Source organism: Bradyrhizobium sp. Cp5.3 (assembly GCF_000426265.1).
GTDB lineage: Bacteria > Pseudomonadota > Alphaproteobacteria > Rhizobiales > Xanthobacteraceae > Bradyrhizobium > Bradyrhizobium neotropicale.
Map to the genome: position 1 here is coordinate 55,515 of NZ_AUFA01000005.1, position 55,436 is coordinate 110,950.

Genomic DNA, 55,436 nt, shown 5'->3' on the forward strand with positions numbered 1-55,436 from the left:
CGGCGCCAACGGCAACGGCAAGTCGACGCTGGTCAAGCTGCTAGCTGGCCGCCTCGCGCCGTTCTCGGGCAAGGTCACCCGCGCCGACAAGCTGTCGATCGCCTATTTCGCGCAACACCAGCTCGACGAGTTGAACGAGGACGCCTCCGCCTACGATCACGTCCGCAAGCTGATGGGCGGCGATGCGCCCGAGGCCAAGGTGCGGGCGCGCGCCGGCGCGCTCGGCTTTTCCGGCAAGGCGGCCGACACCAAGGCCGGAAAGCTGTCGGGCGGCGAGAAGGCAAGGCTCCTGCTCGGCCTTGCGACGTTCTTCGGCCCCAACATGATCATCCTGGACGAGCCGACCAACCATCTCGACATCGACAGCCGCGCCGCGCTCGCCGAAGCCATCAACGAGTTTCCCGGCGCGGTCATCATGGTCTCGCACGACCGCTATCTGATCGAGGCCTGCGCCGACCGGCTCTGGATCGTCGCCGATCGCACCGTGACCAATTACGACGGCGACCTCGACGAGTATCGCCGCCTGGTGCTGTCATCGCGCAACGCCGAGCCAGCGGCGCGCGAGCGCAGCGCCGCGAGCGAAAAGCCGCAGCGCCCGAGATCAGACAATCGCGGCTCGCTGAAGAAGCGCATCGCAGAGGCCGAGGCCGAGATCGCGCGCGTCAGCGAGATCATCGCCAAGATCGACACCGCGCTCGCCCTGCCCGACATCTTCACCCGCGACCCCAAGCAGGCCGCGCAACTCTCCAAGGCACGCGCCAATGCCGCGGACGCGCTGTCGCGCGCGGAAGAGCAATGGCTCGAGGCGAGCGCGCAATACGACGAGGCGGTGGGGTAGATCGCTGCTCTAGTGCCCCGGACGCAGCGCAGCACGACGGTGATGCGCTGCTGAGCCGGGGCCCATCGTCGTTACGAACTGAATCCCGGCTCAGTGTCGCGTCATTTCATGCCGCGCCGCGCCCGGGACACGAGCGGCCGCGACTACGCCGACTTCTTCTTTGCCTTCGGCTTGACCGGCTTCGGCGCGGGCGCCTGCTCGGGCCCGGCTTCGATCGAGGACAGGCGGCCTGAGGTGAAGGTGTAGATGCCGGCGCGCGGCCCTGTGAGCCAGGTGACGACGACGACGCGCCGGCCGCCGGCATCATTGGAGATGTTGACGTTCGAGGGCGCGCCGATGCCGCGCACCACGTCGCATTCGGTATGGCCGAGTGCGACCGTCCCGCCCGACGGAGCGGATGGCTCGGTCGAGGCATTGGCATCGCCCGGCGCGCCAACAGGGGCCATGCCCGGACAGGCGCCCTCGGCGCTGACGAGATCGTCGGCCCTCACCGGCTTGTCGGGAGTCAGCGGCGGCGATTCGATCGAGATGTTCTTGATGCTCAGGCGGCCGGCCCTGGCGAACCACTCGGCGTCCTTCGAAAACACATCGCTTCCGCTCGAGCAGCCCGCGATCAGCGGTGCGACGGCGGCCAACGCAACTATGAGCGCCTTTGGAAGCTTTTGATGTCGCACGATAAACTAAATTCCCCGGGTGAAGGACCAGCCCTAAGCGATTGTCCCAACATCACTTTGCGGCACGAAGGTGGCCAAAGCCAGCATCGCCCGCAAAGTGCAAATTATCATTAATTGCGATCGACCGCTAATTCCGCCGCTGCCACCGGCCGCGCTCGTCAGCCTGCCAGTAGGTCACCTCGAATCCGCGCGTCTTGCAATCCGTCCAGGCACTGCGCGCCTGGGCCAGCGCGTCAGGATCGTCGCCGTTGAACACGAGGACCATGCGCTCGTAGCCCTGGGCGTCCTGCGGCAACGCGGCGTTGTCGATCAGGAAGCGAACATTGGCGTTGTTCGGATTGTCCTCCTCGATCACCAGCACGATCGGCTGGTCGGCCGCATCGCTCACGCGCCATGTCGCATGAGGCAGAAAGGAATCGTCGCGATAGGTCCACAAGTGCGCATCCAGAGCATCGGCGCGCTCCGGCGAGGTCGACTGCACGACGACCCGCCAGCCGCGTTCCAGCGACTTCTCAAGAAGCGGCGGCAAGACGTTCTCAACCGACATGTCTTGCAGATGGTAGAACAGGACTTCGGTCATTTGCTCTCGTAGTGATCTGCCACCAGCCGGTCGAGCAGCCGCACACCGTAACCGGAGCCCCAGCTCTGGTTGATGTCGGTCTTCGGCGCGCCCATCGCGGTGCCGGCGATGTCGAGATGCGCCCAGGGCGTGCCGTCGACGAAGCGCTGGAGGAACTGCGCCGCCGTGATCGAGCCACCATGGCGGCCGCCGGTGTTCTTCATGTCGGCGAACTGCGAATCGATCAGCTTGTCGTATTCGGGGCCGAGCGGCATGCGCCAGACCTTCTCGCCGCTCTCGAGCCCGGCTGTCAGGAGGCGCTCGGCCAGTTCGTCATTGTTGGAGAACATGCCGGCATGCTCGGTGCCGAGCGCGACCATGATCGCGCCGGTGAGCGTCGCCAGATCCACCATGAATTTCGGCTTCACCCGCTTGGCGACGTACCAGAGCACATCGGCGAGCACGAGACGGCCCTCCGCGTCGGTGTTGATGATCTCGATGGTCTGGCCCGACATCGAGGTGACGATGTCGCCCGGACGCTGAGCGTTGCCATCGGGCATGTTCTCGACGAGGCCGATGGCGCCGACCGCATTGACCTTGGCCTTGCGCGCCGCGAGCGCATGCATCAGGCCGACAACGCAGGCAGCTCCCCCCATGTCGCCCTTCATGTCCTCCATGCTGCCGGCCGGCTTGATCGAAATGCCGCCGGTGTCGAAGCAGACGCCCTTGCCGACGAAGGCAACGGGCGCGGTGCCCTTCCTGCCGCCGTCCCAGCGCATGATCACGGTGCGGCTCGGCCGCGCCGAACCCTGGCCGACGCCGAGCAGCGCGCCCATGCCGAGCTTCTGCATCGCCTTGACGTCGAGCACCTCGATCTTGACGCCGAGCTTGCGGAGCTGGCTTGCCCGGCGCGCGAACTCCTCGGGAAAGAGCACGTTCGGTGGCTCGTTGACGAGGTCGCGCGCGAGAATCACGCCGTCGACGACGTGGCCCGCCGACGCAAAGGCCCTCTTCGCCGCCGCCGCATCGGAAACTCCAAGCGAGACCTCGGCGTGCAGGGCGCCGCCCTCCTCGCCGTCCTTCTTCTTGGTCTTGTAGCGATCGAACTTGTAGGCGCGCAGCCGCAGACCCGCGGCGATCGCGACCGCCTGCTCGCTCGTCATGGCGCCATCGGGCAGCTCCGCCATGATGCTCATGGCGCCGCCCCCGGGGTGGAGCTTACTCGCCGCCACGCCGCCGAATTTGAGGAAATCGCTCGCCTTCAGCGCTTCAGCCTTGCCGGCGCCGATCACGATCAGGCGGGTGGCCTTCAATCCCTCGGGCGCCAGGATGTCCAGAGCCGCACCACTTTTGCCCTTGAAGGCGGCAGCAGCCGCCGCCCGCTTCACGAGTTCGTTGGCGGCGCCGAGCGCCTTGGCGGTCGCCGGCCCCACCTTCAAGCTGTCGTCGCAGAACACGACCAGGATGCCACGGGGCGCGGCGGCAAGCGGGACGAAGCCGACCTTGATGGCATCGGACATGGGTAACTCCTCCAAAACATGGGGCTTTTGCCGCTCAGCGGCCCCGGCCGAAGGCCGGCGCTGAACCGCGATTCACTGGACTTTCCGCACTATGGGCGAAAGGCCCGGCCGATGCCAAGCACCCCGCGTGGCGCGAACGCCACAACGAGCGAAATATTAACCATATATTGACGGTGCCACGGGGCAGCCATTTTGTTGACGGATCAAAGGGATGGTAGTGAGAGATTAGGCGGCGGAAGAAGTGGCGGCGCGACCCTGGGGATCCCCTTGCGGGGATGGGTCGGGCGGCCAGGTTCCGGGACCTGCAGTGGGGCCTTGGTGGGAATCGTGCGGTAGCGCATGGGGTCGATCGATAGGTATATTTTCCGCACGACGCTGGCGTCGTTTGCGCTCGTCCTGGTCAGCCTCACCGGCGTGATCTGGATTACGCAGGCGTTGCGCGGCATCGACCTGATGACGAGCCAGGGCCAGACCATCCTCACCTTCCTCGGCATCACCAGCCTCGTCATTCCGGCGCTGATCCTGATCATCTCGCCGATCGCGCTGATGATCGCGATCTCGCACACGCTGAACAAGCTCGCGACCGATTCCGAGATCATCGTGATGAATGCCGCCGGCTTCTCGCCGTTCCGGCTGTTCTATCCGTTCTTCTACGCCACCTGCGTGGTGGCGCTGCTGGTCGCCTTCATCGCGGCCTATCTCGCCCCCGACGGCATGCGGCGGATCAAGCAGTGGGACGCCGAGATCACCGCCGACGTGCTGACCAACATCCTCCAGCCCGGCCGCTTCGCCCAGCTCGACAAGAATCTCACGATCCGGATCCGCGAACGCCAGCCCGGCGGCATCCTCGCCGGCATCTTCATCGACGACCGCCGCGATCCGAATGAGCGCGTCTCGATCGTCGCCGAACATGGCGAGGTCGTGAAGAACGACAACGGTTCGTTCCTGGTGCTCAAGGACGGCAATCTCCAGCGCTTCGAGGCCGGCAAGCGCGATCCGGCGCTGGTGGCATTCGGCCGCTACGGCTTCGACATGTCGAAGTTCTCCAACCAGGGCCACGACGTCACCCTCGGCATCCGCGAGCGTTATCTCTGGGAGCTGTTCTCGCCCGCCGAGGACGACCCGGTCTACAAGGCCGTCCCCGGCCAGTTCCGCTCCGAGTTGCATGACCGCATCATGGCGCCGCTCTACCCGTTCGCCTTTGCGGCGCTGACTTTCGCCTTCCTCGGCGCTCCGCGCACCACGCGTCAGAGCCGCAACTTCTCGATCGGCGGCTCGGTGCTCGCCGTGTTCGGCCTGCGCATGGCCGGATTCGCCTGCTCGGTCATGGCCGTGAAGTCGCCGTTTGCGGCGCTGATCCAGTACGCGATGCTGGCGGCGGCGATCGGCGGCGGCGTGTGGATGATCCTCGGCGGCGTCGTGGTCGAGCCGCCGCCCGCTCTGCTCGAAGCCATCAACAGATCGAACGCGCGGATCGCGCGTCTGTTTGGACGTCCGGCCGCCGCATGAGCATGCTCACCAACACGCTCGGGCGCTATTTCGCCGGCCGCTTCGTCATCGCGGCGCTCGGCGTGTTCGCGAGCATCTTCCTGCTGCTCGTGCTGGTCGACTACATCGAGATGGTGCGCAAGACCTCAGGGCTGGCCTCGGCCTCCGCGATCATGGTCGCCGAGACCTCGCTGTTCCGCGTGCCGCAGCTGCTGGAGAAGCTGACGCCGTTCTGCATGCTGATCGGCGCCATGACCTGCTATCTCGCCCTCTCCCGCCGGCTCGAGCTCGTGGTCGCCCGCGCCGCCGGCATCTCCGCCTGGCAGTTCATCTCGCCGGCGCTCGGCAGCGCGCTGCTGATCGGGGTGATCGCCACCACCGTCTACAATCCGATGTCGGCGAACTTGCGTGAACTCTCCAAGCGCATGGAGGCGGAGCTATTCGGCTCGGCACCGGGCGGCGGCATCCAGGACGCCTCAGGCTTCTGGCTCAACCAGGTCACCAATGACGGCCAGGTCATCATCAACGCGGCACGCAGCGAGCAGCAGGGCGTACGGCTGACCGGGCTGACGTTGTTCCGGTTTGATACAGACTGGCATTTCAAGGAGCGGATCGAGGCGCGCGAGGCGACGCTCGAGGACGGCCATTGGCTGTTCAAGACCGTGCGCCGATTCTCGCTGGACGCCCCGCCAGTCGACCAGGCGCGGCTGGAGATTCCGACGACGCTGACCGAGGCCCAGGTCCGCAACAGCTTTTCCACACCCGAGACTGTGTCCTTTTGGCAACTACCGAGCTACATCCGCTCATCCGAGAGCTCAGGCTTCGCGACAGCCGGATATCGACTCCAGTATCACAAGCTGCTGGCACAGCCGTTTTTGCTTGCAGCGATGGTGATGCTGGCAGCTTCCGTGTCGTTGCGCTTCTTCCGGATGGGTGGCGTACAGAAGATGGTTTTGAGTGGCGTGGGCGCGGGCTTTCTGCTCTACGTCCTGTCGAAAGTAACTGAAGACTTGAGCAAGGCTGAGTTGATGCATCCGATCGCTGCGGCGTGGTTGCCCGTTGTGGTGGGTGGCCTCACCGGCTTCTTGGCCTTGCTGTATCAGGAGGACGGTTAGTGACTGCCGTCCGTCGAGGACCTGTGTCTTGTTTGACGCGGCGCACCACGGTGCGGGCGAACGGGACCGGCTTGCCCGTGCGCAAGGTCCTGCTTGCCCTCATTACCGCCGCATCGTTTGCCGGCCTGATCGACGTCGCCGCCGTGACGCCGGCCGGCGCGCAGAGCTTCACCTACAATCCGCTGCCGCCCCGTCCGAAGCCGCCCAAGGTCGCCAACGACAATCAGATGCTCGTGCAGGCTACCGAGGTCGATTACGACTACAATAACTCGCGCGTCTCCGCGGTCGGTAACGTCCAGCTCTTCTACAACGGCACCAGCGTCGAAGCCGACAGGGTCATCTACGACCAGAAGACCAAGCGGCTGCATGCCGAAGGCAACATCCGCATGACGGATGCCGACGGCAAGATCACCTATGCCGAGATCATGGACCTGTCCGACGACTATCGTGACGGGTTCGTCGATTCGCTGCGCGTGGACACCGCCGACCAGACCCGCATGGCCGCGACCCGCGCCGACCGCTCCAGCGGCAACTACACCGTTTTCGAGAACGGCGTCTACACGGCCTGCGCGCCGTGTAAGGACGATCCGAAGAAGCCGCCGCTGTGGCAGGTCAAGGGTGCGCGCATCATCCACGACCAGCAGGAGAAGATGCTGTATTTCGAGAACGCGCAGCTCGAATTCTTCGGCGTGCCAATGGCCTACATGCCGTACTTCTCGACGCCCGATCCGACCGTGAAGCGCAAGTCCGGCTTCCTGATGCCCGGCTATTTTCCCGGCACGTCGAACACCGGCTTTGGCGTCGAAGCTCCCTATTATTGGGCGATCGCGCCCGATATGGACGCAACCTTCACCCCGCGCTTCATGACGCGCCAAGGCGTGCTGCTTCAGGGCGAATTCCGGCAGCGCCTGATCGATGGCGCCTACCAGATCCGCGCCTATGGCATCGACCAGCTCGATCCCGGAGCGTTTGCCGGCCAGCCAGGTGACCGCCAGTTCCGCGGCGCCATCGACACCAAGGGTCAGTTCGCGCTGAACGACAAGTGGGTCTGGGGCTGGGAAGGCGTCCTGATGTCCGACTACTATTTCTTCTCGGACTACCGACTCTATCAGTACCGCGATCCGCTCGGCTCGTTCCTGCTGCTGCCGACCGAAGCGCTGTCGCAGCTCTATCTGACCGGTGTCGGCAACCGCAGCTTCTTCGACGCACGCACGATGTACTGGCTGAGCTACTCGGGCAACCAGAGCCAGGTGCCGGTGGTCTATCCGGTGATCGACTACTCGAACGTGCTCAACTATCCGGTCTTCGGCGGCGAGTTCAGCTACAGGACCAACTTCCAGAACCTGTCGCGTGAGACCGCGGTGTTCGATCCGATCACGACGCTCGCCAACACCGCCAGCCTGTGCACGACGGCGTCGGCCGATCCGCTGGCGCGCACGCCGTCGCAGTGCCTCCTGCGCGGCTTCCCCGGCACCTACACCCGCCTGACGGCGGAAGCGCAGTGGCGCAAGTCCTTCACCGATCCGTTCGGTGAGATCTGGACGCCGTTCGCCAGCGTCCGCGCCGACGCGATCAACTCCTCGGTTTCCAACCAGCCGGGCGTGTCGAACTTCCTGCCCGTCGGCGACACCCAGGCGTTGCGCCTGATGCCGACGGTTGGCCTCGAGTACCGCTATCCCTTCATCAACGTTCAGCCTTGGGGTTCGACGACCATCGAGCCGATCGCGCAGATCATCATCCGGCCGAACGAGAGCTATGCCGGCAAGCTTCCCAACGAGGACGCGCAGAGCATGGTGTTCGACGCCTCGAACCTGTTCAGCGTCGACAAGTTCTCCGGCTACGACCGCGTCGAGGGCGGCGGCCGCGCCAATGTCGGGGTGCAGGCCACCACGCAGTTCGACCAGGGCGGCGCCGTCAAGGCGTTGTTCGGGCAGTCCTACCAGCTGTTCGGCCTGAACTCCTTCGCGGTCCAGGATTCCATCAATACCGGTCTCGATTCCGGTCTCGACAAGCCGCGCTCCGACTACGTCGCGAGCATCGGCTACTCCCCGAACCGGACCTATACGTTCAGCGTCCGCAGCCGCATGGATGAGCAGACCTGGAACATCCAGCGCTTCGAGGCCGAGGGTCGCGCCAATTTCGACCGCTGGTCGGTCAGCATGATCTACGGCAACTATGCGCCGCAGCCGGAGCTCGGCTATCTGACGCGCCGCGAAGGCATCCTGACCACCGGCTCTCTGAAGGTTGCGTCCAACTGGGTGGTGTCGGGTTCTGCGCGCTGGGACCTCGAAGCCAACAAGATCAACCAATATGTGGTCGGCGCCGGCTATGTCGACGATTGCTTCGTGCTGGCGGCGAACTATGTAACTTCCTATAGCTACTCCGCGGGCTCGGCGCCGCCCGTGCTGAGCCATGCGTTCATGTTCCAGATCGGCCTGCGCACGCTGGCGACGACGTCGACGACCAGCACCTCCGGTCTCTCTGGCTATTAATGAACCGTCTGAAGTGCCGGCCGCGTTTCCCAAGGGGATCGCAGGTTCAGCGCGGCTGACATGCGAGCAACAACCATGACCCCATTGTCCCTGTTCCGCCTCCTCGTTCCTGTCCTTGGGGCCGGGCTGATTCTCATTGGCACGCCGGCGGCGACGCGGGCGCAGAACATCGTCGTGATGGTCAATGGCGACCCCATCACCGACTTCGATATCGAGCAGCGCAGCAAGCTCGACCAGCTGACGACGCAGAAGACCCCGAGCCGGCAGGACGTCATCAACGAGCTGATCGAAGACAAGGTGAAGATCAAGGAAGGCAAGAAATACGGCGTCGATCCCGCCGCTGCCGACATCGACCAGTCCTACGCCGGCATGGCCCAGCGCATGCGCGTCTCTCCGGACCAGCTCACCAAATCGCTCGAGGTCAAGGGCGTCCGGCCGGAGACGCTGAAGAGCCGCATGAAGGCCGAGATGGTTTGGACCAGTCTTGTGCGCGGGCGCTACAAGGAGCGCCTGCAGGTTGGTGAAAGGGACGTCGCGGAGAAGGTGAAATCCGAGGGGGGCGAGAAGCTCCAGGTCGAGGGCACCGAATACAAGATGCAGCCGATCGTCCTGATCGTGCCGCGCGGATCGTCCCAGGCCTTCATCGAGCAGCGCCACAAGGAGGCCGAGACCTATCGCAGCCGCGTCGGAAGCTGCGAGGAGGCCAATTCGCTGTTCCGCTCGACGCCGAACGCCGCGATCCGGGAGAGCGTCACGAAGACGACCGCGGACCTGCCCGAAGCGCTGCGCAAAGTGCTCGACGACACCCCGATCGGCCACCTGACCCCGCCGGAGATGACCAAGCAGGGCATCGAGATGGTCGTGCTCTGCTCCCGCAAGCCGACCACGATCGACACGCCGAAGAAGCGCGAGATCCGCGAGAAGATGTACGCCGAGAAATACGAGAAGACCTCGAAGGCGTATCTCGACGAGATCCGCAAGGCGGCGATGATCGAATATCGCAATCGCTGATGGCCAAGCCTTTCGAAGAGCCTTCCGCAAAGCCTCTCGCCCTGACCCTGGGGGAACCCGCCGGCATCGGCCCCGACATCACGATCGCAGCCTGGCTGAAGCGCCGTGAACTGAACCTGCCGGCATTCTACCTGCTCGGCGACGAGGCGCTGGTTGCGCGGCGCGCCAAGGCGCTCGGCGCCGACGTCAGGATCGCTTCGGTGCGCGCCAGCGAGGCCAATGCGGCCTTCGCCGACGCCCTGCCCGTGGTTGCGACTGGCGAGACCGCGACGGCCGCACCCGGCAATCCCGATGACTCCAGTGCACCGGCGGCGCTGGCCTCGATCCGCCAGGCCGTCACCGACGTGCGCGAAGGCCGCGCCGGCGCCGTCGTTACCAATCCGATCGCCAAGAGCGTGCTCTATCGCGCGGGCTTCCGCCATCCCGGCCACACTGAATTCCTCGCCGAGCTTGCCGCGCAGAACGGCCGCGTGCCGCAGCCGGTGATGATGCTGTGGTCGCCGCGCCTCGCCGTGGTGCCGGTGACGATCCATGTCTCGCTGCGCGACGCGCTCGCAGAGCTCACGAGCGAGCTGATCGTCTCGACGGTGCGCATCGTCGCCGCTGAACTGAAATCCCGCTTCGGCATCGCGCGCCCGCGCATCGCCGTCTCTGGCCTCAATCCGCATGCCGGCGAGGACGGCTCCATCGGCCATGAGGAGCAGACCGTCATCACGCCGGCCATCAAGGTGCTGCGCAATGACGGCATCGAGGCCAAGGGCCCGCTGCCCGCCGACACCATGTTCCACGACGCCGCGCGCAGCACCTATGACTGCGCGGTCTGCATGTACCACGACCAGGCGCTGATCCCGATCAAGACGATCGCCTTCGACGACGCGGTCAACGTCACGCTCGGCCTGCCCTTCATTCGCACCTCGCCGGATCACGGCACCGCGTTCGACATCGCCGGCACCGGCAAGGCCAATCCGGCGAGCCTGATCGCCGCGCTTCAACTGGCGAGCCGCATGGCGGCGGCGACAACCTGATGAGTGCGATCGACGACCTCCCGCCGCTTCGCGAGGTCATTCGCCAGCACGCCCTGTCGGCCCGCAAATCGCTCGGCCAGAACTTCCTCCTCGACCTCAATCTGACCGCGCGCATCGCGCGCGCGGCCGCGCCGCTCGAAGCGGCCACCATCGTCGAGATCGGCCCCGGCCCCGGCGGGCTGACGCGCGCCCTGCTCGCGCTCGGCGCCGCCCGCGTCATCGCCATCGAGCATGACGAGCGCGCTATCCCGGCCTTGCAGGATATTTCCGCGCGCTATCCCGGTCGCCTCGAGATCGTGCATGGCGACGCCATGACCTTCGACCCGCGGCCGTTGCTCGCAGGCGCCAGGGCCAAGATCGTCGCCAACCTGCCCTACAACATCGCGACCCAGCTCCTGATCAACTGGCTCACGATCGAGCCGTGGCCGCCCTGGTACGAGATGATGGTGCTGATGTTCCAGCGCGAAGTCGGCGAGCGCATCGTGGCGCGCGAGAACGAGGACGCCTATGGCCGCCTCGGCGTGCTCGCCAACTGGCGTGCGGAAACGAAGATCCTGTTCGACATCTCGCCCGCGGCGTTCGTGCCACCGCCGAAGGTGACGTCCTCCGTGGTGCGCCTCGTGCCGCGTCCGGATCCTTTGCCTTGCGACCGCCGGCTGCTTGAACAGGTCGCGGCCGCGGCCTTCGGCCAGCGCCGCAAGATGCTGCGCCAGAGCCTGAAATCGCTTCAAGCCGATCCAGCGCGGCTCGCTACGGCTGCCGGCGTCGATGCGACGCGGCGCGCGGAGACCATTCCGATTTCCGGTTTTGTTGCCATGGCCCGTGAATTGGCCGATATACGCAGCAACGGCTGACAATCAAAATTTCGGAGGAAGGAATATGGCGCTGATGCGTCGGCAGTCCCTGGTCAAGTTCGATGCGCCGCTGTGCGAGACCATCATCGACACGCCCAAGCCGCAGGGCCGCGAGGTGCTGGTGCGCATCGAGCGCTGCGGCCTCTGTCATTCCGATCTGCACATCCAGGACGGCTATGCCGATCTCGGCGGCGGCAAGAGGCTCGACACAACGCGCGGCATGACGCTGCCCTTTACGCTGGGCCATGAGATCGCAGGCGTCGTCGAGGAAGTCGGAGGCGACGTGCCGGCCGGCCTCGTCGGCGCCAAAAAGGCGGTGTTTCCGTGGATCGGCTGCGGCCAGTGCCGCGACTGCGCCAACGGCGACGAGAACCTCTGTGTCAAGCAGCGCTTCCTCGGCGTCTCCATCGACGGCGGCTTTGCTACTCACGTGCTGGTACCCGACGCAAAATACCTGCTCGACTACGATCCCCTGCCCGTCAACCAGGCCGCGACGCTGATGTGCTCGGGCGTGACCGCCTACGGCGCGCTCAAGCGCCTGGTCGATCGTCCGCGCCAGCGCAACCTCCTGCTGATCGGTCTCGGCGGCGTCGGCATGATGGGCCTGTCGTTCGCGCAGGCCATGTTCAAGCAACCTATCACGGTTGCCGATCTCAGCCCCGCGGCGCGCGAGACCGCGCTGAACAACGGCGCGGCGGTCGCCTATGATCCGGCCGAGCCTGATGTCATCAAGCGCATCCTGAAGGAGACCGAGGGCGGCTTCGACGAGATCGTCGACTTCGCCGGCAACGAGAAGTCGATGGCGTTCGCGGTCGCGGTCGCCGCGCGCGGCGGCAAGATCGTGGTGTCCGGGCTGATGGGCGGCCAGTTCACGCTGCCGATGGTGCAGTGGGTCTACAAGCGCATGACCATCGAAGGCTTCATGGTCGGCACGCTCGCGGAAGCCCATGAGCTGATGGCGCTCGCCCGCGCCGGCAAGATCAAGCCGACGCCGATGCGCGAGGAGCCGATGGCCGACGTCCAGAAATGGATCGACGAACTGCGCGCCGGCAAGGTGGTCGGCCGGATCGTGCTGAAGAACTGAAGCGCGCGGCGGCGTGACGGAACACGTCGCCGCATACGTCTTGTTCGGCCCGGTCGGCACGTCGCTCAGGTCAACGCGCGAAGACGCAGAATCGTTCAGGCCAGCGGCGCGCGCGGAACGGCGACAGCCCGAACGGCGTTGGCACAGCATGTCCATTCGCTGCGTCGTCGAAAGCGCATTCTTTATCGCCTGGAGCTTTCTGGAGAGAAGCGGAGAGCTCGGCGAACCCGACGCGTCCGCCAACATTATCCTCGACGCCATTGAGGCGCAGCTCAGGAACGGCGAGCGCCGGCAGTTGATGCTGGGCAACAAGGCCATCGCCGCCTACCGCGAGCATGTCGCGCGAACTCGGGTCGCAGTCGAACGCGAAGCGCGTTCCAGATAACGGCACGTGCCCCGGATCTGACATCGCCCCAAAGCCCCGTCTCGAAATTCCGTAGTTCTCCGGATGCGAACAGAGTTCGAGGCGTGATCAAGGCGCAACAACGTGGACGCCGCAGGCGATAATCGGCAACTTTTCGATTCCCCATAAGCCGTTATGTGCACTTTCGGACCGTCAGTTGCGCTGCGGAAACGTAGGATTCGAACTGCAGCCGATTCCCGGCCCGCCAGAGACAGACAAGAAACGTGACCGGTCGGCCACAGAACGATCTCCTCAGCGAGATCAGCCAACAGGACTTCGAGCTGCTCGCCCCTCACCTCCAGCCCGTGGAGTATGAGGCGAACCACATCCTCCATCATTCCGGCGACAGCGTCGCGGTGGTCCATTTCCCCTGCGGTCCCACGCTCGTGTCGTTCGCGGTGCCGGTCGAGGACGATCGCGAGGTCGAGAGCCTGCTGGTCGGCCGCGAAGGTGCGATCGCCGTGCCCACCACCGGGCGCGGCCCTGCGCTGGCCTATTCCCGCGTGGTCGTGAAGGTCGGCGGCACGCTCGTCCGCCTGCCGGTCCGCGCGCTCGAGCAGGCTCAGCAGAAATCGGCGAGCCTGCAGGAACTGTTCGCGCGGTATGCGGCGTGCCAGTTCGCGCAGCTGCTGCAGACAGCGGCCTGCAACGCCGCGCACTCCATCGAAGAGCGTGCGGCAAAATGGATCATCGCCGCGCAGGAGAGCATCGGGGGCGACGAGGTTCCCCTCACGCATGAGCAACTGGCTGGCATGCTCGGCGTCTCCCGCAGCTATGCCAGCCGCGTCATCCAGATGTTCAAGGCCAAGCGCATCCTCGCCACCCGCCGCGGCGCCATCCTGGTCCTCGACGCGCTCGCGCTTCAAGCCAGCGCCTGCTCCTGCAATCGCTGGGTCAAGCGACACTTCGGCGAAGTGCTGGGCCGCACGGCGGCGGCCGACGGCTAGCGTCGGGGCTCCTCCATCTCGATTGTTGCCGACACGCGCAGCACCGGGCCCGCCGCGTCCCTCACCTCGATTGCAAGCTGCCCTAGGACATTGCGGGATGCGCCGTCCAGGATGGCCTGGCCAAGCGATTCCAGCGCCAGCCGCCGCACAGCGAGGCGATCGGAGAGATCGTAACCCACGTCGTCGATGATGACCTCGTTGCAGTCATGGTAGTCGAAATAAAACCGTGGCATGCCTTGGAATTCGGCAGTTGCCGTCACGGTTCCTATTCTCCCGGCTTTCGACGCGTCGAGGGGCCAAAAGGCGAAGCGCCCGCGTACACCGGTGTGGACTTCATCATCGCGCGCGACGGCAAGATCGCGGCTCTTTACGTCTATCTCGACTCGCCGCCCACCGAGTCGCCCTTCCCTCGCCGAGCTTTGCGGTGCAATTGTCGGCATGCTGTTGATGAATCGGCTGCTCGGGCGCAACCCGACGCGCAGGCCTGTCGCAATCGCGGAGACATCACGATGACCGTCACGATCTACCACAATCCGGATTGCGGCACCTCGCGCAACACGCTCGCCATGATCCGGCAAAGCGGCGTCGAGCCCGCCGTCATCGAATATCTCAAGACGCCGCCGTCGCGCGAGAGGCTCAAGGAGCTTGTCGCGGCGATGGGGATTCCCGTCCGGGCCCTGCTGCGCGAGAAGGGTACGCCATACAAGGAACTGGGCCTCGGCGATCCCAGATGGAGCGACGACGAACTGCTCGATTTCATGCTGGCGCATCCCATTCTCATCAATCGCCCCATCGTGGCGACGTCGAAAGGTGTCCGCCTATGCCGCCCCTCCGAAGCCGTGATTGACCTCCTGGACAACTCGGTCGGCCGCTTCGTCAAGGAAGACGGCGAAGTGATCGAACCGCGCTGATAGCGCCAGACTGCGCCTTTTGATCTCTCATGGCCTGAACGAAGCGGCAAAGCTCGGGCCGTTCCGGTCGCGAGAGCGTTGAACCGTGCGGTAATTGCGGCCGAAAATCGTGCGATTTCGCGGCGAAACGAGCGCGGCGCAGGCCCGATTTAAGCCTCATCCTCTCCGGATTTGCGGCTCATTGCCACCCAACTCTTTGACGAGAAAGCGCAGGTAACAAGTTGCGTGCGTAACCGGGAGACCAGGATGGGCAACCGATCCGCGAGATTCGTATCCACACTCGTCGCCAGCATCATTGCCGGCGCACCATTGGCCGCCGTGTCGCAGAGTGCGCCGAACACACCGGCCGCTGCTGCGACCACGTCCGACGACTGTCTCGCCTCGCCCAAGGCCACCGCGCCGCAGGGACAGCACTGGTACTATCGTCTCGATCGCGCCAGCAAGCGGAAGTGCTGGTACACGCGTGCCGAAGGCGACAAGGCGGCGCAGACGTCGACCGCACCGAACGCGCAGACCGCGACCAGCACGGCGGATGCGGAACCAGCCGCGCCGCACTCGGTCCAAGACGCGCGCGCTGAATATGTGGCGCAGCAGAGGGGAACCGCATCGGCCGCGCCGAATGTGGCTGCGCCCGCGCCGGCTGCAGCGATCGCGCCGCCAGCACCGCGGCAGCCCCCCGCCGCCTCCGCCGATGGGAATAATGCCCAGCAGCAGGCGGCGGTCACTACACGCTGGCCCGACACCTCAATGATGGCCGCAGCGCCCGCGCCGCAGCCGGCGGCCGAACCGGTCACGGCCGATGCGCAGCCGAGCGCAGATCCCGGACAATCCCCTGCCCCGCAATCGCCTGCGCCGGTGACGCCGGCCACGGCGGAAGCCCCCGCCAAGCCGACCGGCTCGTTCCAGACGCTCCTGCTCGTCATCGGCGGCGCGCTTGCGCTCGCGGGCGTTATCGGCAGCGTGATCTATCGCTTCGCCGGCTCCCGCTCCCGTGTCCGCGTCCAGGCAGCTGACGGCTCCCGCCGCGTGAATTGGGACAATTGGGAGCAACAGGACCAGGACCGTGCGCCCTGGCTCGACGCAGTGGCGACCGCCCCATCACGCCTGCAACGGCCCCACCCGGTCGATTTCGACCTCGTGCGTCCCCTGGTCCCAAAACCCTTGGCCACAAAACCCACGGCGACAAAATCCTTGGCCACAAGACCCATTACGATCGTCGACAATCGCAACGCGTCCCAGGCGAACGAGAGCGCCGTGGAGGACACCCATGAGGGTAGCGAGTTCGCGGCCTTGGAGGCCGAGGTGCACGCATTGCAGCTCGCCGCAATCGACGCCCATATCGAAAAAGTCCAAATCGACGAGCATCAAGTCGACGAGCATCAATTCGATGAGGATCGCTTCGAGGGGACCCAGGTCGAGGAAGCCCACCTCGAACAGGTCGAAGAGTCAGCCGACGCCGACACGGTCGACATCGACGTCATCACCCAGATGCTCGAACGCCTGGCGAAGGAAGGCCCGCGGCTGACGCCGGCTAGCCCTGAAGCTGGCCTTGCAGACTTCGCACAAAGCCGACGAGGCCAACGCGCCGCTCGCGCTTGAGGCGCTCGGCCTTCAGGATCGACTGCACCTCGGCGAAGGCCGCATCGACGTCGTGGTTGATGACGATGTAGTCGTACTCGGCCCAGTGGCTCATTTCGTGACTGGCGCGGCTCATCCGCTTGCGGATGACCTCGTCGGAGTCCTGCGCGCGCGAGTGCAGCCGTTTCTCGAGATCGGCGGCTGACGGCGGCAGGATGAAGACGCTGACGACGTCGGCGCGCGCCTTTTCGCGCAGCTGCTGTGTGCCCTGCCAGTCAATGTCGAACAGCACGTCCTGGCCCGCCGACAGCGCCGCCTCGACCGGGCCGCGCGGCGTGCCGTAGCGGTTGTCGAACACGGTCGCCCATTCCAGGAGCTCGTCGCCCTTCACCATCGCCTCGAAGCGCGGCTTGTCGACGAACAGATAGTCGCGGCCGTCGACCTCGCCGGGCCGCATCGCCCGCGTGGTCGCGGAGACCGACATTCTCAGCCCGGGCATCCGCTCGATCAGCAGACGCGACAGCGTCGTCTTGCCCGCGCCCGATGGCGAGGACAGCACGAACATCAACCCGCGCCGCTCGACACCGTCAGTTCCGTGACCGCCCGTCGTCATCGATCACTCCAGATTCTGGACCTGCTCGCGGAACTGCTCGACCACGTTCTTCATGGCGAGTCCCGTATTGGTCAGCTCGATGTCGTTCGACTTCGAGCAGCAGGTGTTGACCTCACGGTGAAACTCCTGCGCCAGGAAATCCAGCTTGCGTCCGATCGGACCGCCCTTGCCGATCAGCTCGCGCGCCTGGGCGACGTGGGAGGCGATGCGGTCGAGCTCCTCGCGGATGTCGGCCTTGGTCGCGATCAGGATCGCTTCCTGCATCAGGCGGTCGGAATCGAAACGATCGGAGGTGTCGAGCAGAGCGGCGATCTGCTCGGCGAGCTTGGCCTTGATCGCCTCCGGCTTACGGCCGGGTGCGGCCTCCGCCTGCTTCGCCAGCGCCTCGATCTCGTCGACACGCTGGGTCAGGATCTGCCCGAGCGAAGTACCCTCGCGCTTGCGCATCTCGACGAGGTCGGCGAGCGCCTTGTCGAAGGCCTCGGCAACAGCGATGCGCGCCGCCTTGTCCTCCTCCTCGTCTCCCTCGGGCTCGGCAACCTCGATCACGCCCTTGATGGCGAGCAGGCCGTCGATGCTCGGCGCCACCGCGTCGACCTTGCCGGCGATCTGGGAGGCGGCCTTCAGCACGGCGGAGAGCACGTCCTCATTGATGCGAACGGAAGCTTCGGCATTGGTGCGCTTGACGTTCAGATTGGCGTAGACGGTGCCGCGCGACAGCACCTCGCTCGCGCGCTTCTTGGCATGGGCCTCGAGCTCGTCGAACCCCTGCGGCAGCCGCACGCGCAGGTCGAACCCCTTGGCGTTGACCGACTTCAATTCCCATTCGAACGTATACGGCCCGCTCGCGCCGTGGCTTCGGGCAAAGCCGGTCATGGACGACAGCGCCATTAGGTGGGTTTCTCCGGACAGGTAGGATTCGCGAGGCCATCAAGGCACGCGAATCTTAAGACTATTTTGCAGGAAAGTGGAATCCGCAAAGTCCGTAAGGCAGGCCAGCGATCCTAGCGCTGGACCACCGGCGGCGAGGCCGGCCACACCGAGCCCTGCCGGGCCGGCGCCGGATTTGCGGGCCGCGCCGGCGGCTTTTTCTGCTGGGTCGGCTTGGGCGGCGTGGTCGCGGTCGGTGTGTCGGCGGCGGCGGGCGCTCCGGCCGCAGGCGCCGGCGCATCGTCGGCCGGCTCGACCGTGTCGTTCTGGATCTGCTTCTCCATCGCGCGCAGCTTGGCGACGTTTTTCTGATGCGCGTCGTAGGTCTCGGTGAAGGCGTGCCCGCCGGTGCCGTCAGCGACGAAATAGAGGTCGCGGGTGCGGGCCGGATTGGCGGCGGCCTCGAGCGAGGCGCGGCCGGGATTGGAGATCGGCCCCGGCGGCAGGCCTTCGATCACATAGGTGTTGTAGGGCGAGGGCTGGGTGATCTCGCTGCGCTTGATCGGGCGGCCGAGCGTGCCCTTGCCGCCGACGAGGCCGTAGATGATCGTCGGATCGGACTGCAGCTTGATCTTCTGCTTCAGCCGGTTGACGAACACGGCGGCGACGCGGCTGCGCTCGTCCGGCTTGCCGGTCTCCTTCTCCACGATCGAGGCGAGCGTCACGAGCTGTTCCGGCGACTTGACCGGGAGGTCCTGGCTGCGGCGTTCCCAGATCTCGGCGAGCACGCGCTTGTGCGCCTGCTGCATGCGCTGGATCACCTGCTCGCGCGTGGTCCCGCGCGGGAACTTGTAGGTCTCCGGCAACAGCGTGCCTTCGCGCGGCAGCTCGCGCACGCTGCCGGTGAAGATGTCATTGTCGGAGAGCCGGGCCACGATCTGCTCGGAGGTCAGGCCTTCCGGTATCGTGACGGCATGCTGCACCACCTTGCCCTCGACGATGGTGGCGATGACGTCGCGCAGGCTCGCATTCTTCTGGAACGAATATTCGCCCGGCTTCAGATCCGAGCTCGCCTTCAACGCAGCGACGCTGGCGATGAACACCCACGGATTGACGTCGGTCACGCCTTCCTTGTTCAGGGTCTCGGCGATGTCACGCTTGCCCGCGCGCTGTGGGATGTTGACGATCTTGTCTTCCTTGAGCGGCCCGGCCGCCTCAAGCACCTGGCGGCCGTAATAATAGACGGCGCCGGCGCCGAGCATGCTGATCAGCAGGAGCGTGATGATGGCGTTGCCGACCACGACCAAGGGATTGCGCGCACGGTCCGATCGCTTCGGCGGCGGCGGCACCTGCTCGGGCTCCAGCGCGGCCCGCGGACTCCTGGGCGAAATGGGCGGCCTTTCACTCATCGAAGCAACCTGAATCCTGCCGGTTCAATCGCGGCCTGACAATCGCTTGCCCTGCCAAATGCACACGCCCACGAGTATGACTATCGCCGAATAAGGCAAAACGGTGGATTCGTCTCAAACGCAAGCTTTATTGGGCCAAGCGCCGGAGGATCACCGACGCGTTGGTACCGCCGAAACCGAAAGAATTCGACAACGCGACGTTGATCTCGCGCTTCTTAGCAGTATGCGGCACGAGATCGATCGCGGTCTGGACCGACGGATTGTCCAGATTGATGGTCGGCGGCACGACATTATCGCGAATCGCAAGAATGGCGAAGATCGCCTCGATCGCGCCGGCCGCGCCGAGAAGATGGCCAGTCGACGATTTGGTCGAGGACATCGCGACCTCTGAGGCGGCATTGCCGAGCAGCCGCTCCACAGCGCCGAGCTCGATCTCGTCGCCGAGCGGCGTCGAGGTGCCGTGCGCGTTGATGTAATCAAGATCGGACGGCGACAGGCCGGCGCGCTTGAGCGCCGCCGACATGCTGCGGAAACCGCCATCGCCATCGGGTGACGGCGACGTGATGTGATAGGCATCGCCAGACAGGCCGTAGCCGATCACCTCGGCATAGATCCTGACGCCGCGGCGTCTGGCGTGCTCGAGCTCTTCCAGGACCACCACGCCGGCGCCTTCGCCCATGACGAAGCCGTCGCGGTCCTTGTCATAGGGACGCGAGGCCTTCTCGGGCGTGTCGTTGAAGCCGGTCGAGAGCGCGCGTGCGGCGTTGAAGCCGGCAATGCCGATGCGGCTGATGGGCGATTCGGCACCGCCCGCAACCATCACGTCGGCATCGCCTAGCGCGATCAGACGGGCGGCATCGCCAATCGCGTGCGCGCCGGTCGAGCAGGCTGTGACCACGGAGTGGTTCGGCCCCTTCAGCCCATGCTCGATCGAGACATAGCCGGAGGCGAGATTGATCAGGCGGCCCGGAATGAAGAAAGGCGACACCCGGCGTGGCCCGCGCTCCTTCAGGAGAATGGCAGTGTCGGCGATGCCGTTGAGGCCGCCGATGCCGGACCCGATCATGGTGCCGGTCGCGCACTTGTCCTCTTCGGACTCCGGATGCCAATTGGCGTCGTCGAGCGCCTGCTTGGCGGCCCCCATGCCGAAGATGATGAAATCGTCGACCTTGCGCTGGTCCTTCGGCTCCATCCACTGGTCGGCATTGAAGCTGCCATTGGAGCCGTCGCCGCGCGGCACGACGCAGGCGATCTTGGTCTGGAGATCCGAGACGTCGAAGCTCTCGATCCGGCGCGCACCGCTCTCGCCGTTGAGGATCCGCTTCCAGGTCGGCTCGACGCCACAGCCGAGTGGCGTAACCATGCCGAGGCCCGTGACGACAACCCGCCTCATATCGCAAATCTCCGCTTCGAAAGATTCACGGCCGATAACAAGAAACCGGCTGACCGCCGGTGAGCGGCCCGTCCGGTTTCAATGTTGTCCCGCGAAAATGAAGAGCCTTAGCTCTTCGCGTTCTTCTCGAGAAACTTGGTGGCGTCGCCGACGGTGAGAATCGTCTCCGCGGCGTCGTCCGGAATCTCGCAACCGAATTCTTCTTCGAACGCCATCACCAGCTCGACGGTGTCCAGACTGTCGGCGCCGAGGTCGTCGATGAAGCTCGCGTTGTCGACAACCTTCTCGGGTTCAACACCAAGGTGTTCGACCACGATCTTCTTAACCCGCTCGCCAATGTCACTCATTGCTTAACCTCTTGTTCCCTGTAGACCCGACCCCCCGGGACGATACGAGCCGTCGTGGTCGTTGACTGCCTTCGCTTACGAACTTTGATTTGGCCCCATCCTAACCGATGCAAGGCCCGGCGAACGACGGCCAAGGCTCCGCATCGCCAATATACAGGGTTTCAAAAACCTGCAATGGCGTTCTTTGCCCATCCGTTGATGGTCCGGTTATCATACTTCAACTGCCTTGACTACAAGCCTCAATTCGCTCCGGAAACGGCCGTTTGCCGCATCCCGCACCGCCCCCGTGCGGGCGGTGCGAAACGAGGCCTCAGATCATGGCCATGCCGCCGTTGACGTGGATGGTCTGGCCGGTGACGTAGGCCGCTTCGTTCGAACTCAGGTAAACGGCGGCCGCCGCGATGTCCTCGGGCGTGCCCAGGCGCGCGGCCGGAACCTTGGTCAGAATCGTTTCACGCTGCTTGTCGTTCAGCGCATCCGTCATCGGCGTCTTGATGAAGCCGGGCGCGATGCAGTTCGCGGTGACGCCTCGCTTGGCGTATTCGGCGCCGAGAGTCTTGATCATGCCGATGAGACCGGCCTTGGACGCGGTGTAATTGCCCTGCCCGGGATTGCCGGTGACGCCGACCACGGAGGTGATGGCGATGATGCGGCCGAAGCGTTTGCGCATCATCAATTTGGTAGCAGCGCGCGCGAGCCGGAAGGTCGAGGTCAGGTTGACATTGATGACCTCGTCCCAGTCCTCGTCGCGGAGCTGGACGAAGAGATTGTCACGCGTGATGCCTGCATTGGCGACGAGGATGTCGACCTGTCCCATCGCCGCTTCCGCGGCAGGCACCAGCGCCTCGACCTCGTCGGCCTTGGACAGATTGCAGGGCAGCACGTAGGTGCGCTCGCCGAGCTTGCCGGCCAGTTCGTCCAGCACTTCCTTCCGCGTCCCCGAAATGGCGACCGTGGCGCCCTGGGCGTGCAGGGCCTGCGCGATCGCGCCGCCGATGCCGCCGGTCGCGCCGGTGACGAGCGCCTTCCTGCCAGTCAGATCGAACATCGATTACTCCTCTAGGCCTGCTTCGCAGCGGCCAATGCATCCTTGGCGGCGGCAATGTCGTTCGGCCCGCCGACCGCAACCCCGACCGCGCCGTCGGCGATGCGCTTGACGAGACCGGTGAGCACCTTGCCCGCGCCGATCTCGAAGAAACGGGTGACGCCCTGCCCGGCCATATAGGCAACCGACTCGCGCCAGCGCACCGTTCCGGTGACCTGCTCGACCAGACGGCGGCGGATCTCGTCGGGATCGGTGATGGCGCTCGCCAGCACGTTCGACACCAGGGGCGCCGCCGGCGCCTTGATCGTGACCTTCGACAGCGCTTCCGCCATCGCATCGGCGGCCGGCTGCATCAGCTTGCAATGGAACGGTGCGGACACCGGCAGCAGCATCGCACGCTTGGCGCCCTTGTCCTTGGCGATCTCGACGGCGCGATCGACCGCGGCCTTGTCGCCGGAGACGACCACCTGCCCGCCGCCATTATCATTGGCGGCCTGGCAGACCTGGCCCTGCGCCGCCTCGTCGGCGACTTCCATTGCGGCCTCGTAGTCGAGACCAAGCAACGCGGCCATGGCGCCGGCGCCGACCGGGACGGCTTTTTGCATTGCGAGACCGCGGGTGCGAAGAAGACGCGCGGTGTCGGAAATCGTCAGGCTGCCGGCCGCAGCCAAGGCCGAATATTCGCCGAGCGAATGGCCGGCAACGAAGGCTGCATCCCGCGCAACGGAAAAACCGGCCTCGCTCTCCAGCACGCGCAGGGTCGCTACAGAGACCGCCATCAGCGCCGGCTGGGCGTTTTCGGTGAGCTGGAGGGTCTCGGCCGGGCCATCCCAGATGGTGGCCGTCAGCTTCTCCCCAAGCGCGGCATCGACCTCGTCGAACACGGCGCGCGCCGCTGGAAAAGCGTCGGCCAAAGCCTTGCCCATGCCGACGGCCTGGGACCCCTGCCCAGGAAATGTGAATGCAGCCGTCATCGGCGCTCCCTGCTTGTCGAGCGTGATCCCTTCGAGAACCGCAGCCAATTACGCGCAGGCTTACGCCCTGGTTCCGGATCATGCTCCAAAGGGGGCCGTAGAACACTGTCCGGGACCGGAATGTCAAGCCGAGATAGACCTCCCGGCAGGCATTCAACAGGGAACGCCCCCCTCAAAACCCGCCGGCTGTCTGATTGACGTCGACCTCCGCGCCTGCCCGTGCACGGCGTGCGCTGTTCACGAGTTGGCCGGGACGGTCCTCCTGGTCGGGTTTCGCTGTCGCGAGCCGCAGCACCGCGGCGTAATTCGGCTGCACCTCCATGCGGCCGGCGTGACGGCTCTCGCTCAGCAGCCGATGCACCTTCGGCAGGTTGTAGCAGGGCACGTAGAACAGCAGATGATGCTCGAGGTGGTAGTTCACGTAGTACGGCGCAATGAACAGACGCTCGAGGAAGTTCGCATGCGTGGTGCGGGTGTTGCGCAGGGGATCGCTGCTGTCGGGGACGACCGCGTGCTCGGCGATGTTGCGGATGCGGGTGATCACCATCATCCAGGTCAAAAGCGGCACCAGCCATAGCAGCGGATAGGCCCACCACACGCCGGCCACGGCGAGCGCCGCGAACATTGCGGCGTTGACGAGGCATTGCGGCCCGAGCTTTTCCCAGAAATGTGCGGCGCGCTGGCGCCACGGCCAGTCCTTTGCCCCAAGCGCGTTGAGCAATTGCGCCTTGCGCTGCTGGTAGCCGGTCTGCCCGGTGATGTCGCGAATGAACTTGCGGCGATAACTCAGCTTGGTGATCGGAAACGGCGCCGACAGCACGAGGTCGGGATCATCCTCCTGCTGGGTGCGCGCGTGATGCTGAAGGTGATAGCGGCGATAGCTGCGCGTCTCCGCGAAGAGCGGATAGGCGCAGAGCCACTGGCTCAGCGCGAGATTGGTCTTCTCGTCGGCGGACAGGCAGCCATGCGCGCCATCATGCATGAGGATCGCGAGGCCGAGCTGGCGCGAACCGATGATGGCGACCGCAAAAAGGTAGGTCAGCGGATTGGGCCACCAGGCCACGAGCGCGATTGCGCCCAGAATCAATGCCCAGGCATGCGCGATCAGCGCGACGGCTTTCCACGTCGCACGTTGGCGCACGTCAACGAGCTGGTCCTCGGTGAGGAAATCGCGGGCACGCATGCGGAGCGCAGTCATGGCCTAACCCTCCTCGTCCCTGGAAGTTGAATCGCCGTCGTCGACGAGGCGCAGGCGCGCCGCCTCGCCGTTCGGTTTGGCCTGCTCGCCGAGGACACGCAGCATCTCGCCGCAGAGCTGTTCGGGCGAGCGGTCCATGGCGTAGCCTTCGAGGATGACGCCGATGGCGACGGCCCAGAACCGCCGCGAGCTTTCGTCGGGCGCGCGCAGCGAGCGCCAGCCATGCCGCGCCACCTGGCCGGCATAGGCTCGCGCGCCCTCGGTGTGCAGACGTTCGATGGTGCGCTCGACCAGCGGCGCGAGATCCTGGCGCCGCCGCGTCAACGTCAGCGCCTCGGCGAAGAAGGCGACCGAATCGCTTGCCGTCACCGTCTCCGCCAGCGCGTGGGTGTACTCCCGCGGCGAGCGCGCCTTCAGCGCCGCCTGCTCGGTCGCGCGCGCCAGGTACAGCAGATCGCGGCAGGCGCATTCGACGAACAGCGCCTCCTTGGTGCGGAAGTAATAGGTGATCTGGCTCGGGAAGGCGTTTGCGGCGGTCGCAATGTCGGCAATCGAGGTGCCGGACAGTCCCCGCTCCTTGAACAGTGGGCTCGCCGCATCGAGCAGCAGCGAGCGCATCTTGCGCCCGGCCGAGCGGGTGGCGCGGGCGGCGTGCTTTGGGTCGCCGGCCGTCTCGAACGGGGCCTGGACGGATTTTCCCGTCATTGGATCCTCCCTTGATTTATTTGTATGACATACAAACAAATAAATCAAGCCGTTTCGGACCCGTTTTGACACCCTCCCCGGGACCTTCCGGGCCGAAATTGGCCTGCCTAACCTTGCCAAGCCGGCCAAAATCCGTATAAAGCGCGCCATCCGCAGACCCCGGCCGGGAGCTGAACGGACGGTCTCAGCAAATCATTCGTGATTTTGATGTGGCAGGGCCAGTTGGCCCGTCGTCCCGTGTTTCCGCCTTCTGAGCTTAAGTCCGAGTCCTTTCCGAAGGCCTCGAAGGGCTTGACGCCGGGCGATGCGCCAACATGAGGAAAGGACTTCCATGCCTCTTTACGAGCATGTTTTTCTCGCGCGTCAAGACGCGAGCCCGCAGCAGGTCGAAGAGCTGACTGCGCAGATGACCGGTATCGTCGAAGGTCTCGGCGGCAAGATCACCAAGACCGAGAACTGGGGCGTGCGCTCCCTCACCTACCGCATGAACAAGAACCGCAAGGCGCACTTCGTGCTGCTCAACATCGACGCGCCGTCCGCGGCGATCGCCGAGATCGAGCGCCAGGAGCGCATCAGCGAAGACGTGATCCGCTATCTCAGCGTCCGCGTCGAGGAGCTCGAGGAAGGCCCGTCCGCGATGATGCGCAAGGCGGACCGCGATCGCGAGCGTGACGACCGTGGCGGCGGCTTCCGCGGCGAGCGCGAAGGCGGCTTCCGTGGCGACCGTGAGGGTGGCTTCCGCGGTGACCGCGGTCCGCGCCGCCCCCGCGAGGAAGCCGAAACCACGACGGATGAGGAGTAAGATCAATGGCTGAAGCTGGCGCCCGCCGTCCGTTCTTCCGTCGTCGCAAGACCTGCCCGTTCACGGGTCCCAACGCGCCGAAGATCGACTACAAGGATTCCAAGCTCTTGATGCGCTACGTCTCCGAGCGCGGCAAGATCGTGCCGAGCCGCATCACCGCGGTGTCCGCGAAGAAGCAGCGTGAACTCGCCCGCGCCATCAAGCGCGCGCGCTTCCTGGGCCTGCTGCCCTACGTGATCCGCTGATACGACCGACTTCGACCGGCGGCGATGCCGCCGCCGGTCACCACGTTCTGAACTCATAAGGCTTCCGGGTCGTCCGGTTGCCGATGGTTGGGGCAGGAGATGCCTCTAACCGCTCGGAAGGGGCGGGACAGCTGATGATGGCCTTTGGACTGATAGCCCTGATCGCCGGCGCTGCGTCGGCCCTGATGTTCGCCTCGATCGTTTCGGGCGCGCTGATCTCGCTCGTCCTGTTCTATCTTGCACCGCTGCCGCTGATGGTGGCCTCGATCGGCTGGGGACCGCTCTGCGCGAGCCTGGGCGGCATCGCGGCTGCGATCGGCCTCGGCGCCCTGTTCGGCCTGCCCTATTGCGTCGCCTTCGCCGTCACCGTCGCGCTGCCGGCGTGGTGGCTTGGCCACCTCGTCTTGCTCGGCCGGCACGTGGGCGCAGTTCCCGACGCCACCGAGCCGCCGGCCGAACCCGAGATCGAATGGTATCCGGTCGGCCGCATCCTGCTGTGGATCGCGGGCTTCGCGATGCTGACCGCAATCGCCGCCCTCCTCACGCTCGGCACCGATGCCGACAGCATCACCAGCACGCTGCGCCGCGGCCTGGTGCGCATCCTCCATGCCACCGATCCGCAGGCCGGCGGCGAAGCCGACCAGTTCGTCGATGCCCTGGTGCGGATTGCGCCGGCCGCCGCCACCATCGTCTCGATGATGACGCTCACGCTCAACCTCTGGCTCAGCGCCAAGGTGACGGCGACCTCGGGCCGGCTGCGCCGCCCCTGGCCGAACCTGATGACCGCTGAATTGCCGACCATGACGCTCGCGGTGCTGTGCGTCGCGCTCGCCTTCTGCTTCACCGGCGGGCTGCTCGCGATCGTCGCGCAGATCGCGACGGCGGCGCTGATGATGGCCTACGCGCTGACCGGCTTTGCCGTGCTGCATACGCTGACACTCGCCCTGAAGAGCCGCGCCTTCTGGCTCGGCTCGACCTACGCCGTCGTCGTCGTATTCGGATGGCCAGTGATCGCGATGGTGATCCTCGGTCTCGCGGACGCCGTGTTCGGCGTCCGCGAGCGCTTCCTGCGCAACCGGCAACCCCCGCCGCTGCCAACCTCTTAAGTCCAAACCCGAAACCAGAAACTCAGAGCACTTCAAAGGAGAACGTTATGGAAGTCATTTTGCTGGAACGCGTCAACAAGCTCGGCCAGATGGGCGAAGTCGTGAAGGTTCGCGACGGCTATGCCCGCAATTTCCTGCTCAAGCGCGGCAAGGCGCTGCGCGCCACCGCCGACAACCGCGCCAGGTATGACGGCATGAAGGCCGAGCTCGAGGCCCGCAACCTCCAGGCCAAGGGCGAGGCGTCCAAGGTCGCCGAGAAGATCGAGGGCAAGAACATCATCGTGATCCGCCAGGCCTCCGAAGCCGGCCAGCTGTTCGGCTCGGTCACCGTGCGCGACATCGTCACCGCGTTCGAGGCCGACGGCGTCCACCTCGACCGCCCGCAGGTGCAGCTCGACGCGCCGATCAAGACCATCGGCAAGCACACGGTCACGGTCGCTGTTCACCCCGAAGTCGAGGTCGAGATCACTGTGACGGTCGCGCGCAGCCAGGACGAAGCCGAGCGCATCAACCGCGGCGAGGACATCTCGACCCGCAACGAGGACCGCGATGCGGCCGCCGAGGCGATCGCCGCCGCCGGCGAGTTCTTCGATCCGGAAGCCCAGCACGAAGACATCGCGCCGGCCCCGGCTGCGGAAGAGACCGAGAAGTAAGCCTCGCGCTCTTGCGAAGCGAAGCCCGGCCGCTCACGCGGCCGGGCTTTTCGTTTTTGCGGCGACGTCCTCGCTCAGCATCGCGATCGAGGCCAGCGCCGTCGCCGTGTGCTTCTCCACGCCGTCGGTCAGGCAGAACACGTCGGCCGCAACGACTGCGACCTGGCGGCCCGGCTTGATTACCCGTGCCCGGCAGATCAGCCTTTCGCCGACCGCAGGCGCCAGCAGATTGAGCTTGTACTCCGCCGTTAGCGCCGCCTGGCCACGCGAGGTCGCCGCCGCGATCGTCGTCGCGTTGTCGACCAGGAAGGCGGTGACGCCGCCATGGAAGAAACCGTGCTGCTGCAACAGCTCGGGCCGGCGCTCCACGGCGATCGTGCAGGTGCCGCGCGTGAGCTCAGACAGCTCCGCGCCGACCAGACCCATGAAACCCTGGCGGCCGACATTGGCGTGGATGCGCTCGGTCACGGCTGCGAAATCGGGATCCGTCTCGGTGCTCATGACGCCACTCCTCATTTTCTGTTGATGTGGCCGGGCGGCAGCAGCGCGCGGATGGCGCATGCGATCAGCGTGTCGGCCTCGCTGCGCGGATCGGTCCGATCGCGGCCGGAGAGAAAAGCACGGCAAAACACCTGCGCCGGGCCGATCAACTGGCTGATGAACATCACCGGCGTCATCGGCAAGAGATCGCCACGTGCCACGAGCGGTGCGCGCCAGCGCTCGAGGCCTTCAGCAAGACGCGCATTCTGCGCACGCTGGGCGTCGCGGACGTCCTCGCTCCATTCGCCGCGCGAGATCTCGAACAGATAGCGCGCCTCGCGCCGGCTCAACACGACCCAGTCGAGATGCGCGCGGATCAGGCGATCGATGCCCTGCCCGGCATCCGGCACCGGGTCGAGCGCTTCGAGCATCGCGCCGTGATAGTGGCGCAGCACTTCCAGGAACAGCGCGCCGGCGAGCTCCTTCTTCGATCCGAAGGCGTGGAAGAAACTCCCGTTCGAGGCGCGCGCGCGGGCGCGGATCGCCGCCACCGTCGCAGCCTCGAAGCCGACGCGGTCGAACACCGCAAGCCCCGCGGCCAACAAGTCCTCACGCATGCCGGTCGCCATCGGCACCTCCTGGAGCATAACTCTAGAGTAATGCTCCAACCACGGTCAAGACAATGTGGAGGCCGCGATCGACGCGACCTCCGGGGGTCTTGAGCTGGCGATTTGCTTATCGCGAGATCGGCGGGGTCGGCAGCCCGGACGACTCGGCCGGCGCCGATGAAGGCGCCGCGGCGGTCGGGGTTGGCGGCGGATCCTGCGGCTTGGTCGCCGGCTCGGAGCTGCCATTGGTCGTCGTTTCGGCCGGTTTGGGCGCGGCTGCTTCGGTCGGCTTCGGCGCGGCGGGCTCGGCCGGCTTTGCAGCGGCCGCCGGGGCCGGCGTCACCTGCGGCACCGGATCGGGCCGCAACATCGGGCTGCTCGGCTCGACCTTGGCGCTGTCCGGCTTGGGCTCGGCCGGCTTCTCCGGCGCCTTCGCGCTGTCCGGCTTGGCCTCATCGCGCCCGGCGTCGACCTTGGCGCTCTCGCTCTTGGGCTCGGCCTTCGGTTCAGTCTTGGGTTCAGTCTTGGCTTCAGTCTTGGGCTCTGTCTTGGCCTCGCCCTTCTTGTCGTCGGCCGGCGCGGCGGCGTCGACCTTCGGCGCCTCCTCAGCTTCCGGCTTGCCGCGCTTGCTCAGGCGCTTGCCTTTGCGGCCTTCGGGAGCACGTTCGTCGGCAGCCTCGGGCTTGCCAGTTTCCTTGGCGCCGTCCTTGGCGCCCTCCTCGCTCGGCCGCGCCATGCGCTTCTGGCGCGCGCCCTCGGGCGCCGGAGCTGCGCCCTCGCCCTCCGGCTTGGCAGCTTCCTGCGACCGTTGGCGGCGCCCCTGATGTTCGGGCGTCTGCGCGGGATTGGTATTGGCGTCCTTCTCCTTGGCGCCGTCCTTCTTGTCCTTGCCGTCCTTGTTACCGTCCTTGGCCTGGTAGCGGGTGTCGGTGGCGCCGTTGGAGACGAGGTAAGAGGCGAGAATGCCCGCCATATCCGGACTGGTCGTGTAGTGCTGGCGCAGGAAGCTCGGCAGCGATCCCGGCGCGACCGTCTTCAGCAGCCCCCGCGGGCTCTTGTGACAGGCGTTGCAGGTCTGCGCGAAAAGCTGGGAGGGGCTTTTGCCGGCCTCGAGGTTGGTCGCCTGCGCAAGCGCAGCGTCGGTCCCGCCGAAGCCAATCAGAAGCAATACCGTCGCGAGGCTGAGCGCTCGGCTCGACATTCCCATCTTCTCCATTGAAAAAACCGCAGACACAACCGGGATCCGGCGCGGCGGTCACCTTTTAGCCGATTGCGACGCGAATGGAAGGCAGCTCATCACGCGGGGAAGCAACTACGCGATTTTCGAATATCGGCTTTGAACACAACGCAATAGCGGGCCGGAACCAGCCTCGCTAGATTTACATGCAAACGCATAGGAACCGATCCGGTCCCTGGGCGTCAGATCAGAAGGCCGGGTTAGTCGCATCTTTTCGGGTTCGCTCGAAAGGCAGGGTGTCGATGGACCGTTTGTTGCGTCGATTTCTGACTCAGTTCATCCGCCGCGGGTCGATGACGGTGACCACGGCGAGCGGGATGAAGTTCACCGTCGGCGACGGCACCCGCCAACCGGTGGAGGTTCGCTTCGTCACCGTGGACGCGCAGCGACGGATCCTCATCAATCCCGAACTCGGGCTTGGCGAGGCCTACATGGACGGCGAATTCGTCGTCCAGCGCGGCACGATAGCTGATGCCCTCGCGGTCCTGCTCGATCAACCCGACGTATTGCCGCAGTGGGCAAAGCCGTGGTGGCACCTGCGCTATCTCACGCGGCACCTGAAGCAGTTCAATCCGCGCTCCCGCTCGCGCAGCAACGTCGCGCACCACTATGATCTCGACGGCCGGCTCTATTCGCTCTTCCTCGACGCCGACAAGCAATACAGTTGCGCCTATTTCGAGACCCCGCAGACCTCGCTTGACGATGCCCAGCTCGCCAAGAAGCGGCACATCGCCGCAAAGCTCCTGCTCAAGGGCGGCCAGCGCGTGCTCGACATCGGTTCGGGCTGGGGCGGGCTCGGCCTCTACCTCGCCGAGGTTGCGGACGCCGACGTCACCGGCGTCACGCTGTCGATGGAGCAGTTGCAGGTCTCCAACGCGCGCGCGGCCGAAAGGGGCCTGACCGGGTCGGCACGATTCCTGCTCGAGGATTATCGCGACATCGACGGGCCTTTCGACCGCATCGTCTCGGTCGGCATGTTCGAGCATGTCGGCGTGACGTTTTACGACACGTTTTTCCAGCGCTGCGCCGAGCTCCTGAGCGAGGACGGCGTGATGCTGCTGCACTCGATCGGCCGATCGCAGGGACCCGACTCCACCAATCCCTGGATCGCCAAGTATATCTTCCCCGGCGGCTATATCCCGGCCCTGTCGGAGGTGTTGCCGGCGATCGAGCGCGCAGGGCTGCTGGTCTGCGACGTCGAGATCCTGCGCCTGCACTATGCCGAAACGCTCAAGGCCTGGCGGGAGCGCTTCATGGCGCGGCGCGAGGAAGCCGTGCAGTTCTACGACGAGCGCTTCGCGCTGATGTGGGAATTCTATCTCGCAGCCTGCGAGATGACGTTCCGCAAGCAGGACATGATGAACTTCCAGATTCAGCTCACCCGGCGCCAGGGCATGGTGCCGACCACCCGCGACTATATCGGCCATGAAGAAGCCCGGCTGCGCGGCCTCGAACGCGGCCGCAAGCCGAGGCTGAGGCTGGCAGGCGAATAAGATCTAGTGACGAAGGGTTGAGGTCTGATAGGGCCGGGGCGAAGCCGGCAGCGCAAGTTGCGCGCGCAGGCCTGCGATACTCTCAGCCGGCACGGGCTCCCGCCGCAGTTCAGGTCGTGCGGCATCCTCCATCGCGGCGATCAGCGCCGACAGCCAGCGCCGGCTACCTGCCTCGCTTCGCCAAATCTGGGGCTGCAGTTCTGGCCGCATCGCTTGCCTCGTCTCCCTGACGACGGGTTCCGGAGCATAACCCTCCTGCCCGCCTTCCCGTTCCGCCACTACCCCGAAAGAATCCGGGAAGATGTGATCTGCTTCACATTAATCTGGTCCGCCCTGGCCTATTTCGGTCGCCATGAGCAAAGAGACCCGAACCTCCTTCGACGTGCAGGACGACCTCCGCACCGACTACGCCCTGATCGCCACCGGCGTCGGAGCGGCCCTGGTTGCGCTGGTCTACCTCCTGCTGGTCTGAAGCCCGAGCCGGAAGCCCAGCGCGTCGTCTTGCGCGCACTCCCGGATGAGTCGGTGCGCCGACATGTTAGGTTCACACCGTCCGGAGGTTTCTGTGGCAGATGCCATCGGAGTGAGCGCGGCCAAGTTCCGCGCAAGATTTCCCAATCATCTCAATCGTCAACGCTCGAACTGGGCGCTCCCTCCGGCCGCATTCCAGTCAAGGCATTGACAGGCCCCGAGGAGAGGATTCACACACCGCATTGTGTGAATCGGGCATAAGGCACGTGAGTGCTTTCTAAGCGGCGGAGAGAAGCGCTTTATCCCCGGCCCGCGCTCGAACAACAAATACGTAAAAATCTATGGCTCTGACCGATTCGACCGTCCTCAAACTCGCGCCCGACCCCGGAACTCCCGCCTATCGGAGCGCGCCGCATAATATCGAGGCGGAGCAGAGCCTTCTCGGCGCCATCCTGGTCAACAACGACGCCTTTTACCGCGTCTCCGACTTCCTGGAGCCGAAGCATTTCTTCGAGCCCCTGCACCAGACGATCTTCGAGACCGCCGGCAGCCTGATCCGGATGGGCAAGATTGCGACACCGGTGACGCTGAAGACGTTCCTGCCCGCCGATACCGACGTCGGCGGCATGACCATCGGGCAATATCTTGCGCGCCTTGCCGCGGAAGCGACCACGATCATCAACGCCCAGGACTATGGCCGCACCGTCTACGACCTGTCGTTGCGGCGCGACCTGATCGGCATCGGCGAGGACATGGTCAACGTCGCCTATGACGCGCCGGTCGACTTCGCGCCGAGGGCGCAGATCGAGGACGCCGAGCGGCGGCTCTATGAGCTCGCCGAGTCCGGCCGTTATGACGGCGGCTTCCAGAAATTCTCGCAAGCTCTGACGGTTGCGGTCGATCTTGCGGCCAAGGCGTTCCAGCGCGACGGCAAGCTGTCGGGCATCTCGACGGGCCTGCGCGACCTCGACACCAAGATGGGCGGCCTGCAGCACTCCGACCTCATCATCGTGGCGGGCCGTCCCGGCATGGGCAAGACCTCGCTTGCGACCAACATCGCCTACAACGTCGCGCAAGCCTACGTTCCGGAACTCCAGGCTGACGGCACCATGAAGGCCGCCAATGGCGGCGTGATCGGCTTCTTCTCCTGCGAAATGTCGGCCGACCAGCTCGCCACGCGTATCGTGGCCGAGCGAACCGGCATTCCCTCCTCCCACATCCGCCGTGGCGGCATCTCGGAAGCCGATTTCGAGAAGATCCGACAGGTTTCGATCGAGCTGCAATCGCTGCCTTTCTACGTCGACGCGACCGGCGGTCTGTCGATCGCGCAGCTGATGGCGCGCGCGCGCCGGCTGAAGCGACAGAAGGGCCTCGATCTCCTCGTGATCGACTACATCCAGCTATTGTCCGGCTCGGGCAAGCGCGCCAGCGACAGCCGCGTGCAGGAGATCACGGAGATCACGACCAGCCTGAAGGCGCTGGCGAAGGAGCTCAACGTCCCCGTGATCGCACTGTCGCAGCTCTCGCGTCAGGTGGAATCGCGCGACGACAAGCGGCCGCAGCTCTCGGACCTGCGTGAATCCGGCTCGATCGAGCAGGACGCTGACGTCGTGCTGTTCGTGTTCCGCGAGGAATATTACCTCGCCATGAAGGAGCCGCGTCCCGGCACCGAGGAACACGCCAAATGGCAGGCCGACATGGAACGTACGGTCGGCCGGGCCGAAGTCATCATCGGCAAGCAGCGTCATGGCCCGACCGGCACGGTCGAGCTGCACTTCGATGCCTCGGTCACGCGCTTCGGCGATCTCGCGCATGACGGCCAATTGCCGGACCGCAGCGACTATTGAGTTCCTTGAACCACGCGGGTCTCTTGCGTAAAACAGCGCCATGACAGTGGCGTCGGACCCGAAAATGATTCCGCAAAACGGCCTTCTCTCCACGGAGGCCAACCAGGCCGCCGCGCTTGCCGCCTATGGCGGCGTGCTCACCGTCGATCTCGACGCCATCATCGCCAACTGGCGCAAGCTCGAGAAGACGGCGGTACCGGCCGAATGCTCGGCCGTGATCAAGGCCGACGCCTATGGCTGCGGCGCCGAACAGGTTGCGCGCGCACTCAGCAAGGCCGGCTGCAGAACCTTCTTCGTCGCCACCATCGAGGAGGCGCGCACGGTGCGCGCCGCGGTGCCGGACGTTGCGATCTACGTGCTGGGCGGCTATTTCCAGAACACCGGCGAGCACTACGCCAAGATCAACTGCCGGCCGGTGATCGGCGACCTCAATGAGCTCGCCGAGTGGGACGTGTTCTGCCGCCGCACCGGCTGGTCCGGCGGAGCCGCGATCCACATCGACACGGGCATGAACCGGCTCGGGCTGACGATCGCTGAAGCGCAGGCCATCATCCCCCGCATCAATGCCGGCGACCACGGCATCACGCTGGTGATGAGCCATCTGGTCTCGGCCGAGCAGCTCAACAGCCAGGTGAATGCGAAACAGCTCGCCGCCTTTCGCGGCATCGCCAGCGAGTTCGCGGGCGTGCCGGCCGCGCTCTCCAATTCCTCCGGCATCTTTCTGGGCGCTCCGTTCCAGTTCGACATGGTACGGCCGGGCGCCGCGCTCTACGGCGTCAACCCGACGCCGGAGGCCGACAACCCGATGCAGCAGGTCGTGGATCTCAAGGCGCGCATCGTGCAGACCCGCAATATCGAACGCGGGGAAACCGTTGGTTATGGCGGCACCTGGACCGCGCGGCGACCGACCAAGCTCGCGATCGTCGCGGTCGGCTACGCCGACGGCTATTTCCGCGCCGCCAGCTCCAATGACGGCACCCGCGGCGCCGAGGTGATCGTCGCCGGCAAGCGCTGCCCGGTCGCGGGCCGCGTCTCCATGGACCTGATCGCAATCGACATCACCGATCTGCCACCGAATACGGTGCGGCGCGGCCATATGGTGACGCTGCTCGGCGAAGGCATCACCGTCGACGAGCTCGCGCATCATTTCGGCACCATCGGCTACGAGGTGCTCACCAGCCTCGGCCCCCGCTACGCCCGCGTCTACAGGGGCGGCAACGTGGTTGAGCCGCTGGAGAAGCCGACACCCGCGCCGGCGGCCGAGCAGACGCCCTCTCCACCGCCGGTCGAGCAGCCGGTGAGCCCGCCGCCGCTGCCGACCTAGCGGATCGCCGCTTACTTCTTCCTGCTGTCGAGTGCCTTCTTGCAGGTGTCGCTGAGCTGGTCGCGCTTGCTCTTGAGGCAAGCGACGATCTGGCCTTTGCCGGGCGCGATGCCGGCGCAGAATTTGTCGTAATCGGCCTTGCACGCGCCGCGCGTGTCGGTCGATTGTGCCAGCGCGGCCCCGGAGAACATGACGGCAAAGGCGATGGCAGCGAAGTTCAACTTGGACATGGTGTCTCCGGTTCGGATCGTAACGAATAGGGCCGCCATCTCTACATGAAGATCGCGACATTCAACATCAACAACATCAACCGCCGCCTGCCCAATCTGCAGGCGTGGATGCGTGCGGCAAGACCCGACGTCGTCGCGCTCCAGGAGTTGAAGGCAACCGACGGCGAATTCCCGATCGCCGCGATCGAGAAAGCCGGCTACGGCGCGGTGTGGTGCGGACAGAAGACCTGGAACGGCGTCGCCATCCTCGCCCGCGACGCCGAGCCCGTGCTGACTCGCGACCGCTTACCCGGAGATCGTGACGATCACGAGGCACGCTACATCGAGGCCGCAATACGCGGCATCATCGTCACCAGCATTTACCTGCCGAACGGCAATCCACAACCCGGACCGAAATTCGACTACAAGCTCGCCTGGCTCGCCCGGCTCAAGCGCCACGCCAAGACATTCCTCGAGCAGGATCTTCCGGTCGTGCTCGCCGGCGACTACAATGTCGCGCCGACCGCGATCGACATCTATCCGACGCGCTCGTGGGACAAGGACGCGTTGATCCAGCCGAAGAGCCGCGCGGCCTTTGCCTCACTCGTCGCACAGGGTTGGTGCGACGCGATCCGAGAGCTACATCCGGAGAAACGCGTCTATACCTTCTGGGATTACAAGCGAAACCGCTGGCCACGCGATGCGGGGCTACGGCTCGATCATTTGCTGCTCAGCCCGGTCCTCGCCCCGCGCCTGCACAAGGCCGGCGTCGACAAGACCATCCGCGGCGAGGACGGCGCCAGCGATCACGCGCCGGCGTGGATCGTGCTGCGATAGGTCAGCGCCCGTAATACTCCTGCACCGTGTCCCAGGCCGCCTTCTGCAGAAGCTCCACGGTCGGCGCATCCAGCCCCATCGTGTAGGAATTGCCGACGGGCGAGCGGCCGGTCAGCGCGGCAAGGCTCACGCATGCGGCGAGATACGTGCCCGCGGGACTCGGGTGCCGCCTGTCCGGCGCATAGAGATTGAGCTCCGGCTGAAGCTTGCGCACGCGCGCGACTGCGAGCCCGGCGGGAATGACGAGCGCGTCATTGGCGTTGCCGGCGGCCGTGTAGGCCTCGGCGAGTTCGGCGGTCATCTCCGGCCTGTCGGCATAGGCCCAGGACATGAACAGCACCGGTCGCATGCCGTGGGCGCGGACGATGTCGCTGTCCTTCCTGGCGAAGGTGACGAACGCGTCCTTCAATTGCGGATGGATCGGGCACTGGCTGCAATCCATCATTACGACGGCATCGAACTGCTTGCCGGGCTTGTTGAAGACGACGTGGTTCTGGTCGTCGAAGGAATAGGCGCCGAGGCCGCCCGGCCGCAGCAAATTGTCCATGTCGTGCCAATCGAGGCCGGAGCCGCCGATGGTCGCCATGGTGTTGCGATAGCTCGCCTTGTTTGCATCATCCGCAGCCCGCTCCAGGAGGGAGAGATGCCCGGGCATGCCGTTGTTGTAGTAGAAGAAGCTGTTGCCGACGAACAGCGCGGCCCTGGGAAAGTCCGGCCCGAGCGATGTGATCTTCGGCTTGGTCTGCGCCTGCGCGGCACCGAAACAGGCCACAACGGCCAAACACATCGCGAACATCGCTCGCAAAAGGCGCAGCATCGTCTTCCTCCCCGTTCGCTCCCTGAGGCCGGCAACAGACCAGCTTTTCCTGAGCGGCTCAAGAGGACGGAAGTGCAACGAAGCTGCGCGAAATCACCTCGTCACCACAGGTTCTTCCCGTCGATCACGTTCACCGGCACCGCGTCGAGATCGAAATCGTCGAACAGGCGGGCGTTGACGGCGACCTTGGGATTGTCGAAGTCCGGTTTGCCGGTCGACCAGTCCGGGGATTCCGAATAGGTCCCGCAGCCGCAGCTTGCGCAGAAGTGATGTCTGACGGTGCGGCTGCCCCAGAGATAGGTCGCGACATTGTCGGCAGGCGACAGCAGACGGAATTGCACCGGCTTGTAATAGGCCCACAATGCGCCGCGCTTGGCGCAGAGCGAGCAGGTGCAGCGCGTCACGTTCGAAGGCGCCTCGGTCACCTCGAATACCGTCTCACCGCAATGACAGCTTGCCTCGATCGGCATGAGCACTCCCTCCAGGAATGGCAGGAGACGGTCATAGCCCTCCCCTGCTGCCAACATGCTGTCAGCAGCGCGGCACGCCGCCGGCCCTGGTTTACGAACCAGCGCCTCGCGCTCGCGGACACCAGAGATCGGCTCGCTGCGAAAATGCGCAAAACAACCCCATGCAAAGTAGCGGGTCATCCCTCTGCCGTTCCAAAGCGCAGGCAAAGCAAGCCTCTTGACGCCACCCTTCTGGTCATCCTACTGGTCTAACCAAGGTCATATCAAAACGGGACGGGGATGGAACTCAAGCGGGCCGCCGAAGGCGAAAAAGGGTTTGAGAAGGTCTTTGCCTTCCTGCGCGAGCGCCTGCTTGCAGGCTCGCTCAAGCCCGGCGACCGCCTGATCTCGGAGCGAGAGCTTGCGAGCCTCCTCGGCGTCAGCCGGCCGATCGTCCGCGAGGCGCTGCGCGCCCTCACCGTGCTCGGCATCGTCGAGATCCGCGACCGCATCGGAACCGTGGTGACGCGGCCGGACGTGTCGGTTCTGAACGACTTCTTCACCTTCGCTCTCGCCCAGCAGGCAGACATGCTCGACGACGTCATGCAGGCGCGCGTTGCGATCGAATGCCAGGCGATCCGGCTCGCCTGCGAACGCGCAGGCATTGCTGATTTCGAGCGCCTGCAGCGCGCGCTTGCGAGGATCGAGGAGACGATCGACGAGGCCGATGCCGGCGGCATGGCCGACTTCGATTTCCACCGCGCGATCGTCGTGGCGTCGCGTTCGGAGACGCTGACCGTCCTGCACAATTCAATGGCGGGCCTGCTCACACATTCACATCGCAGCCGTCGCGAACTGGTGCAGGCCTTCCCATCAATGAAGACGTACCTGATCGACGACCACCGGCGCATCTTCGAGGCGGTCGTCGCGCGCGATCCAGAACGAGCGGATGCGACGCTGCGCAAGCATTTTGCCATCGGAGACGAATACCGGCGGCGGGCCGTCGTCGGCGACGTGGACCGAAGCAGCGCCTTACGCTGACCGACGGGACGGACCAATCAACAAGAAACGGACAAACGACATGGGACGAGACGACAAGGGCAGCGTGGGCTTCATCGGCATCGGCACGATGGGCCGGGAAATGGTGCGCAACGTCCTGAAAGCCGGGCACGCGGTTCATGCCTTCGATCTCAACGAGGCTGCCGTCGCTGATGTCGCCAAGGAAGGCGCGGTGCGCGCGCAAACTCCAGCGGATGCCGCGCGCGGCGCCGAGATTGTCATCACGATGCTGCCCGACACGCCCCATGTCGAGGCGACCATCTACGGCAAGGACGGCCTGCTGAAGTCGCCCCCACCCGGCAAGCTTGTCGTGGACATGAGCACGATCTCGCCGGTGGCGGTCCGCCGCATCCATGCCGATTTGAAACGGATTGGCACCAGCTTCATCGACGCGCCGGTCTCGGGCGGTCCGCTGGGTGCGAAGAACGCGGCGCTGTCGATCATGGCGGGCGGCGATTCCGGCGCCTTTACGCGGGCCGAACCGTTCTTCCGCGCCATGGGCACGACCATCACGCATGTCGGCGCATCCGGCGCCGGCCAGACCGTAAAACTCTGCAATCAACTCATCTGCGGCATCAACATCCAGGCAATCTGCGAGGCACTCGCGCTGGGACGCGCCTCAGGCGTCGATCTCAACCTGCTCCGCCGGGTACTGCTCGGCGGCTCTGCCGCCTCCTGGATGCTCGACAAGCTCGGCCCCGCCATGATCGAGGGCGATGTCAGCGCCGGCTTCCGCATCGACCTGATGCTGAAGGACCTTCGCCTGGTGCAGGAGCACGCACAGGCGCTGAACGTGCCGTTGCCCGGCACCGCGCTCGTCACCAGCCAGTATGTCGATGCACGGGCGCACGGCGAAGGCACAAACGGCAACCAGGCGCTGTTCCGCGTCTATGACCGCATGACCAACCAGGTCAGGGACTGACCGGGCGCGATGGGTATCCAACTCGACTTTCCTGCGGTGTTGGAGCGCTGGCCGAGCTTCCTCGGCGGCGCCGCCCTCACCCTGGAGCTCGCGGCCCTCGCGACCGTGTTCGGCGCCCTCCTCGGCACGCTTGCCGCAGTCGGACGCGGAACGCACAACGCGCTGATCGCCGGTGCCTGCAAGGTCTATGTCGAGACGATCCGCAACACGCCGTTGCTGGTCCAGATCTTCCTGGTCTATTTCGGGCTCGCCAGCCTTGGCCTGAAATTCTCCGCCTTCACCGTGGCCGTCGCGGCACTCACCATCAATGTCGGCGCTTATACCGCCGAGATCATGCGCGCCGGCTTCGAGGCAATCCCGCGCGGCCAGATCGAGGCGGCCGAGGGACTGGCGCTTTCGCGCGTGCAGATCTACTGGCACATCATCCTGTTGCCCGCCGTCGAGCGGGTCTATCCCGCGCTCACCAGCCAGTTCGTACTCTTGATGCTGGCCTCCTCGGTCTGCTCGCAGATCTCGGCCGAGGAGCTCACCGCGATCGCCAACTACATCCAGTCGGACACTTATCGCGCCTTCGAGACGTACATCATCGTCGCCGTTCTCTACGTGATCCTGTCGCTGGTGATGCGCGCCGGATTCTGGGGCCTCGGCCTCGTGCTGTTTCCGCGCCGGCGCCGGCTCGGCACACCGCTGTGAGATGACCATGGGCGGACATCTCAACATCAATCACCTGATCTTCCTCGGTCACGGCGCACTGTGGACCGTCGGGCTGTCCCTCATCGCGCTCATCGGCGGCGGCATCGTCGGCTTCGCGATCGCGCTGGCGCGCATATCGCCGCTCAAATCGGTGCGGCTCGCCAGCGCCGCCTATGTCCAGCTCGTCCAGGGCACGCCGCTGCTCGTCATCCTGTTCCTCGGCTATTTTGGCCTCGCCGCGATCGGCCTGCAGGTCTCGCCGCTCGTGGCGGCCTCTGCCTCGCTCACGCTCTATGTCGCCGCCTATCTCGGCGAGATCTGGCGCGGCTCCATCCAGTCCGTGCCGAAGCCGCAATGGGAGGCGGCGGAAGGCCTCGCGCTGAGCCGGACCCAGCGCATGCTGAAGGTGATCTTGCCGCAGGCGATTCGCATCGCGACGCCGCCCACCGTCGGATTCATGGTGCAGATCATCAAGAACACCTCGCTCGCGTCAGTGGTCGGCTTCGTCGAGCTGATGCGTTCGGGCCAGATCGTCAACAACTCTCTGTTCGAACCCTTCGTCATCTACGCGATCATCGCCGTCGTCTACTTTGCCATGTGCTATCCGCTGTCGCTGTTCAGCCAGAGGCTGGAGCGACGCATGGGACGTGGCAGGGTCAACCTCGCTCCGGCCTGACATGCAGCAGAACACCTCCTCCGAACCAATCGTGTCGCTCCGCGACGTGCAGAAGAGCTTTGGCCCGCTCAAGGTCCTCGACGGCGTCAGCTTCGCCGTCGATCGCGGCGAGGTGCTCGCCATTATCGGCCGGTCCGGCTCAGGCAAGAGCACGGCCCTGCGCTGCATCGACCGCTTCGAGAAAGTCGACGGCGGCGAAATCATGGTGTGCGGGCACCGGGTCGACCGGCCGGACGTGGATCTGCGCGCCCTGCGCCAGGACGTCGGCATCGTGTTCCAGAGCTACAATCTATTCCCGCACCTGACGATCGAACAAAACATCACGCTGGCGCCCTGCGCTGTAAAGAAAATGGCCACCGGCCAGGCGAAGGAATTGGCGCGCAAGGTGCTCGCCCAGGTCGGGCTCGAGGAGAAGCTGCACGCCTATCCCGAGCAACTGTCCGGCGGCCAGCAGCAGCGCGCCGCGATCGCCCGCTCGCTCGCGATGCAGCCGAAGGTCATGTTGTTCGACGAGGTTACTTCCGCACTCGATCCCGAGCTCACCGGCGAAGTGCTGAAGGTCATCGAGCAATTGGCCGCGGACGGAATGACCATGGTGATGGTCACCCACGAGATGGGGTTCGCCAAGAGCATCGCCGACAGGATCGTGTTCATGCATCGCGGCAAGGTTCACGAGACCGGGCCCGCCTCGATTCTGACGTCGCCCACGACCCCCGAGCTGATGCAGTTCGTCGGCACGGGCAATCTAAAATCATAACAGGAGAGGAGAACCAAGGATGACAAACAGGAAATTGCTGGGCGCAGCCGTATCGCTGTGCTGCCTCGTGATGATGGCGGCGACGCCGGCATCGGCCGACCTGCTCGACGACATCATGAAAGCGAAGAAGATCCGCATCTCGACCGATCTTGCCATTCCGCCCTCGGGCATGATGGACGCCAGCATGAAGCCGACCGGTTCGGACGTCGACGTGGCGCAACTGCTCGCCAAGGATTGGGGACTCGAGCTCGAATTCGTCCAGACCACCGGCGCGACCCGCATCCCCAACGTCCTGACCGGCAAGGCCGACATCATCATCTCGACGCTGTCGGTGACGCCCGAACGCGCCAAGGTGATCGACTTCACCAATCGCTACGCGACGCTGCAATCGGACATCGGCTGCATGAAATCGTCGAGCGTCAAGGACTGGCCCGACGTCAAGGACAAATCGATCGGCGTCTCCCGCGGCACCACGCAGGACACGACCTTGTCCAACATGAAGGACAAGGACCTGAAGATCGCTCGCTTTGACGACGATGCCACTATGGTGACGGCGGCCGTCTCCGGTCAGGTCGACTGCGTCGGCTCGTCGGCGACGATCATCAACCAGATCGGCGTCAAGAATCCGGCGCGCGTCTTCGAGTCACGCATCCCGCTCGCAACCTTCGATCTCGCCATCGGCCTGAAGAAGGGCGAGCCGCGCCTGATGGACAAGCTCAATGCCTGGATCGCCGAAAACATCAAGAACGGCAAGTTGAACGTCATCTACAAGAAATTCCACGGGGTCGAGCTCCCGCCCGACATGCGTGGCTGAACGAGACCGGACCGTGACGGCCGGCATCGGCCGTCACGGTCAAAGGACAATCGAAAAGGAAATCACATGCGCCTCGTCATCGGATCGGACCACGCCGGCTGGCCGCTCAAGCAGACAGTCATCAGCCATATCCGCAGCCTCGGCCATGAGGTCGTCGACGTCGGCTCCTATGACGACAAGCCGGTCGACTTCCCCGACATCGCGCGCGCCGTGGCGCAGAAGGTAACTTCGGGCGAAGCCGCGCGCGGCATCATGGTGTGCGGCACCGGCGTCGGCGCCTCGATCGCCGCCAACAAGATGAAGGGCATCCGCGCCGCGGTCTGCCACGACGTTCATTCGGCCCACCAGAGCGTCGAGCATGATGACGTGAACGTCATGTGCATCGGCGCCCAGATCGTCGGCGCCTGGCTCGCAGTGGATCTGGTTTCTTCTTATCTTTCCGCCGAATTCTCCACCGACGAGGACTTCCGCCGCCGCGTCGAGAAGCTTCGTGTCATGGACGAGGAAGGCTGACCTCGCGGGGCTGCGCGCCATGATCCTGGTATTCGGATCGCTCAACATCGATCTGGTCGCGCAGGTCCCGGTCATTCCCGGCCCCGGCCGGACGGTGCTCGCGCCGTCCTACCGGATGCATTTCGGCGGCAAGGGCGCCAATCAGGCAGTGGCCGCCGCGCGGATCGGGGGCGCAGGACGTGTCCGGATGGCGGGGCGCGTCGGTCACGATGGCTTTGGCAACGACGCGATCGAGAACCTCGCGGCAAACGGCGTCGACACCGGTCTCGTCATCCGATCCGATGAGCCCACCGGCTGTGCCTTCATCACGGTCGATCGTGCCGGCGAGAATGCGATCACCGTCGCCAGCGGCGCCAACATGGCCGCCAGCGCGTCAGACCTTCCGGCCGGATTCTTCGCCGCCGATACTCTCCTCGTGTTGCAGATGGAGGTCGCGTTCGCGCAGTCGCTTGCGGCTGCACGCCGGACGAAATCGGCATCGGGCACCGTGCTCTGGAATCTCGCGCCGGTTCCGGAGCAGGTGACTGCGCCAATGGTCACAGAGCTGCTCGCTGTGACCGACTACCTCCTCGTCAACGAGCACGAGGCGCGCGATTCCGCCGCAGCCATCGGCCTCGCCTCTTCCGATTACGAAACCGCAGCCGGTCATCTCGCGAAGGCCGGTGATCTCACCTGCATCGTCACCGCGGGCGCGCAAGGTGCGCTTGCCGCGACGGCTGACGGCACCTGCCTTCGGGTGCCCGCCCTGCACATCACGCCGGTCGACACGACCGGCGCGGGCGACACCTTTGCCGGCGCATTGGCCGCCATGCTGAGTGAAACCATGCCACTGGAAGCAGCGATGCGTGTTGGGTGCGAAGCCGCAGCGCAAAAGTGCCTCAAGCGTGGCGCGCAGGCCGGCATGCCCCACCGGAGCGCACTCTCGTCTCTTGCCTGATCGGTCCGGCGACACCGAGTTCCGGTGCTTCACCGTCGTCCCGATTTTCAAGACGACGCTCCCGAACATCTGGCACCACCATTCGCCCTCAGAGGCTCCTCCGGCTACACTCCCCCGATTCCCGGAGCGGTTCCCTTGGCTTTCCTCTTCGTCCTCAGCGTCGGCCTGCTGGCCGGCACCATTTCCGGCATCGTCGGCACGGGGTCGTCGATCATGCTGATGCCGGTGCTGGTCTATGCCTACGGGCCGAAGGAGGCGGTTCCGATCATGGCGGTCGCGTCCGTGATGGCGAATTTTTCGCGGATCCTGGCCTGGTGGCGCGAGGTCGACTGGCGGGCCTGCGCGGCCTATTCGGTCACGGGCGTTCCGGCCGCCGCCCTTGGCGCACGCACGCTGCTGGCGCTGCCCTCGCACGCCGTCGATCTCGCCATCGGCCTGTTCCTGATCGCCATGGTGCCGGCCCGGCACTATCTCGCGCGACACCAGTTGAAGGCCAAACTCTGGCACCTCGCGATCGGCGGCGCCGTGATCGGCTATCTCACCGGCATCGTGGTCTCGACCGGCCCGCTCAGTGTGCCGCTATTCCTGTTCTACGGCCTGACCAAGGGCGCCTTTCTCGCGACCGAGGCGGCCTCATCGCTCGGACTCTATTTCGCTAAATCCGTGACCTTCGAACGGTTCGGCGCTCTGACGCAGGATGTCTTCGTCAAGGGCCTGATCGCAGGCTCCTCGCTGATGTCAGGCGCCTTCATCGCCAAGCGCTTCGTGCTGCACCTGAAGCCGGACGTGTTCCGTCTGGTGATGGACGCAATCATGATCGCGGCCGGGCTTTCGATGCTCTGGAACGCGACACAGTCACCCTAGCGCGGCGCTCAGGCCGCGAATTCGGGGACGACCGACGGGCTGTCGGCACGTACCGGGCTCTCGGGTGCCGGCTGCCCCTCGAGCCATCGCAGCACGGCATCGAGCGGTTGCGGCCTCTGGTAGAGATAGCCCTGCCCGAACCTCACGCCGATCTCGCGCATCGCCTGCGCCTGCTCGGCCCGCTCGATGCCTTCCGCAATCAAGGTGAGACCCAAGGTGTCCGCGAGCGAGGCAATGACGCCGACGATCGCCTTGTCCTCGGCGCTGGCCGGGATCTCGCTGATGAACGCCTTGTCGATCTTGACCTTGTCGAGCGGAAAGCGGCGCAGGTGCGCGAGCGAGCTGTAGCCCGTGCCGAAATCGTCGAGCGCGATTGTGGCCCCCAGCCGCCGCAAGCGGCGCAGCGACTCGGACGCGCTAGTGATGTTGTTGATCAGCGAGCCCTCGGTGATTTCGAGCTCGAGAGACGAAGCGGCAACGCCGAAAAGCGTGCAGGTCTCGCGGATATCGCCGGCGAGTGAATGGTCCGCCAGTTCTGATGGCGGCAGATTGATCGCGATCCGGATCTGCGGTTTGCTCGCGGCGGCCAGCCGCTGCAAGGCGCGGCAGGCGTCGGTCAGCACATAGCGCGTCAGCCGCGCATTGTTGCCGCTGCGCTCGATCAGCGGAAGGAACTCGGCCGGTCCGATGACGCCGTGCTCGGGATGGCGCCAGCGGATCAACGCCTCCAGGCAGGCGACGCTCTGGTTTTCGAAGTCGATCTGGCTCTGGTACCAGACCTCGAACTGTCCTTCGGCGAAGCCCGCCGGAATGGCGAGCTCCAGATCCCTGCGGCGGCGATAGTCACGCTGAAGCGCCTCGTCCAGCACGGCGACGGTGCCCGGCGCCTTGCTCTTGGCATGGTACAGCGCGATGTCGGCGAGCGCCGGCAGATGCGACAGCTCGGGATCGTCGGCGTGGCGCACGGCGAGGCCGATGCTGGCGCGCGGCATCACCAGCTTGTCGTGCAGCCGGATCGGCTCGGAAATGGCGTCCAGCAAGCGCCGTGCGAACGCCTGTGCGGCCGCCTCGTCCGTCACCTCGGGGCGAATGACCACGAACTCGTCGCCGCCGAGCCGCGCGACCCAATCCTCCGCTTCGACCGCACCGCGAAGCCGCTCCGAAATATGAACCAGGAACTTGTCGCCGGCATCGTGGCCGAACGTGTCGTTGATGCCCTTGAAGTCGTCGAGATCGATGAAGCAGAACGCGACCAGCGCATCGTGCGAACCGGCCTCGCTGCTCAGGACGACAAGGCGCTCGGTCAGGGGGCGCCGGTTCGGCAAGCCGGTGAGCGGATCGTGCGAGGCCATGTGCCCGAGCCGGTCGAGCGCGCCGGACGTCGTGTGCTGCATGGCGTTGAAGGCGTGCGCGAGCTGGCCGAACTCGTTCGAGGACCGGACATCGGCCGGATAGGCGCGGCCGTCCTGCTTGCTGCGCTGGATCGCCGACATCATGGCGGCGAGCGGCCGGCCGATGAAGATGTTCGCCGAAATCCGCATCGCGATCACGGTCGCCAGCGTCGCCAGCACGCCGACGACGAGAAGCATCATCAGCCGGCTGCCCGCATCCGCATAGAGCGAGGAATAGGAATAGGCGATCGCGATCCGGCCGGCCTGAACGGCGATGTTGCCGTTGCTGTACTTGATGGGACGCGAGACCTCCGCGACCGCCTGGCCGGTCGGCCGCGGCACCACGCGGGCAATGGCAGCGCCGGTGTCGTCATAGACGGCTGCGGCAGAGATCGACTCGTCGTGCATGATCTCGTCAAGCACGCTCGTGACCTGCTCATAGCGCATCTTCCAGAGCGGCTCGGCGATGAGCTCGGCGCGGCTGTCGGCAACCCGGGCGATGCGGGCGTCGAGCTGCCTGATCTGCGACCAGAAGCTCGAGACCTCGACGCCGGCCGAGGCGAGCAGCTGAACCAGCAGCAGCACGGGCACCGTGGCCCAGATCATCGCACGGACGACCGAGCGCGAAGCCGCGGGCCTCGCTTGCCCGGTTCGATCCGGATCGGTCATCGCGTCGTCTTTCTTCATCATTCACCGGCGCCGTTCGCAGGAGACAGCGACGAGATGAGCGCGTCGATGGAGAAGTCATAACGGCCGCAGGCGCCGGCCTTGGCTCTGAAGCGCGCGAAGTCGATACGCTCGAAGGCGCGCGTCCTGATCAGGGCGCTGACGGAGACGAGGTTGTTGCGCGTGACCGCTGATGTCTTGACCTCGACATGGGGTGAAGCCGCCGCGAAATCGCAGCCGTCGGCGTAGTCGCGCAGCAGGACGATCGACCAGCCGCCGAGCAGGAAGTGGCCGCCGTCGGTCAGGAGCAGACGGCCCGCCTTGATCTCGCGCAGGGCGTCCTCCGACCAATTGAGGCCGACCACCTCGATGTCCCGGCCCGGCGCGAGGCCGGCGGCCGCCAGTGCGTTGAGCGCTCCCAGCGCCATCGGATCGTTTCCGGCCCATATGCCGGCGGGACGGATGCCCTTGCGGGAGGCCCAGTTCAGATAATTGGCCGTGACGTGCTCGGCCTCCGATTGCGTCCAGTTGGCGAACAGCATCCGGTCCACCACCACGTCGGGCGCGGCCGCCACGGCGAGGTCGAGACCGGCGTTGCGGGCGATCGAGGCCGGCGTGATCTCGTCGCCGCCGATTCCGAGAATGTGGATCCTGCCGTCCGGGCTCTGCCATTTCCCAGCACGCGCCGCGCCGATCAGCGCATTCGCCATGCGCGCGCCCGCTGTCGTGAGGTCAGTCGTGATGTCGCCGAGCCAGGTCTTGAGCTTTTCGCGCGGCGGCCCCAGGCGCGCCGCATCGTCGCCAATCAGCGTGTTCGACAGCAGCAGCGTCTTGACGCCAGCGATTTCGGCCGCCTCCACGATCGGGACCGCCGCGGATTCTTCGTTGGACAGGATGAGGAAATCGGGCTTCTCGGCACGGGCGAGCACGGCGAGGCCGAGCTCCTGCATGGTGCGGTAGTTTCGCTCGCTGGTCAGCACCTCGACCTTCGCATTGAGCTTGCGCCCGGCCGCCTGCATGGTCTGCGAGACCATGTCCCAGAAGACCTCGCCGGTCTTGCCCGGATTGACGAAGACGATGTTGAGGGGCTTTCCCTCGGCCGCAACGGCACCGCCGGCCGGCGCAAGAACGCCGCAGGCCAGGCTCACGGCCAGCAATATGCGCAGGAATCTCATCGTTCTCTTCGCCACCCCGAATTGGTTCCGAGGTTGGCCCCGCGTCCGCTAACACTTCGCAAAATCCGGTTGGTTACGGCCGCGCAGAGCTAACAAAGGGTGTATCCAATCGCTTGAATTGCGATATTGACCTGCGTGGGCGGTGCCGGTGACGGGCCGGCAAACGCACGTCCGGCATCCCGTTCCGTGCTATCAACAAATCTGAAACCCTCCGACTCGCTCTCCCATGGCCAAGAACACGCTTTCCTTCGTCTGCCAGAACTGCGGCGCGGCCTACAATCGCTGGCAGGGCAAGTGCGACGCCTGCGGTGAGTGGAACACGCTTGCCGAGGAAGACGCGACCGGCAGCGTGCCGGTGTCGATCCGCTCCAAGCGCAAGGGACGGACGTTTGCACTGGAGAGCCTCGCGGGAAAAAGTCCGGACGCCCCGCGCCTGTCCTCCGGGATGACCGAGCTCGACCGCGTCACCGGCGGCGGCTTTGTCCGCGGCTCGGTGCTCCTGGTCGGCGGCGATCCCGGCATCGGCAAGTCGACCCTGCTCACGCAGGCGACCAGCATGCTGGCACGCGCCGGCCACCGCATCGTCTACATCTCCGGCGAAGAGGCTGTCGCGCAGGTGCGCCTGCGCGCAGAACGGCTCGGACTGTCGGATGCGCCGGTGCAGCTTGCCGCCGAAACCTCGGTCGAGGACATCGTCTCAACGCTGTCGGAAGGCGCGGTCCCTCGGCTGATCGTGATCGACTCGATCCAGACCATGTGGACCGACACGGTGGAATCCGCGCCCGGCACGGTGACGCAGGTGCGCGCCTCCGCACAGGCGCTGATCCGCTTCGCCAAGAAGACCGGAGCTGCCATCATCCTGGTCGGTCATGTCACCAAGGACGGCCAGATTGCGGGCCCCCGCGTGGTCGAGCACATGGTTGACGCCGTGCTGTCCTTCGAGGGCGAGGGCTCGCAGCAATTCCGCATCCTGCGCGCGGTGAAGAACCGCTTCGGCCCGACCGACGAGATCGGCGTGTTCGAGATGACGGGCCTCGGCCTGCGCGAAGTGACGAACCCGTCGGAGCTGTTCCTTTCCGAGCGCGACCTCGGGACGCCGGGCACGGCGGTGTTCGCCGGCATCGAGGGCACGCGGCCCGTGCTGGTCGAGTTGCAGGCGCTGGTCGCCCCGACCTCGCTCGGAACCCCGCGGCGGGCGGTGGTCGGCTGGGACCCGAGCCGGCTCTCGATGGTGCTGGCGGTGCTGGAGGCCCATTGCGGGGTCAAGCTGTCCGGCCATGACGTCTACCTGAACGTCGCCGGTGGCCTGCGCATCCACGAGCCGGCGGCCGATCTCGCCGCCGCGGCTGCGCTGGTGTCCTCCCTGGTTAATGCGCAGTTACCCACGGATGCGGTCTATTTCGGCGAAATCTCACTCTCCGGCGTAGTCCGCCCAGTGGCCCAGACGCCTGCCCGGCTGAAAGAGGCGGCCAAGCTCGGTTTCAGCCGCGCCGTACTGCCCGAATCGGCCCGGGGCGAGGCTGGCGGCGACGCCGGGCTGGCGCTCAACGCGGTCAACAGCCTGACGACCTTGGTGGCCGAGATCGCCGCCCGCGGCTCCCGCCGAGGCGATGCGAACGCGCCGGCAGAGAAAAATGCCACACCGGCAAGATTCCGCCGTGGAGAGGGTTAGCCGGAGGTGACGTCCCCGGCCCCCGCCGCTATACAGCCGTCACAAAAGCAGCACGGGATTGCGTGGTTCCGGTCTTGCCGGGAGCATTGTCTGCCCCTCACTTAGGGCGGCGGCCAGAACACCGATTCGCTGAGCACCTTTGAGAGTACGAGCGGACCAGACCAGCCGATGCCGATTACACTCCTCGACCTGATTCTGCTCGGTGTGATGTTGATCTCGGGCCTGCTTGCCATGGTCCGCGGCTTCATGCGCGAAATCCTGTCGATCGCAGCCTGGGGCGCCGCCGCGATCGTGACGCTCTACTCGTTCTCCAAGCTGCTGCCGACCGCAAAGACCTATTTCAACAACGACACGGTCGCGAGCGTGGTCGTCGTCGCCGGCGTCTTCGTCGGCACCCTGATCGTGGTCTCCGTGATCACGGTGCGCATCTCCGACATGATCCTGGATTCGCGGATCGGCGCCCTCGACCGCACCCTCGGCTTCCTGTTTGGCCTCGCTCGCGGCCTTTTGATCGTCGTGGTCGCCTTCCTGTTCTTCACCTGGCTGGTGCCGGACAAGCAGCGTCCGGACTGGGTCACCGGGGCCAAGTCCCGGGTCGTGCTCCAGGGAACCGGGGATTGGCTGATGTCGCTCTTGCCGGATGACCCCGAGAACACCATCTTGAAGAGATTCAAGAAAAACAAACCAGATGATGATCAAGCTGATTCCGAGCAGCAGCCTTCGGGCGGCAGCGACGGATACAGTAAACCAGCTCGTGACAGCCTGAAAAAGCTGATCGAGAAGCCTGCGGCGCGTTGATTGAACCCAGAGAGAGGCGCGGACGAGATGCGAAACCCTGACCAGGACGCCCAACTTGATCTCGATCTCGGCCCAGCCGCGCTAGAGCTTCAGGACGACCTGGAGGGGGATACGCTGCGCGAGGAATGCGGCGTGTTCGGCATCTACGGCCACCCCGAAGCCTCCGCGATTACCGCACTCGGCCTGCACGCCCTTCAGCACCGCGGCCAGGAAGCCGCCGGTATCGTGTCCTATGACGGCAACCGCTTCCATTCCGAGCGCCGCCTCGGCCTCGTCGGCGACACGTTCTCCCGCCGCGAGGTGATCGACCGCCTGCCCGGCAACGTCGCGGTCGGCCATGTCCGCTATTCCACGACCGGCGCCACCATCCTGCGCAACGTGCAGCCGCTGTTCGCCGAGCTCAATGCCGGCGGCCTTGCGGTCGCCCACAACGGTAATCTCACCAACGGACTGACGCTGCGCCGCGAGCTCGTGAAGAACGGTGCGATGATGCAGTCCACCACCGACACCGAGGTGATCCTGCACCTGGTCGCGCAGTCCAAGCGCAACCGCTTCATCGAGCGCTATATCGACGCGCTGCGCGCCATCGAGGGCGCCTATGCGCTGGTGTCGCTGACCAACAAGAAGCTGGTCGGAGCACGCGACCCGCGCGGCATCCGCCCGCTCGTGCTCGGCGAGCTCGACGGCTGCCCGATCCTGACCTCGGAGACCTGTGCGCTCGACATCATCGGTGCGCGCTTCATCCGCGACATTGAGCCCGGCGAAGTCATCGTGTTCGACGAGAACGGCCAGGACGTCCACAAGCCGTTCCCGCCGATGGCGCCGCGCCCCTGCATCTTCGAATACATCTATTTCTCGCGTCCGGATTCCATCGTCCACGGCCGCTCCGTCTACGAGGTGCGCAAGGCCTTCGGCGCGCAGCTCGCGCGTGAGAGCCACGTACCGGTCGACGTGGTCGTGCCGGTGCCGGATTCGGGCGTGCCCGCCGCGGTCGGCTACAGCCAGCATTCCGGCGTGCCGTTCGAGCTCGGCATCATCCGCAACCACTATGTCGGCCGCACCTTCATCCAGCCGACGCAGGCGATCCGCGAATCCGGCGTGCGCATGAAGCATTCGGCGAACCGCGCCGCGATCGAAGGCAAGCGCATCATCCTGATCGACGACTCGCTGGTGCGCGGCACCACCTCGAAGAAGATCGTGCGCATGATGCGCGATGCGGGCGCGACCGAAGTGCACTTCCGCCTCGCCTCGCCCCCGATCCTCTATCCCGACTATTACGGCATCGACCTGCCCGATCGCGGCGGCCTGCTCGCCGCGACGCATTCGCTTGAGGAAATGCGCGAGATCATCGGAGCGGACTCGCTGGCCTTCCTGTCGATCGACGGCATGTACCGCGCCATGGGCGAGCCCGGCCGCGATCCGGCCAATCCGAAATTCTCGGACCACTGCTTCACCGGCGCCTATCCGACCCACCTTACCGACCAGACCCAGACCGAAGCGCAGCCGCGGCAATTGTCGCTGCTGGCGGAGGCGAGCTGACGCCGAACGCGTCATTCCGGGGGCGGTCCGCAGGACCCGGGATCTCGAGATTCCGGTTTCGATGCTTCGCACTTCCCGGAATGACAGCTTTGCAAGGGCTTGTCCCGGGCGCTGACGCCTGTAAAACCCCGCCATGACAAAACCCCTCGCCAACCGCATCGCTCTCGTCACCGGCGCCTCGCGCGGCATCGGCTTCGCCACGGCCCAAGCGTTGGCAAGAGCCGGCGCGCATATTGTCGCCGTGGCGCGCACGCAGGGCGGGCTCGAGGAGCTCGACGACGAGATCCGCAAGGACGGTGGCACCGCGACGCTGGTGCCGCTCAACCTCACCGATTCCGACGGCATCGCGCGGCTCGGCGCCGGCTTGCACGAACGCTACGGCAAGCTCGACATCCTCGTCGGCAATGCCGGCGTGCTTGGCCCCGCCTCGCCGCTCGGCCATATCGAGCTGAAGCCCTTCAACGACGTAATGGCCGTCAACGTCTCCGCGAACTTCCAGCTCATTCGCTGCATGGAGCCACTGCTCAAGCAGTCCGACGCCGGCCGCGCGGTGTTCATCACCTCGGGCGCCGCCAACAAGGCCACCGCCTATGTCGGCCCCTATGCCGCCTCCAAGGCCGCGCTGGAGACGCTGGCGCGCGCCTGGGCGCAGGAGACCGCGAACACGCCCTTGCGCATCAACCTGTTCAATCCGGGTCCCATCCGCACCCGGATGCGCGCGACACTGATGCCGGGCGAAGATCCGACGACGCTGGATACGCCTGAGCAGGTCGCCGAATTCATCGTACCGATGTGCGCCCCGGACTGGACCGAGACCGGCAAATTCTACGATTACAAGACCCGCACCCTGATGAGCTTCCGCTCCCCGGCGTAATTGACTTCCCGACCTCCCCGCGATTGACTGCCGCGCTCAAGCGGCAGCAAGCCGCAGGAAAAATGGGAGGTCGCCATGGCGCCGTGGCACGATCGCGCAGGCCGTACGCGTGCGCTGGCACGTCTCTCTTTCACCATTTCAATCCTCATCGCGGCGGTGATTCTCGCGAGACCCGGCGCGGCAGTTGCCGGCGGCGTCCCGACATTCGCGGTCGATGCATCCTGGCCAAAGCCGCTGCCGAACAACTGGATCCTCGGCCAGGTCGGCGGCATCACCGTGGACTGGCAGGGACACATCTGGGTCATCCATCGCCCGCGTTCGCTTACTGATGACGAGAAAGGCGCCACCCTCAATCCGCCGCGCTCGAAATGCTGCGTGCCGGCGCCGCCCGTCCTCGAATTCGACACCGACGGCAATCTGCTGCGCTCCTGGGGCGGTTCCGGCGAAGGCTATGAATGGGTCGGCCGCGAGCATGGCATCGAGGTCGACGAGCGCGGCTTCGTCTGGATCGGCGGTAATGCCGACAACGACAATGCCATTCTGAAATTCACGCTCGACGGCAAGTTCGTCGCGCAGATCGGCAAGATCGCGCCGAGCCTCGGCAGCAACGACACGACCCAGCTCGGCAAGCCCGCCGAGACCGCGATCGACAAGGAAGCAAACGAGATCTACGTCGCCGACGGCTACGGCAATCGCCGCGTCATCGTGTTCGATGCGAGCACGCTCGCCTACAAGCGCCACTGGGGCGCCTACGGCAACAAGCCGAACGACGACAAGCAGGCGCCTTACGATCCCAAGGCGCCGGTTGCCCAACAATTCGGCAACCCGGTCCACTGCGTGAAGCTTGCCAATGACGGGCTCGTTTATGTCTGCGACCGCATCAACAACCGTATCCAGGTGTTCAGGAAGGACGGCAGTTTCGTGAAGGAGTTCTTCTTCGAGAAGAACACGCTCGGCAACGGTGCGGTCTGGGACATCGCGATCTGGCCCGATCCGAAGCAGACTTATCTGCTCAGCGCCGATGGCGAGAACAACGAGATCCGGGTCATCAATCGCGATGACGGCCGCGTGGTCGGCAGCTTCGGTCGCAATGGCCGGAATGCCGGGCAATTCCACTGGGTGCATGCCATGGCGATCGATGCCAAGGGTAACGTCTATACCGCCGAGGTCGACACCGGAAAGCGCATCCAGAAATTCAAGCTGACCTCGGACGCGCTCAAATAGACCGCGGCAAAGCTTGTCCAAAAGTTGACCCGGATGACGCTTGGACGCAGCGCCATCCGGCTTTAGGCGCATTGCCGCAGACCGCAGGACACGGTAAGCGGGAAACCAGCCGGAACAAGGCTCCGCCCAAGAGAGCCGTCCGGATATTTGACAATGGAGGAAACCTTTTATGACGACGACGCTCGCGCGCCGCTATGCGGCCCTTCTGGCCTGTGCCGCCTTCGGTTTTGCAACATCCGCTTACGCACAGGACAAGACTGTCACGATCGGCGTGCTCAACGACATGTCGAGCCTCTACGCCGATATCGGCGGCCCCAATGCGGTGGTGGCGATCAAGATGGCAGTCGAGGATTCCGGCCTCCTCGCCAAGGGCTGGAAGATCGAGGTCATCAGCGGCGATCACCAGAACAAGCCGGACGTCGGCGTCAACATCGCGCGCCAGTGGATCGACACCCAGAAGGTCGATGTTATCGCCGATACCCCGAACTCGGGCGTGGCGCTGGCCGTGAGCAACGTCGTCAAGGAAAAGAACGCCGTCCTGCTCAACAATGGCGGCGCCAGCGCCGATCTGACCGGCAAGGCCTGCAACGCCAACACGATCTCCTACACCTATGACACCTACATGCTTGCCAACGGCACCGGCAAGGCGCTGACCAAGGCCGGCGGCGACACCTGGTTCTTCCTGACCGCCGACTATGCCTTCGGTGCCGCACTGGAGCGCGATACGAGCGCGGTCGTCACCGCGAACGGCGGCAAGGTGCTTGGCGGCGTCAAGCATCCGCTCAATACCTCCGACTTCTCGTCCTTCCTGCTGCAGGCGCAGAACTCGAAGGCGAAGATCGTCGGTCTCGCCAATGCCGGCGGCGACACCACCAACGCGATCAAGCAGGCGGCCGAGTTCGGCATCGTCGAAGGCGGCCAGAAGCTCGCAGCCCTCCTGCTGTTCATCAACGACGTTCACTCGCTCGGCCTGAAGACCGCGCACGGCCTGACCTTCACCGAGTCCTTCTATTGGGACCTCAACGACAACACCCGCGCCTGGTCCAAGCGCTTCCAGGAAAAGGTGAGCAATCATGCGATGCCGTCGATGACCCAAGCCGGCAACTATGCCGCCGTGCTGCATTACCTGAAGGCGCTGGACGCCCTCGGCGGCAACCCGCATGACGGCGCCAAGGTCGTCGCCAAGATGAAGGAAATCCCGACCGACGATCCGCTGTTCGGCAAGGGCCCC

57 protein-coding genes (2 of these 57 cut by a window edge) are annotated in these 55,436 nt (G+C 65.4%); 35 read left to right on the forward strand and 22 right to left on the reverse strand.

The features are described from left to right. Window positions 1–838 carry the end of an ABC-F family ATP-binding cassette domain-containing protein gene (locus K289_RS0110245; RefSeq protein ID WP_027551422.1) on the forward strand. It extends 1,028 nt beyond the left edge of the window, so 838 of the gene's 1,866 nt are visible here — the last part of the coding sequence; the start codon falls outside the window, past its left edge; it ends in the stop codon at window positions 836–838. A 143-nt stretch (window positions 839–981) separates the two neighbouring features. On the opposite strand, the gene K289_RS0110250 is transcribed toward K289_RS0110245, so the two are convergent. From K289_RS0110250 to K289_RS0110260, 3 genes are all read right to left on the reverse strand, one after another. Next, window positions 982–1,473: a hypothetical protein gene (locus K289_RS0110250; RefSeq protein ID WP_027551423.1), complete on the reverse strand. Its 492-nt coding sequence runs from the start codon at window positions 1,471–1,473 to the stop codon at window positions 982–984. 166 nt (window positions 1,474–1,639) lie between these two features. Further along, the gene (locus K289_RS0110255) at window positions 1,640–2,092 is read right to left on the reverse strand and encodes a DNA polymerase III subunit chi (RefSeq protein ID WP_027551424.1); all 453 of its coding nucleotides are present in this window, start codon (window positions 2,090–2,092) and stop codon (window positions 1,640–1,642) included. Beyond that, on the reverse strand, window positions 2,089–3,591 hold the full coding sequence (locus K289_RS0110260; protein WP_027551425.1) for a leucyl aminopeptidase: 1,503 nt from the start codon (window positions 3,589–3,591) through the stop codon (window positions 2,089–2,091). Before K289_RS0110260 ends, K289_RS0110255 begins: the two co-directional genes overlap by 4 nt. A gap of 339 nt (window positions 3,592–3,930) precedes the next feature. Here K289_RS0110260 and lptF point away from each other — a divergent pair, with 339 nt between their 5' ends. The 9 genes from lptF to K289_RS0110305 all read left to right on the forward strand — a co-directional run bounded on the left by lptF (window position 3,931) and on the right by K289_RS0110305 (window position 14,010). Continuing rightward, window positions 3,931–5,100, forward strand: coding sequence for an LPS export ABC transporter permease LptF (gene lptF / locus K289_RS0110265; RefSeq protein WP_027551426.1), 1,170 nt, complete (start codon window positions 3,931–3,933; stop codon window positions 5,098–5,100). Continuing rightward, a complete protein-coding gene (gene lptG, locus K289_RS0110270) occupies window positions 5,097–6,194 on the forward strand; it encodes an LPS export ABC transporter permease LptG (RefSeq protein ID WP_027551427.1) in 1,098 nt (365 codons plus the stop codon). Before lptF ends, lptG begins: the two co-directional genes overlap by 4 nt. Further along, window positions 6,194–8,686: an LPS-assembly protein LptD gene (locus K289_RS0110275; RefSeq protein ID WP_027551428.1), complete on the forward strand. Its 2,493-nt coding sequence runs from the start codon at window positions 6,194–6,196 to the stop codon at window positions 8,684–8,686. Before lptG ends, K289_RS0110275 begins: the two co-directional genes overlap by 1 nt. A 60-nt stretch (window positions 8,687–8,746) precedes the next feature. Continuing rightward, window positions 8,747–9,697, forward strand: coding sequence for a SurA N-terminal domain-containing protein (locus tag K289_RS0110280; protein ID WP_156917904.1), 951 nt, complete (start codon window positions 8,747–8,749; stop codon window positions 9,695–9,697). After that, window positions 9,697–10,722 carry a 4-hydroxythreonine-4-phosphate dehydrogenase PdxA gene (gene pdxA / locus K289_RS0110285; protein ID WP_027551430.1) on the forward strand — a complete coding sequence of 342 codons (1,026 nt, stop codon included), beginning with the start codon at window positions 9,697–9,699 and terminating at the stop codon, window positions 10,720–10,722. The genes K289_RS0110280 and pdxA overlap by 1 nt, the downstream gene beginning before the upstream one ends. Continuing rightward, complete coding sequence (rsmA, locus tag K289_RS0110290) at window positions 10,722–11,576, forward strand: 16S rRNA (adenine(1518)-N(6)/adenine(1519)-N(6))-dimethyltransferase RsmA (RefSeq protein ID WP_027551431.1); 855 nt, start codon at window positions 10,722–10,724, stop codon at window positions 11,574–11,576. The genes pdxA and rsmA overlap by 1 nt, the downstream gene beginning before the upstream one ends. A 25-nt stretch (window positions 11,577–11,601) precedes the next feature. Continuing rightward, on the forward strand, window positions 11,602–12,660 hold the full coding sequence (locus tag K289_RS0110295) for an alcohol dehydrogenase (protein ID WP_027551432.1): 1,059 nt from the start codon (window positions 11,602–11,604) through the stop codon (window positions 12,658–12,660). Window positions 12,661–12,673: 13 nt separating this feature from the next. After that, window positions 12,674–13,045, forward strand: coding sequence for a hypothetical protein (locus tag K289_RS53050; protein WP_371260802.1), 372 nt, complete (start codon window positions 12,674–12,676; stop codon window positions 13,043–13,045). A 242-nt stretch (window positions 13,046–13,287) separates the two neighbouring features. After that, window positions 13,288–14,010 carry a Crp/Fnr family transcriptional regulator gene (locus tag K289_RS0110305; protein WP_027551434.1) on the forward strand — a complete coding sequence of 241 codons (723 nt, stop codon included), beginning with the start codon at window positions 13,288–13,290 and terminating at the stop codon, window positions 14,008–14,010. Here the strand turns inward: K289_RS0110305 and K289_RS0110310 are convergent. Continuing rightward, window positions 14,007–14,270: a hypothetical protein gene (locus tag K289_RS0110310; protein ID WP_156917905.1), complete on the reverse strand. Its 264-nt coding sequence runs from the start codon at window positions 14,268–14,270 to the stop codon at window positions 14,007–14,009. The genes K289_RS0110305 and K289_RS0110310 overlap by 4 nt on opposite strands. A 249-nt stretch (window positions 14,271–14,519) precedes the next feature. Here K289_RS0110310 and arsC point away from each other — a divergent pair, with 249 nt between their 5' ends. Then, complete coding sequence (gene arsC / locus K289_RS0110315; protein ID WP_027551436.1) at window positions 14,520–14,921, forward strand: arsenate reductase (glutaredoxin); 402 nt, start codon at window positions 14,520–14,522, stop codon at window positions 14,919–14,921. 246 nt (window positions 14,922–15,167) lie between these two features. After that, window positions 15,168–16,520 carry a hypothetical protein gene (locus K289_RS0110320; RefSeq protein ID WP_027551437.1) on the forward strand — a complete coding sequence of 451 codons (1,353 nt, stop codon included), beginning with the start codon at window positions 15,168–15,170 and terminating at the stop codon, window positions 16,518–16,520. Here K289_RS0110320 and gmk read toward each other — a convergent pair. The 9 genes from gmk to K289_RS0110365 all read right to left on the reverse strand — a co-directional run bounded on the left by gmk (window position 16,453) and on the right by K289_RS0110365 (window position 25,053). Beyond that, on the reverse strand, window positions 16,453–17,112 hold the full coding sequence (gene gmk, locus K289_RS0110325) for a guanylate kinase (protein WP_027551438.1): 660 nt from the start codon (window positions 17,110–17,112) through the stop codon (window positions 16,453–16,455). The genes K289_RS0110320 and gmk overlap by 68 nt on opposite strands. 3 nt (window positions 17,113–17,115) lie before the next feature. After that, window positions 17,116–18,003, reverse strand: a complete 888-nt coding sequence (locus tag K289_RS0110330) for a YicC/YloC family endoribonuclease (RefSeq protein WP_027551439.1) — start codon at window positions 18,001–18,003, stop codon at window positions 17,116–17,118. Between the two features lie 113 nt (window positions 18,004–18,116). Further along, complete coding sequence (gene mltG / locus K289_RS0110335; RefSeq protein ID WP_027551440.1) at window positions 18,117–19,391, reverse strand: endolytic transglycosylase MltG; 1,275 nt, start codon at window positions 19,389–19,391, stop codon at window positions 18,117–18,119. A 127-nt stretch (window positions 19,392–19,518) separates the two neighbouring features. Beyond that, a complete protein-coding gene (gene fabF, locus K289_RS0110340) occupies window positions 19,519–20,784 on the reverse strand; it encodes a beta-ketoacyl-ACP synthase II (RefSeq protein ID WP_027551441.1) in 1,266 nt (421 codons plus the stop codon). Between the two features lie 107 nt (window positions 20,785–20,891). Then, a complete protein-coding gene (locus K289_RS0110345) occupies window positions 20,892–21,131 on the reverse strand; it encodes an acyl carrier protein (protein ID WP_008551805.1) in 240 nt (79 codons plus the stop codon). 310 nt (window positions 21,132–21,441) lie between these two features. Continuing rightward, a complete protein-coding gene (gene fabG / locus K289_RS0110350) occupies window positions 21,442–22,179 on the reverse strand; it encodes a 3-oxoacyl-[acyl-carrier-protein] reductase (protein WP_027551442.1) in 738 nt (245 codons plus the stop codon). 11 nt (window positions 22,180–22,190) lie between these two features. Continuing rightward, the gene (gene fabD, locus K289_RS0110355; protein WP_027551443.1) at window positions 22,191–23,150 is read right to left on the reverse strand and encodes an ACP S-malonyltransferase; all 960 of its coding nucleotides are present in this window, start codon (window positions 23,148–23,150) and stop codon (window positions 22,191–22,193) included. Window positions 23,151–23,322: 172 nt separating this feature from the next. Then, the gene (locus K289_RS0110360) at window positions 23,323–24,348 is read right to left on the reverse strand and encodes a fatty acid desaturase family protein (protein ID WP_027551444.1); all 1,026 of its coding nucleotides are present in this window, start codon (window positions 24,346–24,348) and stop codon (window positions 23,323–23,325) included. Window positions 24,349–24,351: 3 nt separating this feature from the next. Then, on the reverse strand, window positions 24,352–25,053 hold the full coding sequence (locus tag K289_RS0110365) for a TetR/AcrR family transcriptional regulator C-terminal domain-containing protein (RefSeq protein ID WP_027551445.1): 702 nt from the start codon (window positions 25,051–25,053) through the stop codon (window positions 24,352–24,354). A gap of 331 nt (window positions 25,054–25,384) precedes the next feature. On the opposite strand from K289_RS0110365, the gene rpsF reads away from it, so the two are divergent. The 4 genes from rpsF to rplI all read left to right on the forward strand — a co-directional run bounded on the left by rpsF (window position 25,385) and on the right by rplI (window position 27,859). Next, window positions 25,385–25,855, forward strand: coding sequence for a 30S ribosomal protein S6 (gene rpsF / locus K289_RS0110370; RefSeq protein WP_027551446.1), 471 nt, complete (start codon window positions 25,385–25,387; stop codon window positions 25,853–25,855). A 5-nt stretch (window positions 25,856–25,860) separates the two neighbouring features. Beyond that, window positions 25,861–26,100: a 30S ribosomal protein S18 gene (gene rpsR / locus K289_RS0110375; protein WP_011441353.1), complete on the forward strand. Its 240-nt coding sequence runs from the start codon at window positions 25,861–25,863 to the stop codon at window positions 26,098–26,100. Between the two features lie 134 nt (window positions 26,101–26,234). Beyond that, window positions 26,235–27,206: a DUF2232 domain-containing protein gene (locus K289_RS0110380; protein WP_027551447.1), complete on the forward strand. Its 972-nt coding sequence runs from the start codon at window positions 26,235–26,237 to the stop codon at window positions 27,204–27,206. A gap of 47 nt (window positions 27,207–27,253) precedes the next feature. Further along, a complete protein-coding gene (gene rplI, locus K289_RS0110385; RefSeq protein WP_027551448.1) occupies window positions 27,254–27,859 on the forward strand; it encodes a 50S ribosomal protein L9 in 606 nt (201 codons plus the stop codon). A gap of 33 nt (window positions 27,860–27,892) precedes the next feature. On the opposite strand, the gene K289_RS0110390 is transcribed toward rplI, so the two are convergent. The 3 genes from K289_RS0110390 to K289_RS0110400 form a co-directional block, all read right to left on the reverse strand. Further along, a complete protein-coding gene (locus tag K289_RS0110390) occupies window positions 27,893–28,360 on the reverse strand; it encodes a PaaI family thioesterase (RefSeq protein WP_027551449.1) in 468 nt (155 codons plus the stop codon). 11 nt (window positions 28,361–28,371) lie between these two features. After that, a complete protein-coding gene (locus tag K289_RS0110395) occupies window positions 28,372–28,968 on the reverse strand; it encodes a TetR/AcrR family transcriptional regulator (RefSeq protein ID WP_027551450.1) in 597 nt (198 codons plus the stop codon). 106 nt (window positions 28,969–29,074) lie between these two features. Then, window positions 29,075–30,148 (reverse strand): hypothetical protein, encoded by a 1,074-nt coding sequence (locus K289_RS0110400; RefSeq protein ID WP_027551451.1) that lies wholly within the window; start codon window positions 30,146–30,148, stop codon window positions 29,075–29,077. 278 nt (window positions 30,149–30,426) lie between these two features. On the opposite strand from K289_RS0110400, the gene K289_RS0110405 reads away from it, so the two are divergent. Further along, window positions 30,427–31,677: a cyclopropane-fatty-acyl-phospholipid synthase family protein gene (locus K289_RS0110405; protein ID WP_027551452.1), complete on the forward strand. Its 1,251-nt coding sequence runs from the start codon at window positions 30,427–30,429 to the stop codon at window positions 31,675–31,677. A gap of 3 nt (window positions 31,678–31,680) precedes the next feature. On the opposite strand, the gene K289_RS48585 is transcribed toward K289_RS0110405, so the two are convergent. After that, on the reverse strand, window positions 31,681–31,887 hold the full coding sequence (locus tag K289_RS48585; protein ID WP_084788597.1) for a transcriptional regulator: 207 nt from the start codon (window positions 31,885–31,887) through the stop codon (window positions 31,681–31,683). Between the two features lie 602 nt (window positions 31,888–32,489). On the opposite strand from K289_RS48585, the gene K289_RS0110415 reads away from it, so the two are divergent. Together K289_RS0110415 and alr are read left to right on the forward strand one after the other, a co-directional pair. Beyond that, window positions 32,490–33,995 carry a replicative DNA helicase gene (locus K289_RS0110415; RefSeq protein ID WP_027551453.1) on the forward strand — a complete coding sequence of 502 codons (1,506 nt, stop codon included), beginning with the start codon at window positions 32,490–32,492 and terminating at the stop codon, window positions 33,993–33,995. Between the two features lie 46 nt (window positions 33,996–34,041). Further along, window positions 34,042–35,319, forward strand: coding sequence for an alanine racemase (alr, locus tag K289_RS0110420; protein WP_027551454.1), 1,278 nt, complete (start codon window positions 34,042–34,044; stop codon window positions 35,317–35,319). 11 nt (window positions 35,320–35,330) lie between these two features. Here alr and K289_RS0110425 read toward each other — a convergent pair whose 3' ends face one another. Then, window positions 35,331–35,549: a cysteine rich repeat-containing protein gene (locus K289_RS0110425; RefSeq protein ID WP_027551455.1), complete on the reverse strand. Its 219-nt coding sequence runs from the start codon at window positions 35,547–35,549 to the stop codon at window positions 35,331–35,333. Between the two features lie 45 nt (window positions 35,550–35,594). Between K289_RS0110425 and K289_RS0110430 the strand changes: the two genes are divergently transcribed. Beyond that, window positions 35,595–36,365, forward strand: a complete 771-nt coding sequence (locus K289_RS0110430; RefSeq protein ID WP_027551456.1) for an exodeoxyribonuclease III — start codon at window positions 35,595–35,597, stop codon at window positions 36,363–36,365. Between the two features lies 1 nt (window position 36,366). On the opposite strand, the gene K289_RS0110435 is transcribed toward K289_RS0110430, so the two are convergent. Together K289_RS0110435 and K289_RS0110440 are read right to left on the reverse strand one after the other, a co-directional pair. Beyond that, window positions 36,367–37,182, reverse strand: a complete 816-nt coding sequence (locus K289_RS0110435; RefSeq protein WP_027551457.1) for a DUF4886 domain-containing protein — start codon at window positions 37,180–37,182, stop codon at window positions 36,367–36,369. Between the two features lie 101 nt (window positions 37,183–37,283). Next, window positions 37,284–37,652, reverse strand: coding sequence for a GFA family protein (locus K289_RS0110440; RefSeq protein WP_027551458.1), 369 nt, complete (start codon window positions 37,650–37,652; stop codon window positions 37,284–37,286). A gap of 279 nt (window positions 37,653–37,931) precedes the next feature. On the opposite strand from K289_RS0110440, the gene K289_RS0110445 reads away from it, so the two are divergent. The 9 genes from K289_RS0110445 to K289_RS0110485 all read left to right on the forward strand — a co-directional run bounded on the left by K289_RS0110445 (window position 37,932) and on the right by K289_RS0110485 (window position 44,866). Next, window positions 37,932–38,672, forward strand: coding sequence for a FadR/GntR family transcriptional regulator (locus K289_RS0110445; protein ID WP_027551459.1), 741 nt, complete (start codon window positions 37,932–37,934; stop codon window positions 38,670–38,672). A 40-nt stretch (window positions 38,673–38,712) separates the two neighbouring features. Continuing rightward, window positions 38,713–39,612 (forward strand): NAD(P)-dependent oxidoreductase, encoded by a 900-nt coding sequence (locus tag K289_RS0110450; protein ID WP_027551460.1) that lies wholly within the window; start codon window positions 38,713–38,715, stop codon window positions 39,610–39,612. Window positions 39,613–39,621: 9 nt separating this feature from the next. Then, complete coding sequence (locus K289_RS0110455; RefSeq protein WP_027551461.1) at window positions 39,622–40,305, forward strand: amino acid ABC transporter permease; 684 nt, start codon at window positions 39,622–39,624, stop codon at window positions 40,303–40,305. 7 nt (window positions 40,306–40,312) lie between these two features. Continuing rightward, window positions 40,313–40,981, forward strand: a complete 669-nt coding sequence (locus tag K289_RS0110460) for an amino acid ABC transporter permease (protein ID WP_027551462.1) — start codon at window positions 40,313–40,315, stop codon at window positions 40,979–40,981. A gap of 1 nt (window position 40,982) precedes the next feature. Continuing rightward, a complete protein-coding gene (locus tag K289_RS0110465; protein WP_027551463.1) occupies window positions 40,983–41,738 on the forward strand; it encodes an amino acid ABC transporter ATP-binding protein in 756 nt (251 codons plus the stop codon). A 19-nt stretch (window positions 41,739–41,757) separates the two neighbouring features. Further along, window positions 41,758–42,552 carry a transporter substrate-binding domain-containing protein gene (locus K289_RS0110470; RefSeq protein ID WP_027551464.1) on the forward strand — a complete coding sequence of 265 codons (795 nt, stop codon included), beginning with the start codon at window positions 41,758–41,760 and terminating at the stop codon, window positions 42,550–42,552. 66 nt (window positions 42,553–42,618) lie between these two features. After that, window positions 42,619–43,065 carry a ribose 5-phosphate isomerase B gene (rpiB, locus tag K289_RS0110475; protein ID WP_027551465.1) on the forward strand — a complete coding sequence of 149 codons (447 nt, stop codon included), beginning with the start codon at window positions 42,619–42,621 and terminating at the stop codon, window positions 43,063–43,065. Beyond that, window positions 43,043–44,002 carry a ribokinase gene (locus tag K289_RS0110480; RefSeq protein ID WP_371260803.1) on the forward strand — a complete coding sequence of 320 codons (960 nt, stop codon included), beginning with the start codon at window positions 43,043–43,045 and terminating at the stop codon, window positions 44,000–44,002. The genes rpiB and K289_RS0110480 overlap by 23 nt, the downstream gene beginning before the upstream one ends. Before the next feature lie 135 nt (window positions 44,003–44,137). After that, complete coding sequence (locus K289_RS0110485; protein WP_027551467.1) at window positions 44,138–44,866, forward strand: sulfite exporter TauE/SafE family protein; 729 nt, start codon at window positions 44,138–44,140, stop codon at window positions 44,864–44,866. A gap of 8 nt (window positions 44,867–44,874) precedes the next feature. On the opposite strand, the gene K289_RS0110490 is transcribed toward K289_RS0110485, so the two are convergent. Together K289_RS0110490 and K289_RS0110495 are read right to left on the reverse strand one after the other, a co-directional pair. Continuing rightward, complete coding sequence (locus K289_RS0110490; RefSeq protein ID WP_027551468.1) at window positions 44,875–46,944, reverse strand: bifunctional diguanylate cyclase/phosphodiesterase; 2,070 nt, start codon at window positions 46,942–46,944, stop codon at window positions 44,875–44,877. Beyond that, a complete protein-coding gene (locus K289_RS0110495) occupies window positions 46,944–48,098 on the reverse strand; it encodes an ABC transporter substrate-binding protein (RefSeq protein WP_035684410.1) in 1,155 nt (384 codons plus the stop codon). The genes K289_RS0110490 and K289_RS0110495 overlap by 1 nt, the downstream gene beginning before the upstream one ends. A gap of 226 nt (window positions 48,099–48,324) precedes the next feature. Between K289_RS0110495 and radA the strand changes: the two genes are divergently transcribed. The 6 genes from radA to K289_RS0110525 all read left to right on the forward strand — a co-directional run. Beyond that, the gene (gene radA / locus K289_RS0110500) at window positions 48,325–49,770 is read left to right on the forward strand and encodes a DNA repair protein RadA (protein WP_027551470.1); all 1,446 of its coding nucleotides are present in this window, start codon (window positions 48,325–48,327) and stop codon (window positions 49,768–49,770) included. Between the two features lie 168 nt (window positions 49,771–49,938). Then, window positions 49,939–50,568, forward strand: coding sequence for a CvpA family protein (locus K289_RS0110505; RefSeq protein ID WP_027551471.1), 630 nt, complete (start codon window positions 49,939–49,941; stop codon window positions 50,566–50,568). Window positions 50,569–50,595: 27 nt separating this feature from the next. Then, the gene (gene purF / locus K289_RS0110510) at window positions 50,596–52,107 is read left to right on the forward strand and encodes an amidophosphoribosyltransferase (protein WP_027551472.1); all 1,512 of its coding nucleotides are present in this window, start codon (window positions 50,596–50,598) and stop codon (window positions 52,105–52,107) included. Between the two features lie 133 nt (window positions 52,108–52,240). Continuing rightward, window positions 52,241–52,981, forward strand: coding sequence for an SDR family NAD(P)-dependent oxidoreductase (locus K289_RS0110515; RefSeq protein ID WP_027551473.1), 741 nt, complete (start codon window positions 52,241–52,243; stop codon window positions 52,979–52,981). Window positions 52,982–53,056: 75 nt separating this feature from the next. After that, complete coding sequence (locus K289_RS0110520; RefSeq protein WP_027551474.1) at window positions 53,057–54,205, forward strand: hypothetical protein; 1,149 nt, start codon at window positions 53,057–53,059, stop codon at window positions 54,203–54,205. Between the two features lie 169 nt (window positions 54,206–54,374). Beyond that, on the forward strand, window positions 54,375–55,436 hold the 5' portion of the coding sequence (locus K289_RS0110525; protein WP_027551475.1) for an ABC transporter substrate-binding protein. Its footprint extends 165 nt past the window's final position; the window shows 1,062 of its 1,227 coding nt (coding positions 1–1,062); the start codon lies at window positions 54,375–54,377; its stop codon lies off the right edge, out of view.

What these genes read in the sequence shown, in the direction of transcription:
- K289_RS0110255 (WP_027551424.1), bottom strand. Translation starts at nt 2,092, where the DNA reads ATGACCGAAGTCCTGTTCTACCATCTGCAAGACATGTCGGTTGAGAAC.
- K289_RS0110260 (WP_027551425.1), bottom strand. Translation starts at nt 3,591, where the DNA reads ATGTCCGATGCCATCAAGGTCGGCTTCGTCCCGCTTGCCGCCGCGCCC.
- lptF (WP_027551426.1), top strand. Translation starts at nt 3,931, where the DNA reads ATGGGGTCGATCGATAGGTATATTTTCCGCACGACGCTGGCGTCGTTT.
- lptG (WP_027551427.1), top strand. Translation starts at nt 5,097, where the DNA reads ATGAGCATGCTCACCAACACGCTCGGGCGCTATTTCGCCGGCCGCTTC.
- K289_RS0110280 (WP_156917904.1), top strand. Translation starts at nt 8,747, where the DNA reads ATGCGAGCAACAACCATGACCCCATTGTCCCTGTTCCGCCTCCTCGTT.
- pdxA (WP_027551430.1), top strand. Translation starts at nt 9,697, where the DNA reads ATGGCCAAGCCTTTCGAAGAGCCTTCCGCAAAGCCTCTCGCCCTGACC.
- rsmA (WP_027551431.1), top strand. Translation starts at nt 10,722, where the DNA reads ATGAGTGCGATCGACGACCTCCCGCCGCTTCGCGAGGTCATTCGCCAG.
- K289_RS0110295 (WP_027551432.1), top strand. Translation starts at nt 11,602, where the DNA reads ATGGCGCTGATGCGTCGGCAGTCCCTGGTCAAGTTCGATGCGCCGCTG.
- arsC (WP_027551436.1), top strand. Translation starts at nt 14,520, where the DNA reads ATGACCGTCACGATCTACCACAATCCGGATTGCGGCACCTCGCGCAAC.
- K289_RS0110320 (WP_027551437.1), top strand. Translation starts at nt 15,168, where the DNA reads ATGGGCAACCGATCCGCGAGATTCGTATCCACACTCGTCGCCAGCATC.
- gmk (WP_027551438.1), bottom strand. Translation starts at nt 17,112, where the DNA reads ATGACGACGGGCGGTCACGGAACTGACGGTGTCGAGCGGCGCGGGTTG.
- K289_RS0110330 (WP_027551439.1), bottom strand. Translation starts at nt 18,003, where the DNA reads ATGGCGCTGTCGTCCATGACCGGCTTTGCCCGAAGCCACGGCGCGAGC.
- mltG (WP_027551440.1), bottom strand. Translation starts at nt 19,391, where the DNA reads ATGAGTGAAAGGCCGCCCATTTCGCCCAGGAGTCCGCGGGCCGCGCTG.
- fabF (WP_027551441.1), bottom strand. Translation starts at nt 20,784, where the DNA reads ATGAGGCGGGTTGTCGTCACGGGCCTCGGCATGGTTACGCCACTCGGC.
- K289_RS0110345 (WP_008551805.1), bottom strand. Translation starts at nt 21,131, where the DNA reads ATGAGTGACATTGGCGAGCGGGTTAAGAAGATCGTGGTCGAACACCTT.
- fabG (WP_027551442.1), bottom strand. Translation starts at nt 22,179, where the DNA reads ATGTTCGATCTGACTGGCAGGAAGGCGCTCGTCACCGGCGCGACCGGC.
- fabD (WP_027551443.1), bottom strand. Translation starts at nt 23,150, where the DNA reads ATGACGGCTGCATTCACATTTCCTGGGCAGGGGTCCCAGGCCGTCGGC.
- K289_RS0110360 (WP_027551444.1), bottom strand. Translation starts at nt 24,348, where the DNA reads ATGACTGCGCTCCGCATGCGTGCCCGCGATTTCCTCACCGAGGACCAG.
- K289_RS0110365 (WP_027551445.1), bottom strand. Translation starts at nt 25,053, where the DNA reads ATGACGGGAAAATCCGTCCAGGCCCCGTTCGAGACGGCCGGCGACCCA.
- rpsF (WP_027551446.1), top strand. Translation starts at nt 25,385, where the DNA reads ATGCCTCTTTACGAGCATGTTTTTCTCGCGCGTCAAGACGCGAGCCCG.
- rpsR (WP_011441353.1), top strand. Translation starts at nt 25,861, where the DNA reads ATGGCTGAAGCTGGCGCCCGCCGTCCGTTCTTCCGTCGTCGCAAGACC.
- K289_RS0110380 (WP_027551447.1), top strand. Translation starts at nt 26,235, where the DNA reads ATGATGGCCTTTGGACTGATAGCCCTGATCGCCGGCGCTGCGTCGGCC.
- rplI (WP_027551448.1), top strand. Translation starts at nt 27,254, where the DNA reads ATGGAAGTCATTTTGCTGGAACGCGTCAACAAGCTCGGCCAGATGGGC.
- K289_RS0110390 (WP_027551449.1), bottom strand. Translation starts at nt 28,360, where the DNA reads ATGAGCACCGAGACGGATCCCGATTTCGCAGCCGTGACCGAGCGCATC.
- K289_RS0110395 (WP_027551450.1), bottom strand. Translation starts at nt 28,968, where the DNA reads ATGGCGACCGGCATGCGTGAGGACTTGTTGGCCGCGGGGCTTGCGGTG.
- K289_RS0110400 (WP_027551451.1), bottom strand. Translation starts at nt 30,148, where the DNA reads ATGTCGAGCCGAGCGCTCAGCCTCGCGACGGTATTGCTTCTGATTGGC.
- K289_RS0110405 (WP_027551452.1), top strand. Translation starts at nt 30,427, where the DNA reads ATGGACCGTTTGTTGCGTCGATTTCTGACTCAGTTCATCCGCCGCGGG.
- K289_RS48585 (WP_084788597.1), bottom strand. Translation starts at nt 31,887, where the DNA reads ATGCGGCCAGAACTGCAGCCCCAGATTTGGCGAAGCGAGGCAGGTAGC.
- K289_RS0110415 (WP_027551453.1), top strand. Translation starts at nt 32,490, where the DNA reads ATGGCTCTGACCGATTCGACCGTCCTCAAACTCGCGCCCGACCCCGGA.
- K289_RS0110425 (WP_027551455.1), bottom strand. Translation starts at nt 35,549, where the DNA reads ATGTCCAAGTTGAACTTCGCTGCCATCGCCTTTGCCGTCATGTTCTCC.
- K289_RS0110430 (WP_027551456.1), top strand. Translation starts at nt 35,595, where the DNA reads ATGAAGATCGCGACATTCAACATCAACAACATCAACCGCCGCCTGCCC.
- K289_RS0110435 (WP_027551457.1), bottom strand. Translation starts at nt 37,182, where the DNA reads ATGCTGCGCCTTTTGCGAGCGATGTTCGCGATGTGTTTGGCCGTTGTG.
- K289_RS0110440 (WP_027551458.1), bottom strand. Translation starts at nt 37,652, where the DNA reads ATGCCGATCGAGGCAAGCTGTCATTGCGGTGAGACGGTATTCGAGGTG.
- K289_RS0110445 (WP_027551459.1), top strand. Translation starts at nt 37,932, where the DNA reads ATGGAACTCAAGCGGGCCGCCGAAGGCGAAAAAGGGTTTGAGAAGGTC.
- K289_RS0110450 (WP_027551460.1), top strand. Translation starts at nt 38,713, where the DNA reads ATGGGACGAGACGACAAGGGCAGCGTGGGCTTCATCGGCATCGGCACG.
- K289_RS0110455 (WP_027551461.1), top strand. Translation starts at nt 39,622, where the DNA reads ATGGGTATCCAACTCGACTTTCCTGCGGTGTTGGAGCGCTGGCCGAGC.
- K289_RS0110460 (WP_027551462.1), top strand. Translation starts at nt 40,313, where the DNA reads ATGGGCGGACATCTCAACATCAATCACCTGATCTTCCTCGGTCACGGC.
- K289_RS0110465 (WP_027551463.1), top strand. Translation starts at nt 40,983, where the DNA reads ATGCAGCAGAACACCTCCTCCGAACCAATCGTGTCGCTCCGCGACGTG.
- K289_RS0110470 (WP_027551464.1), top strand. Translation starts at nt 41,758, where the DNA reads ATGACAAACAGGAAATTGCTGGGCGCAGCCGTATCGCTGTGCTGCCTC.
- rpiB (WP_027551465.1), top strand. Translation starts at nt 42,619, where the DNA reads ATGCGCCTCGTCATCGGATCGGACCACGCCGGCTGGCCGCTCAAGCAG.
- K289_RS0110490 (WP_027551468.1), bottom strand. Translation starts at nt 46,944, where the DNA reads ATGAAGAAAGACGACGCGATGACCGATCCGGATCGAACCGGGCAAGCG.
- K289_RS0110495 (WP_035684410.1), bottom strand. Translation starts at nt 48,098, where the DNA reads ATGAGATTCCTGCGCATATTGCTGGCCGTGAGCCTGGCCTGCGGCGTT.
- radA (WP_027551470.1), top strand. Translation starts at nt 48,325, where the DNA reads ATGGCCAAGAACACGCTTTCCTTCGTCTGCCAGAACTGCGGCGCGGCC.
- K289_RS0110505 (WP_027551471.1), top strand. Translation starts at nt 49,939, where the DNA reads ATGCCGATTACACTCCTCGACCTGATTCTGCTCGGTGTGATGTTGATC.
- purF (WP_027551472.1), top strand. Translation starts at nt 50,596, where the DNA reads ATGCGAAACCCTGACCAGGACGCCCAACTTGATCTCGATCTCGGCCCA.
- K289_RS0110515 (WP_027551473.1), top strand. Translation starts at nt 52,241, where the DNA reads ATGACAAAACCCCTCGCCAACCGCATCGCTCTCGTCACCGGCGCCTCG.
- K289_RS0110520 (WP_027551474.1), top strand. Translation starts at nt 53,057, where the DNA reads ATGGCGCCGTGGCACGATCGCGCAGGCCGTACGCGTGCGCTGGCACGT.